This is a genomic window from Streptomyces rishiriensis (assembly GCF_003112535.1).
GTDB classification, from domain to species: domain Bacteria; phylum Actinomycetota; class Actinomycetes; order Streptomycetales; family Streptomycetaceae; genus Streptomyces; species Streptomyces rishiriensis.
The window spans coordinates 57,672-113,442 of the sequence record NZ_BEWA01000004.1 but is presented as its reverse complement, the minus strand read 5'-3'; the positions used below and the strand labels follow the sequence as shown (position 1 = coordinate 113,442).

Below are 55,771 nucleotides of genomic sequence, written 5' to 3'. Positions count from 1 at the left end.
AGCGCGTTGAACACGGGCACGATCAGGCCGATGGCCAACGACGTCACCCAGGCCGCCTTGGTCTTCGGATCACGCCAGACATAGCGCAGACTGCGTTCCATCACGGTGCCGGTGCGCCCGCCCGGCAGCAGTCGCGCCGCCGGTCCCGCCCGGCCCCGCCGCTTCTGCGCGGACGGCTCGGCGGCCTGCAGGGTCGAGCCGTCGGGCGAGGTCATCAGCCGCGTCATGCTGCGCGCCCAGGCCGTCACCAGCAGGGCCAGCGCCGCCGCGCTCACGGCGAGCTGAGCGGCCGCGACGCCGTAGTGCCCGTCACTCACCGAGTCCACCGCGCCGACCGCCGACGCGGGCGGCAGCCAGCGCAGCACGGCCGCCGTCGGATCGAGCTCGCCCAGACCGGACGTGCCGAGCCGCTGCACCCCGAAGTTGACGAGCTGCACCCCGACCGCGATGACCAGTCCGCTCAGCACCGCCAGATCGCGCCCCTTGCGGCTGGACAGCAGCCGGATGTTGGCGGCGGCCACGGCCCGCGCCAGCGCCACGCACACCAGCAGCGCGAGCGCCACGGCGAACACCCCCACCGTCCACGCCGCCGCTCCGTGCGCCACCGACACCACCGACCCGGCCAGCATCAGCAGCGTGAGCAGCGGCCCGATGCCCACCAGCGAGGCGACCAGCAGCGCCCGCACCAGCGGCAGGGGGCGCAGCGGCAGCATCACCAGCCGGGTCGGGTCGAGCGTCTCGTCGCCGCTGGGGAAGAACAGCGGCATCACCGCCCAGCCCAGGCCGAACACCGTGACCAGCAGCACCACCAGCGACACCGCGTGCGCGTGACCCCGCAGGGCGATCAGCCCGAGCAGCAGCAGCGCGGCGAACAGCAGGGTGAGGACGGCGGAGGCGACGTACGCGGCCCGCCGTCCGCTCGACTGCCGCAGCCCGTTGCGCAGCAGCGACAGCTTCAGCCGGACGACGGTGGCGACGAGGCCCGGCGCGGAGGCGGCCGCACCGGGGGCCGCACCGGGTGCCGGGGCGGGGGCCGGGGCGCCGGTGGCGGCGCTCAACGGCCCGCCCCGCCCAGCCAGTCGAGGTCGGAGCCGGTGTCCCGGCCCTGCGCCCCGACGAGTTCGAGGAACGCCCGCTGCAGCGAGGGCGCGGCTCCCCGCACCTCCTCCAGCGTGCCCTGCGCCCGGATGCGCCCCGCCGCCATCACCGCCACCCAGTCGCACAGCGACTCGACGAGCTCCATCACATGGGAGGAGAAGACGACCGTCGCCCCGGACGCCGTGTACCGCTCCAGCACGCCCCGGATGATCTGCGCGGACACCGGGTCCACGCCCTCGAACGGCTCGTCGAGGAAGAGCACTTCGGGGTTGTGCAGCAGCGCGGCCGCGAGCCCGATCTTCTTGCGCATGCCGGTGGAGTAGTCGACGACGAGTTTGTGCTGGGCGCCGGCCAGGTCGAGGACGTCGAGCAGCTGCGTGGCCCGCTTGTCGACCTCGGCGCCGGGCAGCCCCCGCAACCGCCCGCTGTAGGACAGCAGTTCACGCCCGGACAGCCGTTCGAAGAGGCGCAGTCCCTCAGGGAGGACCCCGATCCGGGCCTTCACCTCGACGGGATCGCGCCACACGTCGTGCCCGACCACCTCGACGGACCCCTGATCGGGCCGCAGCAACCCGGTCACCATCGACAGGGTGGTGGTCTTCCCGGCCCCGTTCGGCCCGACCAGCCCGATGAACTTCCCCGAGGGCAGGTCGAGATCGATCCCGGCGACGGCGACCTGCTGACCGAACCGTTTCCAGAGGTTGCGCACGCGTACGGACGTCATGCACGAACCCTACGCATGCGGTGAAGGGCGCGCCCTACCGATCCCGCCCGCACGCGTAGGCGAGCGGCGAGATCAACTCCTCGGCGTCCGGCAGCCACCGGTTCGCGGCGGTCGGCCGGCAGGCCCACTGCACGGCCCCCCGGGACCCGAACCGGGTGGGCGGCGCGGCGACGTACGTGCCCTCGCCGAGCGTCAGGAGATCGAGGGCGCCCAGCGACCAGCCCAGTTTGCGCACCAGGTCCGGCACCTTGGCCGACGCGCCCGGCAGCACGAAGAACTGCATCCGCCGGTCCGGCGTCAGGGTCACCGGTCCGAGCGTCAGCTCCATGCGCTCCATCCGGGCCAGGGCGAGAAACCCGGCCGTCTCCGGCACGGAGATCGCGTCGAACGTGCGCCCGGTCGGCAGCAGGATCGAGGCGGTCGGCTGCTTCTGCCACATCCGGCGCGCGACCGTCGCACTGCCGGTGGCCTGCGTCGCCCAGTCGGGCCGGGCGGGATGCGCGCCGGGGGCGGCACACGCGCCGTCGCCGCAGGAGCAGAGCTGCACCCCGTCGACGGTTTCCAGCCAGGTGCCGGGAAACACGTCCCAATGACGTTCCTCGGCGTAGCGAACAGCGGTCTCGAGCAGCGATTCCCCGCGCTGCTTCGGGATTTGAGTGGCTTCGGCGCCCGCGATGGTCTCTTCCACGATGAACACAACTCTAGCGGTCACCAGGGGTTACGCAGGCCCGAATGCGCGGGGGAGGAGCATCGATTCGGCGTTCGGGGCGCATGGGTGCATGGGTGGGGGCGCGCGGGAGGAACGGGCGCGGGAACGGGTAACCAGGTAGCGGGGGCGGCTTCCGTCGGTAACCCGGCAATTCTCCGCATTGCTCATCATTGCTCGTCAATGGCCGTCATTGCTCGGTATTACTCGGCAACCATCAGCAATCCTCACATGCCTCGCATTTTCGGTCGATCCGTGGGGCATTGATCTGCTCGGCCGGAACTTTTCGGTGGAAGACACGTCAACTCGGTGTGTGGGCGGGCACCCGCCGCCCCGGTCACCGCAGCCACAGGGGGTAGTGCCCATGGCCGCAAGGCCGCTAGTCGCGCGGCAGCCGAACGAACGGCTGCAGGCGCTCATCCAGGAGGCGGGGTGCTCGAACGCCGGGCTCGCCCGTCGCGTCAACATGTGCGGCGCCGAGCATGGTCTCGACCTGCGCTACGACAAGACGTCCGTGGCCCGCTGGCTGCGCGGACAGCAGCCGCGGGGACGTGCTCCGGCGATCATCGCGGAGGCGCTGGGCCGCAAGCTCGGCCGGACGGTCACGATCGACGAGATCGGCATGGCCAACGGCAAGAACCTCGCGTCGGGGGTGGGTCTGCAGTTCTCGCCGACGGTGCTGGGGGCCATCGAGCAGGTCTGCGAGCTGTGGCGCAGCGACGTGGGCCGGCGCGACTTCCTGTCCGGCTCGTCGGTGGCCGCCTCGGCGCTGGTCGAGCCGAGCCGCGACTGGCTGATCTCCTCGCCCGACGCCCAGGTGGCGCGGTCGGCGGGCCCCCGGGTGGGCCCGTCCGACGTGGCGGCCGTCAAGGCGATGACGCAGGCGCTGGTCGACCTGGACCACCAGTACGGCAGCGGGCATGTGCGCCCGGTCGTCGTGCACTACCTCAACAGCGTCGTCTCGGGTCTGCTCGCCGGCTCCTACCGGGAGTCGGTGGGCCGTGAACTCTTCGCGGCCGTGGCCCGTCTGACGGAGCTCGCCGGGTACATGGCCGTCGACACCGGTCAACCGGGCCTCGCCCAGCGCTACTACATCCAGGCGCTGCGGCTGGCCCAGGCGGCCGGCGACCGCGGGTACGGCGGATACGTGCTCGCCGCCTCCATGAGCCACCTCGCCGCCCAGCTCGGCAACCCGCGCGAGATCGCCCAGTTGGCGCGGGCGGCGCAGGAGGGAGCGCGCGGGCGGGTGACCCCGCGCGCGGAGGCGATGTTCCTCGCCGCGGAGGCGCGCGGGCACGCCCTGCTGGGCGACGTCCGGGGCGCGCAGGCGGCGTCCGGGCGGGCGGTGTCGGCGTTGGAGGCGGCCGACCCGGCGGCCGGGGACGACCCGTCGTGGATCGCGCACTTCGACGAGGCCTACCTGGCCGACGAGTTGGCGCACTGCCACCGCGACCTGGGGCAGGCCGAGGCGGCCGCGCGCTGCGCCGAGCAGTCGCTGGCCGGACATCCGCCGGGCCGTGCCCGGCGGCGCGCGATCGGGTACGTCCTGCTGGCCACCGCGCAGGTGCAGCAGCGCGAGATCGAGCAGGCCTGCAACACCGGCCTGAAAGCGGTCGAGTTGCTGGCGACGCTTCGCTCCAACCGGGGCGCGGAGTATCTGGAGGACCTTCAGCAGCGGCTGGAGCCGTTCCGGGAGGAGTCGGTGGTACGGGAGTTCGGGGCGCGGCTGGAGTTGCAGACCGCGGCGTGAACGGACGGGGCGCCGTTGCGTGAACGGGCGGGGAACGGCGTCCGTCCCGCACGGCGGCGACGGATACAGCGCACGGCGCTCCGGATCTGTTACTGACGTCACTGCCCGGCCCGGAAGCCGGAGGTCACGTCCTGAGCTGCGTGGCACGGGGTTCCGGGGACCCGGTAGCGTGAGCCGACGATTCCGAAGGTCCCCCATTCGTAGGAGTCCCGGTGACGCAGAGTGGACAGGGCGAGGAGCCCTCGGCGCAGCCCGCGCGCGAAGGCATCGTGCTGCCCTCCGACGGTGGGGAACCCCTGCTGCCGGGAATGACGCCGAACGTGCCGCGGCCGGGAGCCCGGCCGGCCCCGCAGCAGCCCGGCCCGCAGCAGCAGGGCGAGCACTCCGGCGGGTACGGCGCTCAGCCGTACGGGCAGCCGGACCCCGGCCCCCAGGAGTACGGGCACCAGGGCCAGCAGGGCCAACAGGAGTACGGGCAGCAGTACGGGCAGCATCAGTACGGGCAACCGGCCTACGGTGAGCCCGGTGAGCCCGGTGAGCCCGGTCAGCACCAGCCTGGACCGCAGGACTACGGACGTCAGGACTCCGGCCGTCAGGACTTCGGGCAGCAGGCGCCGTCCGGCGGGCAGAACTGGGGGCAGCCCTGGGGACCCGACCGGCAGACGGCCGCCCCGCAGCAGTCGGCCCAGGGCTGGCCGCTCCCCGCGGACCATGCGGACCCGGCGCACCGGCACGGCCAGACGCACCAGCAGGGCCAGCAGGGGCAGGCCGGGCAGCAGGACCCGTGGAACGCCTCGCAGGATGCCTGGAACGGCGGCTCCCGGGCGGGCGCCGGACCGCTCCCGCCCGAGGGCGCACCCGCCCCGGGCGGCGCGGCCTACGGCCAGGGCGCGCCCCTGCCGCCGGCCGTGGCCCCGGCCGACGAGGGCGCGACCCAGTACATACCGCCCGTACCGGCCGCCCCGGCCGACGAGGGCGCCACGCAGTACATACCGCCGGTCCCCGCCGACGAGGGCGCGACGCAGTACATTCCGCCGGTCCCGGCCGCCCCCGCCGACGAGGGCGCGACGCAGTACCTCCCGCCGGTCGCTCCGGGCGCGCTGCCGCCCGAGAGCCCGGCCGAGTCGACCCATTTCCTGGGCCACGTCCCGCGGAACGCTCCGGGGCCGATGCCCGGCACGGGCGCCTTCCCCGGCGCACGGCAGGGCGCGCACCCCGACTCCGAGGCCACCCAGTACATTCCGCCCGTCCCGGGCCAGGGCGACGGCGACGGGCAGCCGCCCGCCGGGTTCGAGAACCTGTTCCGGGACGGCCCGGGCGGCGACGGCCAGGCCGGGTCCACGCAGCAGCTTCCGCGTTTCAGCGAGCCGGACGTCCCCGGACACGGCGCCCGGCAGGGGTACGGAGCCGGGCCCGCCGCCCGTTCTCCGCAGCCGCCCTACGCCCAGCCCGCCCACACCCCGCCGGGCGGCCCGGAGACGGGCGGGAGACGCGGGGCGCACGACGACGACGGCGACGGCGGCCGGCGCCGCTCGCGGGTGCCGCTGTTCGCGGCGATCGGCGTGGCGCTGGCGGTCGTCGGCGTCGGCGCGGGCGCGATGCTCGCGGGCGGCGGCGGTGACAAGGCCGGCAGCGGCAAGACCGTCGCCGCGTCGGCTCCCGTCTCCGGGGACTCCGGGTCGACGTCCACCGACGCGGCCCGCCAGCAGGCCGTCGAACTGGACAAGCTGCTGGCCGACAGCGGCAGCAGCCGGGCCAGCGTGATCGGCGCGGTGGCCGATGTGAAGGGGTGCGACAACCTCTCGCAGGCCGCCACGGATCTGCGGGACGCGGCCGAGCAGCGCACCGGCCTGGTCACGAAGCTGTCCGCGCTGAAGGTCGACCGGCTGCCGGACCACGCCACGCTGACCGCCGCCCTCACCAAGGCCTGGCAGGCGTCCGCGTCGGCGGACGACCATTACGCGGCCTGGGCCGACCAGGTCGACGGCGACAAGAAGAAGTACTGCAAGAAGGGCTCGGCCCGCGCCACCGGCGAGGCGCAGGCCGGCAACCGGGCGAGCGGCACCGCCAGCGCCCAGAAGAGCCAGGCCGCGAAGCTCTGGAACGAGATCGCGAAGAAGTACGGCCTCACGCAGCGCGGGCCCACCCAGCTGTAGCCCCCGCCCCGCACCGGCTGTGGCCCCCGCCCCGCACCGGCTGTGGCCCCCGCCCCGCACCGGCTGTAGCCCCCGCCCCGCACCGGCTGTGGCCCCGCCCGGTCGCGCGGCTGGTGCCCCGCCCGGTCGGCATGCCTGCCCGCCGGGCCGGGCGTCAGCCGACGTCCGCCTTCTGCAGGGTCTTCGTCATGTCGACGAAGCCCTTCCTGGCGGCCACCAGCCGGCCCTTGCGCACCGTCTGCAGGGTGACGTCGGCGTTGACCAGGCGGGGGAAGCCGATGGAGGCGAGCTGGTCCGAGAAATGCCAGCGGAGCGTCGGCGTGAGGCCGCCCGTGGTGATCCGCAGGCCGTTGTCGAGGGCGGCGCGGACGCTGTCGGCGGTCACGTCGCCGCCGGCCAGCGACTCCACGGCCTGCCGGAACACGGTGTAGGCGATCCAGGTGGTCTGCACCCCGGTGTCGGTCGGGTCGATCCGGGTGTCGGAGAAGGCCGCCTCGCTGATCACCTTCTTCATCGGCGCCCAGGCGGGGTCGCTCGCCTCGGGGTACCAGCCGGTGACGTACGCCCCCTCGAAGGGTCCGGAGCCGGCGCCGGCCGCGTCGATCACCGTCTGGTCGACGCTGCCGAGGACGGTGGCGGTGCGCACCTCCGGGTGGTCCGCCCGGGTGCGGCGGAAGGAGTCCATGAAGGTGCTGGTGCGGTCCCCGAGCGCGGTGACCACACAGCCCTTCCCCTTCTTCTTTTCGCCCTGCCCGCTGGTCCCGTTCTTCGTGCCGGTCCCGCCGTCGGTCGCGTGCGCCAGGGCGGTCTCGGCCTGCGCCGCGTACTCGGCGGCGTCCTCCGGGGCCAGCTGGTCGGCGGCCTCGTCGTGCCCGCCCGCCGTCAGCCCGGCGTCGAGCATGGCGGGCAGCGCGTCGCCGGCGATGGTGTCGGGGCGGACCAGCGAGACGGGACCGCAGCTCGTGGCCAGCTCCTTGCCGAGGCCGGCCAGCAGCGAGGGCTGACCGCCGTTGACCGGATAGGACAGCGGGCTGGTGAACTCCGCGTTCGTGACGCCGTAGCCGCCGATGTAGGGGATGCCGGCGCCTTCCAGGTGCGGGAAGAAGGCGTCGGAGTGCTGGCTGTAGGAGCCGACGACGGCGACCGCGTGCTCCTTGACGGCCTGCCGGGCGCACTTCGAGGCGGCCACCGTGTCGTTGTGTTCGTTGCAGGTCAGGACCTTGAGCTTGCGCCCGTTCAGGCCTCCGGCCGCGTTGACCCAGCGGGCGTAGGCGCGGGCGAAGGCGGGCATGCCGGGCTCGTTGGTCGCGGACGTCCCCTCGGGCGCCCACGTCATCACGACGATCGGGTCGCCCCCGGAACCCCCCGTGGTACCGGGGACGACCCCGCATCCGACGGCGAGCGACGCACAGGCGGTCAGCGCGCCGGCCGAGAGGGCGACTGCTCTGACGGACCTGGTGAAGCGGACGGACCTGGGGAGGAAGGTGCTTCGCGTGGACGTGCGTCGCCTGCCGGTCATGGACACGCACGATTCCGTCACATCACCAACCCGGGAGTGACCCTCGGTCGACGAGCGGTGACGGGAAGGTGAATTGCAGGGGCCCGTGACGCTCCTGGGGTGAGGAAACGTACGATCGGTGACCGTGCAAGGTTCGGAGAACTCTTCCCGTCGCGGCCGTCGCTCGTTCACCATGGGCGGCATGCCACTCAACGACATGCCGTGGTGGCGCTGGCGCAGCAATGTGCGCTCCGCGCTGCACATGCTCTCCGATCCGGTGTTCCAGCAGAACGTCTGGCTGGCGGGCGTCGAGGGGTACGGGGACGTCACCGACGCCGTGTACCGCCTGGTCGAGGACACCTGGCTCGACAACTGGTCCGCCGAGAAGTACGTCGGGACGATCTTCCGCGACTCGCAGGAGGCGGCCCTGGTCGACACCGCGGTGCTGCGCGTGCTGCGGATCATGCACCAGGTCGGGCCGGACGCCCCGGTCTCCGCGTACGTCGACCACGAGGCGTGGCCGGACGCGGTGCGGGCGGCGCGGGACGCGCATGTGCGCATGGCGGCGAGCGACGGCGACGACCCCGACGCGCCGCCCCGGACGCTGGAGGTCCTGCGCATCATGACGCGGGCGGCGTAGACGGCGTACGGGGCGCGAGGGGTGGAGGGCGCGGCACGGGCGTGGACGGGGACGTCGGCGCGGTGACCGGATGGGGCGTCCCGTTCCGTCCTGCGGGACGGTTGCCCACGGCCCCGGGCGGTATGCGACCCTGTCGGGCATGAACGCGCAGTCCGGCCGAGCCGCGGCGAACCCCGCCGACCAGTACGTCCTCACCCTCTCCTGCCCCGACAAGCAGGGCATCGTGCACGCCGTGTCGAGCTACCTCTTCATGACCGGCTGCAACATCGAGGACAGCCAGCAGTTCGGCGACCATGACACGGGTCTGTTCTTCCTGCGCGTCCACTTCTCCGCCGAGCCCCCGGTGACCGTGGACAAGCTGCGGGCGAGCTTCGCCGCGATCGGCGACTCGTTCCACATGGACTGGCAGATCAACCGGGCCGACGACAAGATGCGCATCGTCCTCATGGTCAGCAAGTTCGGGCACTGCCTGAACGACCTGTTGTTCCGCGCCAGCATCGGCGCGCTTCCGGTGGAGATCGCGGCCGTGGTGTCCAACCACACCGACTTCGCCGAGCTCGTGGGCTCGTACGGCATTCCCTTCCACCACATCCCGGTGACGAAGGAGAACAAGGCGCAGGCCGAGGCCCAGCTGCTGGAGCTGGTCCGGGAGCAGGACGTCGAGCTGGTCGTCCTCGCCCGCTACATGCAGGTCCTCTCCGACGACCTCTGCAAGCAGCTCAGCGGGCGGATCATCAACATCCACCACTCCTTCCTGCCGAGCTTCAAGGGCGCCAAGCCGTACCACCAGGCGCACGCGCGGGGCGTGAAGCTGATCGGCGCGACGGCGCACTATGTGACCGCCGACCTTGACGAGGGGCCGATCATCGAGCAGGAGGTCGAGCGGGTGGGGCACGGCGTCACGCCGGACCAGCTCGTCGCCGTCGGGCGGGACGTGGAGTGCCAGGCGCTGGCCAGGGCCGTCAAGTGGCACGCGGAGCGCCGCATCCTGCTCAACGGCCGGCGGACGGTCGTCTTCGCGTAGGAGTCCGCTCCTGCTTCCACGGGGGCGGCCGCAGACGGATCGCGGCCGCCCCCGTGACGTCCTGTGCCGACGCCCTTTGTCGACGCCCTGTGTCGACGTCCTACATCCGGCTCAGGCTCGCCGCCGCGAACAGCACGTCCCGGATCGCCTCGCGGTCGCCGAGCTGCCCCGCGGCCGCCTCCTCGGGCGACACATGGCCCGCGGCCAGGCGGCAGAACTCCACGTCGTCCAGGGCCACATGGGCCACCTCGTGGTCGGCGGAGCCCACCGCGCCCGGCGAGTCCAGGGGGATCAGCCACTGGCCGCCGCCGGAGCCCTCGATCTCCAGCCGCAGGCTGCGGCCGGGACGGCCGGCGCTCACCAGGTGGCGGGTGTGGTGCGAGGGCGTGGCGAGCCCTGCGCGGCGGCGGGCCGCCAGCGTCTTCGGCAGCATCCGGGCGGCCAGGTCGATCATGTCGTGCAGATGCCGGGGCGCGGGCGGCGCGTACGGGTAGTCGACCGCCTCGGCGATGTCCTCGGCGTGCACCCAGCACTCGAAGGCGCGGTCCAGCAGGGCGTCCCGCAGGGGCAGTTCGAAGCCGCCGTAGGACACCGGCATGGCGCCGTGCCCCTCTCCGCCGGTGAAGGACACCGTGCGCACCAAGGCGTGGGTCTGGTCGCGCCAGGGGCCGCGCACGGAGCGGGTCGGCGGAAAGCGCGAGGCGGCCCAGAAGGCCTCGGTGCGATGCGCCGGGGTGCCGGGCGGGCAGTCCGCCGCGCGCGACCGGTCCGCGCCCCTGTCCGCCTCGCCCGCGTCGCGCGTCCCGGCCGCATCCAGCGGGTCGTCGAGTCCCAGGGCCAGGGCGACCAGTCCGGCCACCGCGAGCAGATGGGCGATGACCCCGGCGACCGTGGTCCGCCGGCTCGTGGCCTCCTGGCCGCGGAACCAGCGCAGCCGCACGGGGGCGTGCCACTCGGCGTCCCCGAAGTCCTGGAGCAGGGCGTCCAGCCGCGCGGTCTCGGCGTCGTACGACTGTGCCCAGCGCGGCACCGGGATGCCCGGCGGGCGACGGGTCAGACAGCCGTCGAGGACGCGGGTGCGCAGCCCGGGGTCCAGGTCGAGGCTCTCCGGGCGCTGCAGCAGGCCGACCGCCTCGCGCAGCCGCCGTGCCTCGTCGGCGCAGGCGCCGCAGTCTCCGAGGTGCTCCTCGACGGCTGCCGTCTCCTCGGCGGAGCAGGCCGCCAGCGCCCATGCCCCGAGCAGGGACTTGAGCACCGGGTGCTCCAGCCGGAGCGGCTGCGGGAGGGCCGGCTCCGGCGCCGCGGGCAGTGGCAGCCCGCTGTCCTCGACGGACGCGCGGGGCAGCGGGACGCGGGGCGGCCGGCCGGGACCGGGCGAGGAGGGAGCCTCCTGGCCGCCGCCGCCGTCATCGCCGCGGTCGTCGCCGTCGCCGGGGCCGCCCGTCCCGCCCGGTCCGCTCGTGTCGTCCGGCCCGTTCATCCCGGTGGGCACCCTGTCCTCGCCGTGTGCCTGATCCCTGTCCTCTCCGCCCGGCCGGCCGTCCCGCTGCTCGTCCTCCTCGCCCTCGCCGTCGTACGACAGCCAGGGGGTCGCGTCGCTCACGCGGCACCCCCGTATCCGGGCGGGGCTCCGGGGGCCGCGACGTCGTGGGCCGTGGAGAGCAGTTGGAGGCCCAGCCGGAGCCGGCGGCGGGCCTCGTCCTCGGTGACGCCGAGGTCGGCCGCGGTCTGGCGGTAGTCGCGGCGCTGGAAGTAGGCCAGTTCCAGGGCGGCGCGCAGGGGCGCGGGCATGGCCTGGACGATGTAGTCGGCGCGGGCGGCGACGGACGCGTGCCGCACCCTGCGCTCCAGTTCCTCGGTGGCCTCGGCCGAGCCGCGGCCGCTCTCGGCCAGCGCGGCGGTCTCGGTGGCGCGCAGCCGCTGCACGGCGAGACGGTGGGTCAACGCGGCGACCCAGGTGCGCAGCGGGCCCTGCCGGGGGTCGTAGGCGTCGGGGTGCTCCCAGAGGTGGGCGAAGACCTCGCGGGTGATGCCGTCGGCCGCCCGTTCGTCTCCGAGCACGCGATGGGCGAGACCGTGCACGAGCGAAGCGAACCGGTCGTAGAGCTCGCCGAGGGCGGCCGCCTCACCGCGCGCGAGCCGCTGCTGCATCTTGCGGTCCCAGCGGGGCGGTGCGTCCTTTTTCGCCATCTGGCCCCCTCACCCGTGTCCGTCCCTCTGGTCGTGCTTTCGGCCGTGCGTGTGTTCAGCGTGCGTCCGCCGTCTCCTCGAATGTAGTCGGCACGTACGACAATGCACGCCCCTTTGTTTCAATGTGCGCCCCCTGTCCGCCACAGGGTGGTATGGGCGGCGCGTACCCGACAGGCACGGATCGAACCGGACTGGATATGACAGAAACAAGCCTCCTTCCGTTGGTTTCTGTTTTTCCGCAGGTGTTTCGGGGCAATGCCGCTGGGCAGCCGCGCTGCAAGGAAGCGAAGGGACAGCTTCCGTTCCCGGCCAGCGACAGCGAACGAAGGGCGTGGTGGTGGCCTTCACAGTGACCGGCGGCGAGCAGGGCGGATGGGCCGTGCTCCACGTGTCGGGCGAGCTGGACCTGGTGACGTCGCCCGTGCTGCGGCAGCGGGTGCACGACGAGGTGGCCGAGGGCCGCCACAGTCTCGTCCTGGACCTCTCCGACGTGTACTTCTGCGACTCCAGCGGGGTCGGCGTCCTGATCGCGGCCCGTCGGCTGATCCGCTCCTGCCGGGGGCGGCTGCGGCTGATCCTCCCCGCGCACGGCGCGGCCGACGGTTCCCACGTCAACCGGGTCCTGGGCGCGCTGGGCGTGCGCCGCCTCTTCGACGTCTACGGCGATCTCGCCGACGCCGTGGACGACGGGACCGAGCCCCTCTCGGCGTGAGCCGTGCGCCGCTCCGCCACACCCCTGTCCCGGAATTCCCCCGGTCTTGGCACAGACGTCGCCTTCCGGACACCCGGACGTCTCCGGCGTCGTACGCTCCCTGCCGGGAGCACTCTTCGACCCGTGCCGGGGAGCGCCCGCGCAGCACCGTCGGCCCACGCCCGGCGGCGACGCACACATCCATCACGTGACGACGTAAGGCGGCCCGAGCAGACATGGTCAGCAGTGAGTACGAGCGCAGGATCGCCGCCCGGTTCGCCACCTTCGACCAGGACGGCAACGGCTACATCGACCGGGTGGACTTCGCCGCCGCGGCCAAGGCGGTGCTCGCGGAGTTCGCGACCGCCGCCCGCTCCGACAAGGGGCAGGCCCTCTACGCGGGGGCCGAGGCGTTCTGGCAGGGCATGGCCGGGATCGCCGACCGGGACGGCGACCAGCGCATCAGCCGCGACGAGTTCGTGAACAGCGCGGTCAAGCGCCTGCGCGACAACCCGGAGCGGTTCGCCGAGATCGCCCGCCCCTTCCTGCACGCCGCCCTGGACGTCGCGGACGCCGACGGCGACGGCCGGGCGACGGTGGAGGACACCGTCCGGGTGCTGCACGCCCTCGGAGCGCCCGACGAGGTCGCCCGCGGGGCCGCCGCCGTCCTCGACGCGGACGCGGACGGCAAGGTCGGTGAGGCGGAGATCGTCCCCGCCTTCGCGCGCTACTTCACCGTCCCCGAGTAGTCCTCCGCGGCGGGCGGCCGGGCGGGCCGCGCGTAGCGTTCGCGGAGCTTGTACTTGAGGACCTTGCGCAGCGTGTCGTTGCGCGGCAGGGCCTCCACCACCTCCAGCCGCTCCGGCAGTTTGTGGACCGACAGCCCGCCCGCGCGCAGATACGCGGTCACCGTCGCCAGGGTCAGCGGCTCCGCGGCCGCCGGCGCCCGTTCCACCACCGCGCACACCAGTTCGCCGCGCTCCGCGTCGGGCAGGCCGATCACCGCCACGTCCCCGACGGCCGGGTGCGCGGCGAGCAGGTCCTCGATCTCCTTCGCGGACACGTTCTCGCCCTTGCGGATGATCACGTCCTTCAGCCGCCCGGTGAGGACCAGATGGCCGCTGTCGGTCAGGCGTCCCAGGTCGCCGGTGCGCAGGAACCCGTCCGCGTCGAACGCCTCGGCGCTCTGGGCGGGATCCAGGTATCCCTGGCACACGGCCTCCCCGCGCAGCCGCACCTCCCCGTCCGTCACGCGTATCTCCATGCCCGCCGGGGGCCGCCCCTCGGTCGTCGCGAGGTTCTCCGCGGTGTCGTCGGGCGACCCCATGGTGATCATGGGCACCTCGGTCATCCCGTACCCGTGGGTCAGCTGCACGCCCATCTCGCGCACGACGGCGTGGTACACCTCCGGCGGCTTGGGCGCTCCGCCGCCGGCGAGCAGCCGCAGCGTGGGGATCACGGGGACGCCGGGCCGCTTGCGCTGCTCGGCGAGGAACATCGAGTAGAACGCCGTCGACCCGCCCGCGACCGTCACGCCGTGCCGGCGGTACCCCTCCAGCGCGTCCGGCAGCGCGAAGTGCTCGAACATCACCGCCGGGAAGCCGTACAGCAGCAGCATGACGGTGTAGTCGGGTCCCGCGATGTGGGCGTAGGGGAACGCCATCGAGCCGACGTCGTCCGGGGTCAGCCGGAGCGCGTGGGCGAGGCAGGAGCCGCCCGCGATCAGCGAACGGTCGGTGTGCAGAACGCCCTTGGGGTTCGAGGTGGTTCCCGAGGTCCAGTAGATCCAGCGCACCGAGCCGCCGTCGGCGGGCGGCGGCGGAAGGACGCCCGGATCCCCGTCCGGCAGGTCGTCGTACGCCTCGAAGACGCCCCTCGCGCCCAGCCGCCGGGCCATCTCGGTGTGGTCGTGGCCCCGCCAGACGCCCGGCACGGCGAAGAACTCCGCCTTGGACTCGCGCAGCGCGAAGCCGACCTCGCGGTCGCGGTAGAACGGGATGACGGGGGACTGCACGGCCCCCAGCCGGGCCAGGGCGAAGGACAGGACGGCGGTCTCCAGACGGGTGGGCAGCTGCCAGGCGACGACCGTGCCCGGGCGCACGCCCATGTCGTACAGCCCGGCCGCGGTGCGCTCGGCCCGCTCGCGCAGCTCGCCGAAGGTCAGGGTGCGCTCCTCCTGGAGGAGGACCCGGCGGTCGGGGGTGAGGCCGGCGCGGCGGGCGAGCAGTTCCCAGAGCGTGCGGGAGCCGCTCAGCTCGTGGGCGGTGGCGGTGGCGGTGTCGTTCACGTCGGCCCCCTGACCTAGCTGACGGGTAGTCAGATTTTCGGCAGAGCGTAGGGCTGGTCGCCTTGTCGGTCCAGGGGTCGCGGACTAGCCTGCTGGGGAGACAGCATCTGACGGCCCATCAGATAGCGCTGCGGACAGCGCATCGCACGACTGGCGCACCGCCAGGCGGAGGGGAAGCCATGAGCACCGAACTGCCGCGCATCGTCAGCGTCGACGATCATGTGATCGAGCCCGCGCACCTCTTCGCGACCTGGCTGCCGCGCAGGTACCGGGACCGGGGGCCGCAGCCCCTCACCGCCGGGATCGGCGAGCTCGCCTACGTCGCCGGGAAGTACCAGATCACCATGGACCCGGACGGCCCGCCCACCGACTGGTGGATCTACGAGGACCTGAAGTTCCCGTACAAGCGCAACATCGCCGCCGTCGGCTTCGACCGCGACGAGATGACGCTGGAGGGGATCACCCGGGAGGAGATGCGCCGCGGGTGCTGGGATCCGAAGGCCCGGCTGGCGGACATGGACCTCAACCACGTCGAGGCCTCGCTGTGCTTCCCGTCCTTCCCCCGCTTCTGCGGCCAGACCTTCGCCGAGGCGCACGACAAGGAGGTCGCGCTCGCCTGTGTGCGCGCCTACAACGACTGGATGGTCGAGGAGTGGTGCGGGGGCAGCGGCGGCCGGCTCGTCCCGCTGTGCCTGATCCCGCTCTGGGACGTCGCGCTGGCGGTGGCGGAGATCCGCCGCAACGCGGCCCGCGGGGTACGCGCGGTGACCTTCTCCGAGATCCCCAGCCACCTGGGACTGCCCTCGATCCACTCGGGCTACTGGGACCCGTTCTTCGCCGTCTGCGAGGAGACCGGGACGGTCGTCAACATGCACATCGGCTCGTCGTCGCAGATGCCCGCCGCCTCGCCCGACGCGCCCCCGGCCGTCCAGGCGTCGCTGTCGTTCAACAACGCGATGGCCTCGATGATGGACTACCTCTTCAGCGGCGTCCTGGTGCGCTTCCCGCGCCTCAAGCTGGCCTACTCGGAAGGGCAGATGGGCTGGATCCCCTACGCCCTGGAACGCGCCGACGACGTCTGGGAGGAACACCGCGCGTGGGGCGGCGTGCGCGACCTCGTCCCGGAGCCGCCGTCGACGTACTACTACCGCCAGATCTTCTGCTGCTTCTTCCGCGACAAGCACGGCGTCGCGTCGCTGGACGCGGTGGGACGCGACAACGCGACCTTCGAGACCGACTACCCGCACGTGGACTCGACCTTCCCGCACACCAAGGAGGTCGCCCTCGACCACGTCAAGGGCCTCGACGACGAGACGGTCTACAAGCTGATGCGCGGCAACGCGATCCGCATGCTCGACCTGGACCTCGACAAGTAGCCGCGCGGCGACCAGGGCAGGGGATCAGGACCATGGACCTCTCGGACAGCCCCGAGGACGCGGAGTTCCGGGCCCGGCTGCGCGAGTGGCTCGCCAAGGCGCTGCCCGCGCTCCCGCCGAAGCCCTCCCCGGACGACTGGCCCGGCCGCCGCGCCTACGACCTCGGCTGGCAGCGGACCCTGTACGAGGCCGGGTACGCCGACGTGCACTGGGAGGCCTCGCCCGGCGTCCGGCTGATCTTCCTGGAGGAGACGGAGAAGGCGGGCGCGCCCTACGTGGGGGCCGGGTTCGTCGGGCTGCTGCACGCGGGGCCGACCATCGCCGCCGAGGGGACGGCCGAACAGCGGGCCCGCTGGCTGCCGCCCGTCCTGCGCGGCGAGGAGGTCTGGTGCCAGGGCTTCAGCGAGCCCGACGCCGGCTCCGACCTCGCCGCCCTGCGCACACGCGCGCGGCGCGACGGCGACGACTACGTGGTGAGCGGGTCCAAGATCTGGACCTCGCACGCGGAGGTCGCCGACTGGTGCGAACTGCTGGTCCGCACGGACCCGCGGGCCCCGAAGCACCGGGGCATCACCTGGCTGGCCATGCCCATGGACGCCCCGGGCGTCACCGTACGGCCGCTGCGCACCCTCGCCGGCTCCGCCGAGTTCGCCGAGGTCTTCCTCGACGAGGTGCGGGTGCCGGTCGCCAACCGGGTGGGCGCGGAGAACGACGGCTGGCGGGTGACGATGGTGACGCTGTCGTTCGAGCGCGGCACCGCCTTCGTGGGCGAGGTCGTCGCCTGCCGGCGCGTGCTGGGCGAACTGGCCGTGCGGGCACGCCGTGACGGGCGCTGGGACGACCCGGTCCTGCGCCGGCGGCTCGGCCGCCTCAACGCCGAGTTCCGGGCGCTGTGGCGGCTGACGCAGTGGAACGTGAGCGAGGCGGAGGCCGCCCGCGGCGGGGTGCCCGGCGTCGGGGGCTCGGTGTTCAAACTGAGGTACTCGCAGGCCCGCCAGGAGCTGTACGACACCGCTGCCGAGGTCCTGGGCGACGCCGCCCTGGACCTCGACCGCCCCTGGGTCCGTGACCGGCTGTCCTCGCTGTCGTACACCATCGCGGCCGGCACCTCGCAGATCCAGCGCGACATCGTGGCCGAACGGATCCTGGGACTGCCGAAGGGGAGGTGACGTCCGCCATGCGCTTCCGGCCGACGGACGATCAGCGCGCGCTGCGCGACGGCGTACGCGCACTGCTGGCACGCCGGTTCGACCGGGAGGCCCTGCGGGCCGCAGTGGACCGGCCGGGGCGGCTGGACCGGGCGCTGTGGCGCGAGCTGGGCGCCGCCGGGTTCTTCGCGCTGCGGCTGCCCGAGGCGGACGGCGGCGTGGGACTGGGGCTGCCCGAGGCGGTGTTGGCGTTCGAGGAGGCGGGCCGGGCCCTGCTCCCCGGACCGCTGCTGGCCACGCACCTCGCGGCGGGACGGGTGCCCGGCGCGGCCGAGGGGGAGACGGTCGTCGCCGCCGTCGACGGCGGCGGACTGGTGGAGTGGCTCGCACAGGCGGACGTCGTGAGCGGCGACGCCGACGGGGCCGTGCCGCTGAACTCCGTGGACCCGCTCACTCCGCTGCACACGGTCCCCGCGCGCGGGGCCGCCGACCCCACCGCGGTCCTCCTCACGGCCGCGGAGCAGCTCGGGACCGCCACGCGCGCGTGCGAGCTGGCTGTGCAACACGCCCGGGCGCGTGAGCAGTTCGGCCGGCCGATCGGGGCCTTCCAGGCGGTCAAGCATCTGTGCGCGGATCTCCTCGTGCGGGTCGAGACGGCCCGCGCGGCGGTCTACGCGGCCGCCGTCACCGCCGACCCGGCCGACATCGCGGCCGCCCGGCTCCTCGCCGACGAGGCCGCCGTGCGCGGCGCGCGCGACTGCCTGCAGGTGCACGGCGGCATGGGCTTCACCTGGGAGGCGGACGTCCACCTGCTGCTGAAACGCGCCTGGGTGCGCACCCGCCGTGCGGGCGGCGGGACGGAGAGTGAGGAGCTGCTCGCGCGGGACCTGCTGTCCGGGACGGGCGGTCAGCGGAGCTGTCTGCGGTGACGGAGGGGCCGGCGGGCGGGCGGCCGCGCGGATGTCGCGGATCGTGGCATACCGGAATCACGGAGCGTTGATATCGGGTTGTGTCCGATGCGTGACCCGTCACGGCCCGGAGTCGGCGGATCGCTCCGGTACCTTCTGTGGGATGCGAGTGGTTCCGAGCATGAGCCATGCCGGCGGTGCCCCTGGGGCGATGCCGGATCCGGCGGTGCGCGCCGCCGCTCGCAGGGCGGACGGGCTTCTCGCCCCCGCCTGTTCGACTCCCCGCAACGAGCGTCGCACAGTATGCCGCACGGGTACTCCTTCGCGATGGAATATGCCCGAAGCGCTTGTTGGGGTGACTGTAGGTCAACCAAGCTGTCTCCTAAGGGATTCACGTTCCGTCACCCTGCCTCTGGCTGTTGTTCTGGCCATGCAGAAAATGGCTACGATCGTGGCCCCCGTCGTCATGGTGCTCACGCGGCTCGCGTGGCGCACGTGGCGCACGGCCATGTGTCCGCCGGTTCGGATGGTGTGAGCGGTGCAGGTGCTTCAAGTGCAACTGGAGATCCGGCCCGACCCCGCTGAGGTGGGGCGCGCCCGCAGGTGGGCTCGTTCGCGTCTCGCCGGGTCGGGGATAGAGGACGAGGAGCCGCTCGCCGAGACGCTGATCCTGCTCGTCTCCGAGCTGGTCACCAACGCCGTGGTGCACACCGGCTGTCCGGCGGTGCTGCGGCTCTCCCTGCCGGGTGCGGCGGGCGAGCCGTCCGTCGTCCGCCTGGAGGTGGCCGACGCCAGCGACCGGGCCCCGGTGCCCCGGTGCGTCGGCGACGAGGCGACCGGCGGCCGCGGCCTGGCCCTCGTCGACGGACTCGCGGACCGCTGGGGCTGGAGCGTCGAGGGCGCGGGCAAGCGCATCTGGTGCGAGCTCGACCGCTGTGCCGCGCCGGGCCGGGCGGAGACCGACCGGGGCGGCGTCGCCGAGTGCGCGGCCGCGGCCGAACGCGCGGTCGCGGTGCGGACGAAGCCCGCGCCGGCCTATGGAGGCTTCGCCTACGAGGTGGTCTGACGCGTCGTCGGCGCACGCTCCGGGTCGTGTGCCGGTCGCGGCGCACGGTCGTGAAACGCCCGGCGGGACGCGGTGCGCGGATGCAGGAAGCGTCGTCGGTTCTCGCCCGCCGGGGAGTCGGTGCGCCCGTCTGTGCTTCCGTGCGCGCCCACCGCGAATCGGATGTAAGTAACAAATCGTCGTCCGGGTGTTGACGTGAGGTGTCCGTTTGATCACGCTTGTGGGCAGCGATTCGCCGTGAGGGGACGACGAGGGCTTCGGTGACGGGAGCCCTTGCCGAGCGTGGGTCGTGATTCGGCGCCGACGGCTTCCTCAGGGCCCTGGGGAGTCGAGGGGGGTGCGCCGGAGTCGGATGGCGGTGCGCGGTGCCGTGCTCGGGGCGGGCGGCCGCGCGCCGCCGGCCGACGACTTCCGGGTCCCTCGCGTCCCGGGCCTGTTCCAGGGCTCAGAGAACGGCCACGGGCGCCACCGGAGTTCCCGTGCCGCCGACGAACGGCTCGGGCATCGCCGACAGCAGGAAGGCGTAGCGGCCGGTTTCTCCACAGGCTGTGGATAACTTTTCGAGATTCCAGTTCTGGCCCTGCAGCATCCCCATCTCCACCAGGTGGAGCGCGTGCACGGGCAGCCACAGGTCCTCGATCTCCGGCGGGAAGATCTCGAACGTCAGGGTGTCGTCGGCGACGGCGGCCACGTCGCGCGCGTGGAACCACTCCGGCGTGCGGACGGACAGCCCCGGGGACGGATAGCCGTACCCGTGCTTGTCGCCGCTCAGATAGACCTGGACCTGCCCGGTCCGTACGAGCACCACGTCGCCCGCGCGCACGCGCGTGCCCGCCAGCTCCTCCGCCGCGTCCAGGTCCTGCGGGGTGACCGCGTGGTCGCCCGCCAGCCGGTCGACGCCGCGCGCGCGTGCCACGTCGAGCAGCACCCCGCGCGAGACGACGTGCCGCGCCTTGTCGATGCCGCTGAACTCGGCTCCCCCGTGCGCCGTGACGGTGGCGGCCGGGCGGCCGTTGTAGAGCTTCCCCGAGTGCGACACATGGGTCAGCGCGTCCCAGTGGGTGCCGGCCTGGAGGCCCATCGTCACGATGTCGTCGCTGCACGCCACCGTGCCCGGACCGAAGATCTCCTGGTTGATCTGCACCATGGCGTGCAGCGGGTTGACCCGGCCCGGGATCAGCCCGGTCTGCACGCCGTCCTCGCGCAGCGGCAGCGCCAGCGGGACGCGGCGGCCGGTGCGGATCTCGGCGGCCGCGGCGCGGACGACGTCGTCGGTGATCAGGTTCAGCGTGCCGATCTCGTCGTCGGCCCCCCAGCGTCCCCAGTTGTTGACGCGCTTCGCGATGTCGTGGAACTCGACGGGCAGTGTCATTCCATGCCTCCCCGGGGCTTGTCCCCGACCGGCGGACGGGTCAATCTAGACCTCGAATCTCAAATCTAACGGTCCGTCAGAAACTGCGGGAGGGGTCCGGACGTGGGGAACTTCCTGACCGGCAAGACCGTCGCCGTCACGGGCGCGGGACGAGGCATCGGACGAGCGGTGGCGCTTGCCGCGGCGGCCGAGGGCGCGCGCGTCGTCGTCAACGACTACGGCGTCGGCGTGGACGGGGCCGCGCCCGCCAGTGAGATCGCCGAGGCCGTCGTCAAGGAGATCGAGGCGGCGGGCGGGGAGGCGGTCGCCGTCGCCGACGACATCTCGACGATGGCGGGCGGTCAGCGCGTCGTGGACACGGCCCTGGAGACGTACGGGCGGCTCGACGGAGTCGTGTGCGTGGCCGGGATCCTGCGCGAGCGGATGCTGTTCAACATGTCCGAGGAGGAGTGGGACCCGGTCCTCGCCACCCACCTCAAGGGCACGTTCACGGTGTTCCGGGCCGCGTCGGCGGTGATGCGCGGGCAGCGCTCCGGCACGCTGATTGGCTTCACCAGCGGCAACCACCAGGGCTCGGTGTCCCAGGCCAACTACAGCGCGGCCAAGGGCGGGATCATCTCGCTCGTGCGCAGCGCCGCGCTGGGCCTGCACAAGTACGGGGTGACGGCCAACGCGGTGGCCCCGGTGGCCCGGACGCGCATGTCGGCCGGCGTGCCCATGGAGCTGGCGGAGATGGGCGAGCCGGAGGACGTGGCCGCCTTCGTGGTCTACCTGCTGTCGGACCGGGCGCGCGAGGCGGGGGTCACCGGGCAGGTGTACACCGTCGCGGGGCCGAAGATCGCGGTGTGGGCGCAGCCGAGGGAACTGCGTTCGGCCTACGCGCAGGGGGGTTCCTGGACGCCGGAGCGGATCGCCGAGGTGCTGCCCGCGACCGTCGGGGTGGACCCGATGCCGATGCTCGCGCGGCTGGAGGAGATGGCGCGTGCCGCGCGGGAGGGCAGCCGGCCCAACGCCTGAGCATGCTTCCCGCGGTCTTCCGGGCGCGGGTCGTCCGTGGCGGGTCGTCCGTGGCGGGTCGTCCGTGGCAGGTCGTCCGTGGCGGGTCGAGCCCACGCGGCGCAGCCGCACGTCGATGCGGCGCCGCGCCCCGCGGGCTGCCGGCCGCGCTTGTCCAAGGAGGGGAACGTGGACTTCGGATTCACGCCGGCGGACGACTCGTTCCGCGCCGAGGCTCGGGCCTGGCTAGCCGAGCACGTTCCGCACGCCTGCGGTCGCCGTGCCTGGGAAGGCGCCCTCGGGGCGGCCGGGTGGGTCGGGATCGGGTGGGGGGAGGGCGGGTACGGCAACCGGACCGCGACTCTCACGCAGCAGGTCGCCTGGGCCGAGGAGTACGCCCGGTCGGGCGCCCCGCCCCGGTCCGGGCACATCGGGGAGAACCTCCTCGCGCCCACCCTCCTCGCCCACGGCACGGCGGAGCAGAAGTCGCGCTTCCTGCCGCCGATCGCCGCCGGCGCCGAGCTGTGGTGCCAGGGATACAGCGAACCCGGCGCGGGATCCGACCTCGCCGCACTGCGTACGAGAGCCGAACCCGCCGCAGGCGGACGGTCCTACCGCGTCACCGGGCAGAAGATCTGGACGTCCCTCGCCCATGAGGCCGACTGGTGCTTCGTGCTCGCGCGCACCGACCCGGAGTCGAGGCGTCACCACGGGCTGACCTTCCTCCTCCTGCCCATGGACCAGCCGGGACGGATCGAGGTGCGGCCGATCCGGCAGCTCACCGGCACCAGCGACTTCAACGAGGTGTTCTTCGACGGCGCCCACGCGCGTGCCGAGCACGTCGTCGGCGCGGAGGGCGACGGCTGGCGGGTCGCGATGAGCCTCCTCGGCTTCGAGCGCGGGGTGTCGACGCTCGCCCAGCAGATCGGCTTCGCACAGGAGTTGGCGCGGGTGGTGCGCACGGCCGTGGAGAACGGCACGGCCGACGACCCCGTCGTGCGCGAGCGGCTGGTGCGGCTGTGGGCGGAGTTGCGCACCATGCGGTGGAACGCGCTGCGCACGCTGGGGGGTTCGGGCGGGGCGGGTGCGCCGAGTGTGGCGAAGCTGTTGTGGGCGGGCTGGCACCAGCGGCTGGGGGAGGCTGCGGTGCAGGTGCGGGGAGCGGCGGCGAGTGCCGGCCCGGCGGACTGGTCGGCCGCCGCGCCGTACGGGCTCGACGACGCACAGCACCTGTTCCTGTTCTCGCGGGCCGACACGATCTACGGCGGCTCGGACCAGGTCCAGCGCACGATCATCGCCGAGCGCGTGCTCGGTCTGCCCAGGCAACCCAAGGGATGAGGCGGAGGGGAGCAGCGTGATGCGAGGCGTGGTGTTCGACGGGAAGCGGGTCGAGGTCGTCGGCGATCTGGAGGTGCGTGAGCCGGGTCCTGGCGAGGTGCTGGTCGCGATCTCGGCGGCCGGGCTGTGCCACAGCGACCTGTCCGTCGTCGACGGGACGATCCCCTTCCCGGTGCCCGTCGTCCTCGGGCACGAGGGCGCGGGCGTGGTGGAGGCGGTCGGCGCGGGGGTCTCCCATGTCGTGGCGGGCGACCACGTCGCCCTGTCCACGCTCGCCAACTGCGGCGCGTGCGCGGAGTGCGACCGGGGCCGGCCGACGATGTGCCGGCAGGCCATCGGGCGGCCGCAGAAGCCGTTCACGCGCGCGGGGCGGCCGCTGTTCCAGTTCGCCGCGAACTCCGCCTTCGCCGAGCGGACGGTGGTCAAGGCGGTGCAGGCGGTCCGCATCCCGAAGGACGTTCCGCTGACGTCCGCCGCGCTGATCGGGTGCGGGGTGCTGACCGGGGTCGGGGCCGTCCTCAACCGCGCGCGGGTGGGCCACGGGGAGAGCGTCGTCGTCATCGGGACGGGCGGGATCGGGCTCAACGTGCTGCAGGGCGCGCGGATCGCGGGCGCGTCGCGCATCGTCGCCGTCGACGCGAACCCGGCGAAGGAGGCGGCGGCGCGGCGGTTCGGGGCCACGCACTTCCTGACGTCGGCCGACGGCGTGCGGGAGGTGCTGCCGACGGGCGCGGACCACGTCTTCGAGTGCGTGGGACGCGTCGAGCTGATCCGGGCCGCCGTCGACCTGCTCGACCGGCACGGTCAGGCGGTGCTGCTGGGGGTGCCCCCGGCGGCCGCCGAGGCGTCCTTCCTGGTCTCCTCCCTGTTCCTGGACAAGTCGATCCTGGGCTGCCGGTACGGCGCCTCACGGCCGCAGCGGGACGTCGCCCTGTACGCGGAGCTGTACCGCGAGGGCCGGCTGCTGCTCGACGAACTCGTCACCCGGACCTACCCGGTGGAGGACTTCGAGAAGGCCGCGACGGACGCGGAGGCGGGGCGGGTGGCGCGCGCGGTGCTGACGTTCTGACCGCCGCCGGTCCGGAAGGTGCGGCGATACGCCGTGGGGGTGACCCCGAGAGCCGCTTGTAGGTGCTGGCGCATCGACTGGGCGGTGCCGAAACCGGCGTTGCGGGCGATCCGATCGACGGACAGGTCGCTGGACTCCAGCAGGTGCCTGGCCCGTTCGACGCGCTGCTGGGTGAGCCACTGACCCGGGCTGATGCCGACCTCCTCACGGAAGCGGCGGGTGAACGTCCGTACCGACATGGCCTCCTGCTCGGCCATGTCACGCAGCTGGATCGGCTCGTGCAGGCGGCCCAGCGCCCAGGCGCGGGCGGCGGTCGTGGTCGCCTGCTGCGGGTCGGGCACCGGACGCTCGATGTACTGCGCCTGGCCGCCGTCGCGGTGCGGGGGCACGACGGTGCGGCGGGCGACGTCGTTGGCGACGGCGGTGCCGTGGTCGCGGCGCACCATGTGCAGGCACAGGTCGATCCCGGCGGCGACGCCGGCCGAGGTGAGCACGTCGCCGTCGTCGATGAACAGGACGTCCGGATCGACGTCGATCCGCGGGAAGAGCCGCTGGAGGCGCTCGGCGTCGGCCCAGTGCGTGGTGGCGGGCCGGCCGTCGAGGAAGCCGGCGGCGGCCAGGACGTACACGCCTGTGCAGATGGAGGCGAGACGGGCGCCGGGCCGGATCATGGCGAGGGCGGCGGCGAGCTCGTCGGTCAGGACGCCCTGCTCGAAGACCGGGCCGAGCTCGTAGGAGGCCGGGACGATCACGGTGTCGGCGGTGGCCAGGGCCTCCGGGCCGTGCGCGACGTCGACGGCGAAGTCGGCGTCCGTCTCGACGGGGCCCGGCGGCCGGACGGAGCAGGTGACGACCTCGTACAGATGCCGGCCCTCGGCGTCCTTCGGGCGGCCGAAGATGCGGTGCGGGATGCCCAGCTCGAAGGGGAGCAGACCGTCGAGGGCGAGGACGACGACGCGGTGGGGACGGAAGGGCCGCTCATCGTGAGGCATGGCCCGATCCTAGTGAATGCTGTCTTTCGGGCCACTCGTTTCAGCGGGGCGGGTGGCCGAAGGTCGATGATGTGACCCAGACAACCGAACCGCCCGCAGGCGCAGGGCGACGGAACCAGGACAGGCCGCCCCGCATCCGCGTCCACCGGGCCTGGTTCGTCGCCGCCGTCACCTTCGTCACGATCATCGGAGCGGCGGCCTTCCGCTCGCTCCCCGGTCTGCTCATCGACCCGCTGCACGAGGAGTTCGGCTGGTCGCGCGGCACGATCGGCGCGGCCGTCTCGGTCAATCTGGCGCTGTACGGCCTGACCGCCCCGTTCGCGGCGGCCCTGATGGACCGCTTCGGCATCCGGCGGGTGGTCGCCGCGGCGCTGACCGTGATCTCCGTCGGCTCGATGCTGACGGTGTGGATGACGGCCGCCTGGCAGCTGATGCTGTACTGGGGCCTGCTGGTGGGCCTCGGCTCGGGCTCGATGGCGCTCGCGTTCGCCGCGACGGTCACCAACCGGTGGTTCACCGAGCGGCGGGGCCTGGTCAGCGGCGTCCTGACCGCGGCCTCCGCCTCCGGCCAGCTGATCTTCCTGCCGCTGCTGTCGTGGACGGTCACGCGCTACGACTGGCGGCCGGCCGCGGTGACGGTCGCGCTGGCCGCGCTCACCGTCGTCCCCTTCGTGTGGCTGCTGCTGCGGGACCATCCGGCCGACGTCGGTCAGAAGCCCTACGGCGCGCGGGAGTTCGTGCCCAAGCCCGCGCCGGTGCGGGGCGCCGCCCGCCGCACCCTGCGGGTGCTGGCCTCGGCCGTGCGCACGGGCCCGTTCTGGCTGCTGGCCGGCACCTTCGCGATCTGCGGCGCCTCGACGAACGGCCTGGTGCAGACCCACTTCGTGCCGGCCGCCCACGACCACGGCATGCCGGTCACGGCGGCGGCTTCGCTGCTCGCCGTCATCGGGGTGTTCGACGTGGTCGGCACCATCGCCTCCGGCTGGTTCACCGACCGCTTCGAGGCGCGCCGGCTGCTGGCGGTGTACTACGCGCTGCGTGGCGTCTCGCTGCTGTTCCTGCCCCTCCTGCTGGCCCCCTCGGTCCACCCGCCGATGATCTTCTTCATCGTCTTCTACGGCCTGGACTGGGTGGCCACCGTCCCGCCCACCCTCGCGCTGTGCCGCGAGCACTACGGCGAGGACAGCGCCATCGTCTTCGGCTGGGTCCTGGCCTCGCACCAGGTGGGCGCGGCCCTGGTGGCCTTCCTGGGCGGCGTGGCCCGCGACGCGTTCGGCTCGTACGACGTGGTCTGGTACGGCTCCGGGGCGCTGTGCGCCGCCGCCGCGTTGATGGCGCTGGTGATCCGGCGCCGGCCCGCGGTCGTGGCCGGCTCCCCGGCCCCGGCCCCGGCCCCGGCCGCGGCCTGAAGGCGGCGGCGAGGGCGACGGCGGCCGGAAGGCGACGGCGGTGCGACGGGGCGGGGCGCGCAACCCGCCGGTGATTACTCCACGTACTGGGCGGCTACCTTACGTAATGTGAGGTTCGTCGAGTTGCTCTGCCGTTCGCTGCCTGTGGAGGCGCCTCATGACAGCCCTGTCCCGTCGTGGCGTACTGAAAAGCCTGCCTCTCGCCGCCGGGGCGGTCGTGGCCGCGGGAGCGGCGGGTCCGCCCGCGGTGGCGCGGCAGGCGGCCGACCCGCCCTTCCCCGAGCCGGAGACCCGCAGCTCGTCGCCCGCCACGGGACGGCTGACGACCGAGCTGACCGTCCGGTTCACCGACCTGGACATCCCCGGCGTCGGCCGGGTGACCACCCGCACCTACGAGGGGACCGTCCCGGGGCCGACGCTGCGCGTGCACCCCGGGGACTCCCTGGAGATCACGCAGATCAACGCGCTGCCGGCGAACGGCGGTGCGAAGCATCAGGAGATGAACGTCCCGCATCACTTCAACAGCTTCAACCTGCACGCCCACGGCATGCACGTGGACCCCGCGGGCGAGTCGGACAACGTCTTCCGCGTCTTCGAACCCGCCTCCGCCCCGGGAGCCACCACCGCCCACCGCAGCCGCATCGACGTGCCCGCAGGTCACCCGGCCGGCACGTTCTGGTACCACCCCCACCACCACGGATCCACCGCGACCCAGGTGCTGGGCGGCATGGCGGGCGTGCTCATCGTCGACGGCGACGTCGACGAGGTGCCCGAGATCGCCGCCGCCCGGGAGGTCGTCGTCTGCATCAGCGAACTCAAGGTGTCCGGCGGCCGGGTGCCGGACCTGACCTCCAGCGGCGTCTACGACACCATCGCCTCGACGTTCCTGGTCAACGGCGTGAAGAACCCCGTGCTGACCATCGCCCCGGGAGAGATCCAGCGCTGGAGGATCGTCAACGCCGGGGCGCTCACGGCGCACTTCCTGAACCTGGCCGGGCAGGAGATGCACCAGATCGCCTGTGACGGCGTCACCTTCATGGAACCCGTCGCGACCACCGGACTGACGCTCCCCATGGGCGGACGCGTCGACGTGCTGGTCCGCGGCGGCAAGCCGGGCACCTACCAGCTCACCGGCGGCGGCCCCTCCCACCCCCTGCTCACGCTCGTCGTCACCGGCGCCGCCCGCACGATGTCACTGCCGGCCCGGCTGCCCGGCCGGCCCCCCGAGCTGCCCGCGCCGACCCGCACCCGGGCGCTGACCTTCCGCAGTTACGAGAACGTCTTCTCCGGCGCCTTCCCGAACGCCTACCGCATCCTGGGCGACGGCGAGACCCCGCCCGCCGTCCCGCAGGGCGGCAGCAAGGACGCCGCCTGGGGCCGCTACTCGCCCAGCCACGTCAACCAGCGGGTACGGCTCGGCGAGGTCGAGGAGTGGACGGTCGTCAACGACTCGCGCGCCCACAGCCATCACCCCTTCCACCTGCACACCAACCACTTCCTGCTGACCGCCGTGGACAGCCGCCCGCTGGCCACGCCGGTCTGGCACGACACCGTCGCCGTCCCGCCGAACGGCTCGGTCACCTTCCGGCTGCGCGCCGAGGACTTCACCGGCCGCTCCATGCTGCACTGCCACCAGCTCCAGCACGGGGACGAGGGCATGATGCAGGTCGTCGACTACGTGAACTGAGCGCCGACCGCCGACCGCCGACCGCCGACCGCCGACCGCCGACCGCCGACGGCCGGACGGCTGACGGTGAGCGGTCCGCGCCTGCCCTCGGGCAGCCCGTCGGTCAGAGGAACCGGCCCCTGTGGAACAGCAGGGGCGGTTCGTCCGCGCCCTCGCCCGTTCCCAGGGCGTTCACCCGGCCCACGACGACCAGGTGGTCGCCGCCGGTGTGGACGGCGTGGATCGCGCAGTCGATCCAGGCGAGCGCGCCGGCGAGGCGCGGGGCGCCCGAGACCGGCGCCGGGTCGTGGTCGACGCCCGCGAACTTGTCCGCCCCGCTCACCGCGAAGGCCCGGCACAGCGCCCCCTGCCGGGCGCTGAGCACGTTGACGCAGAAGACGCCGGCCCGGGCGATGCGCGGCCAGGTGGCGGACGTGCGGCCGACCATGAAGGCGACCAGGGGCGGATCGAGGGAGAGCGAGGAGAAGGACTGGCAGGCGAATCCGGCGGGGCCCTCCGGCGTCGGCGCGGTCACGACGGTCACCCCGGAGGCGAAGCTCCCGAGCACCCGCCGGAACTCGGCCGGATCGACGGGCGCCCGCTCGTCGTCGCGCACGCAGCGCAGTGCGGGGCGCGGCAGCGGCTCGACCGGGCCCGCCCTGAGATAACGGACGGCGGCGGCCGCCATTCCCGCATGTCCCATCATGTCCTCATTGAAGCTGACGGTATGTCAGATGGGAAGGGGTGCGGGCGCACGGACCCGTGCGGGCGCCCGCACCGGCCGACCGTCACCGCCCCCTGAAGTCCGTCGCGCGGCGCTCCACGAAGCTCGCCACGCCTTCCTGGGCGTCCCTCGTCGTCATGTTGATCTCCTGGGCGGCGGCCTCGGCGGCGAAGGCCGTGGCGCGGTCCGACTCCAGGGAGGCGTTGACGAGCTGCTTGGTGAGCGCGAGGGCGCGGGTGGGGCCGGCGGCCAGGCGGGTCGCCCAGTCGCGGGCCGTCTTGTCCAACTCCCCGTCCGGGACGACCCGGTTGACCAGGCCCAGCCGTTCGGCGTCCGGCGCGGTGAGCGCGTCGCCGAAGAACATCAGCTCCTTGGCGCGCCGCGGGCCGACCAGGCGGGGCAGCAGGTACGCGCCGCCGCCGTCGGGGACCAGGCCGCGGCGGACGAACACCTCGATGAAGCGCGCCGATTCCGCCGCCAGCACCAGGTCGCAGGCGAGCGCGAGGTGGGCGCCCAGGCCGGCCGCCGTGCCGTTCACCGCGGCGATCACCGGCTTCTCGCAGTCGAGGACGGCGGCGACCAGGCGCTGGGCGCCGAGGCGAAGGGTGCGGGCGACGTCCCCGGCGACCCGCTCGCCGCGCGCGGCGCCGCCGCGCAGATCCGCCCCCGCGCAGAAGCCGCGGCCGGCGCCGGTCAGGATCACCGCCCGCACGCCCGGGTCCGCCGAGGCCTCGCCGAGGAGCGCGATCAGGTGGTCGCGCCCGTCGGGGGTGAGGGCGTTGAGGGCCTCGGGGCGGTCGAGGGTCAGATGGGTGACGTGCCGGTCGGTCCGGTGGCGTATCGACGGCCCGGGCGCGGTCACGCCCCGTCCCCCCGATCGCGATGAGCAGCCCTCGGCGGGTGAGCGTCCCTGGTCGGGCAGACGTCCCCGGTCGGGTGGGTGTCCCCGGTCGGGTAGGCGGCCCTCGTCGGGCAGACGTCCCCGGTCGGGTGGACGGCCCTGGTCGGGTGGGTGTCCCCGCTCGGGTGGGCGGCCCTGCTCAGGCGGGCGTCCGTGGTCGGGCGGGCGGCCTTCACCGGCACACCGCCAGGGCGTCCAGGGCCACCGCGCCCTGGCCCCGGGGCAGGACCACCAGCGGATTGACGTCGAGCTCGGCCAGGTCGTCGCCGAGCTCCAGGGCCATGCGCTGCACCCGCAGGACGACCTCGACGAGCGCGTCGACGTCGGCCGGGGGGCGGCCGCGGACGCCGTCCAGCAGTGCCCTGCCGCGCAGTTCGGCCAGCATGTCGTGGGCCTGGTCCTCGCCGAAGGGCGGGACGCGCACGGCGGCGTCCCGCAGGACCTCCACCAGGACCCCGCCCAGCCCGACCGTGACCGTGGGCCCGAACAGGTCGTCGTGGGTGACGCCCACCACCATCTCCACGCCCCGCTCGACCATCTGGCACACCAGGACGCCGTCCAGCGCGACGTCCTCGTAACGGGCGATGTCGGTCAGCTCGCGGTAGGCGTCGCGGACCTGGCTCGCCGAGGTCAGGCCGATCTTGACCAGGCCCAGTTCGGTCTTGTGGGCGATCTGCGCGCCGGACGCCTTCATCACCACCGGGTAGCCGACCAGCCCGGCCGCCCGCACGGCCGCCGCCGCGCTGGTCACCAGCTGTTCGCGCGGGACGCGGATGCCGTACGCCCGCAGCAGCTGCTTGGCCGCGTGCTCGCTCAGCTGCTGTCCCGGCCGCATCAGCAGCTGTGCCTTGCGGTAGGACGGGGACGGGGTGCGCGGGGCCTGGTCGAAGGGGGAGCGGTAACCGGTGACGAAGCGGTGGTGGTCGAGATGGGCCCGGACGGCCGAGATGCAGTTGGCCAGGGTGCGGAAGGTGGCCACCCGGGAGGAGCCGAGCAGCACCTCGCGGTAGGCGGGCTCGGTGCCCACGGGGGAGCCCCAGACCACGCAGACCAGCTTCTCCGTCCCTTCCGCCGCGTCCACCAGGTCCTGGACCAGCCGGTCGCTGAGGGGAGGGAAGGGCCCGGTGACGGGACAGATGAGGACGCCCACCGCCGGGTCGTCGAGGATCGCGTCGATGATCTTCCGGCCGCGCCGGTCGCCCACCGGGTGGCCGCCGTTGTCGACAGGGTTGGCCACGTTCAGGTACTCGGGGATCCACTGGTGCAGTTCGGCCTGTTTCGCGCCGGACAGGACCGGCAGGTCCAGGCCCGCCGCCGTGGCCAGGTCGGCCGCGTGGGCGCCGGTGCCGCCGGAGATCGAGTAGATCGCCACACCGGTGGCCTGCGGGGGCCGCGCCCGCGCCAGCAGGGTCGCCGTGTCCTGGAGTTCGTCCAGGCCGTCGACGCGGATCACCCCGTACTGGCGCATCGCCGCGTCGACGACCTCGTCCGCGCCGGTCAGCTTGCCGGTGTGGGAGGCGGCGGTACGGGCGCCGGCCTCGGTACGCCCCACCTTGACCGCGACCACCGGCACCCCGCGCCGGGCGGCCCGGTCGGCGGCCAGCAGGAAGGACCGGCCGTCCTTGAGGCCTTCGATGTAGCAGGCGATCGCACCGACCTCCGGGCGCTCGGCGAAGTAGGAGAGGAAGTCCGCGGTCTCCAGGTCGGCCTCGTTGCCGGTCGGCGCCCAGTGCGAGAGGCGCACGCCGAGCTCCTGCAGGGCGAAGACCGGACGGCCCTGGTGACCGGACTGGGTGATCAGCGCGATCGCCGGTCCGGTGAGGTCGTCGCGGAACCGCTCGAAGGCGTTGAGGTTGGTGTTGGGGCCGAGCAGACGTATGCCGGACCGTTCCACCGCCGCCGCCAGACGTTCCTGCGCGGCCGCGCCCCGCTCGCCGGTCTCCGCGAAACCGGAGGCGAAGACGACCGCGAACTTCACCTTCGTCTCGGCCAGCTGCTCGATCACCGGCAGCGGGTCCGAGACCAGCAGCACCGCCAGGTCGACCTGCTCGGGCAGCTCGGCGACGGACGCGGCGCAGGGCAGGCCGAACACGCTCGCGCGGGTGGGGTGCACGGGATGCAGCCGCGCCCCCACCCGCTCCGCCCAGCTCACCAGCTGCCGGGTGACGCCGGTGTTCGGGCGTCCTTCGGCGTCCGAGGCGCCGACGACCGCGACGGACCCGGGCCGGAAGAACCGGTCCAGATCGGGGACGTCCGCGTACAACGGGCGGCCGCTGACGTCGAGGTCGTCCGCCTGGGCCGGCCGGCCGTGGACGGCGGGCCCGGGCTCTTCGCCGCACGCGATGACCCGGGCCCGGCGGGAGCCGGTGGTGAGGGTGCCGTGGGTTGATCCAAGCATCGGTCCGCCCGCTCCCTGTGTGACTGCCGTGAGTGACCGTGGAGTAACTGACGCTCTGTCAGGTTACATAGCTGACGGTCCGTCAGGAATGGTCGTGCACACAGAAAGGAGCGGACCCGCGCCCCCCGCCCGCAGCGGACCCGCGCCCCCCGCGCGCAGCGGACCCGCGCCCCCCGCGCGCAGCGGACCCGCGCCCGCCGCCTACAGCGCGGCCAGCACCTCCGCCGCCACCCGCTCGCCCGAGCGCACGGCCCCGTCCATGAAGCCCATCCAGTGGACGGAGGTCTCCGTCCCGGCCCAGTGGATCCCGCCGACCGGCTCGCGCAGCGCCGGGCCGTACCGGGTCAGGACGCCGGGCGCGGCGATGGAGACGGGCCCGCCGCGGGTGTAGGCCTCGTTGTTCCAGCGTTGCAGGACGAACGACGTGGGGGAGGCCGCTTTCGGGCCGAAGTACGTCACGTAGTCCTTGAGCACGGCCGCCCTGACCTCCGCCTCGCTCGCCGCGTCGTACGCCCGCGCCTCGTCGGCCTCGATGAAGCCCATCAGCGCGCCGTAGGAGGCGTCCGGCGGGGAGTTGTCGAAGGTGGAGCTGACCACGCCGGTGTCGCTGACCACCTGCCCGTTGAGGCCGTCGGCCCGCCAGAACGGGGTGTCGTAGATCGCGATCGCCTTGCCGACGGAGGCCATCGGCAGGCGCTGGGTGAGCTGGTCGCGGGCGGCGGGCAGCAGCGGGTCGTACGAGATGCGGGCCGCGAGCGGCGGGGGGACGGCGACGACGACCCTCTTGGCGGTGACGGTGACGCCGTCGGCCGTCACGACGTACTTCGCGCCGGAGCGGGTGATCGTGCGCACCGGGGCGTTCAGCACCACCCGGTCGCTGAGCGTGGCGGCGAGCTTGATCGGCACCTGCTGGGATCCGCCGACGAAGCGCTGCTCCTGGGCGCCGCCCGCGGTCTCGGTGAGGCGTTCCAGGGTGCCGGGGGTCGATTCGTCGCCGGCCGCGGCGATGTAGAAGAGCACGAAGAGCAGCGAGAGTTCGCGTGGTTCGGCCGAGAAGATCGAGGTGCAGGCCACGTCGAGGAGGAACTTGGCGGACGGGATCACGGCGTTGGCGCGCAGCCAGGTCTCGAAGGTCTGCCGGTCCCACTCCTCGGCCTTCGCGGCGGTCCAGGGCGCGTCGACCGGGACCGTCTTGGCCATGTCGTCGAGCGTGGCCTGCACGATCGCCGCGTTGGCGAGGCCGGCGGCGTCGACCGGGGGGACCGAGCCGAGCAGGCCGTCGGTGGCGTACGGGGTCTTCTTGCCGTCCTTGTAGAGCAGGTTCTTGCCGGTGTTGTAGGTGGGGAAGGTGGCGACGCCCAGGGAGTCGGCGAGCGCCTTGATGCGGTCCTGGGTGGGACCGATGAACTCGCCGCCGCCCTCGGTGACCCCGCCGCCCGCCAGGGGCAGGTTGACGACCCGGCCGCCCACCCGGCCGCGGGCCTCCAGGACGGCGACCGTGCGGCCGGCGGCGACCAGGTCGCGGGCCGCGGTGAGACCGGCGAGGCCCGCGCCGACGATCGCGACGTCCACCTCCCGGGTGGCCGCGGCGGCCGGGCCCGCGGCGGTCGCGCCGAGCGCGGTGGCGCCGGCGGCCACCGCGGCCGTGCGGCCGAGCAGGGAGCGGCGGGACATCCTGGGGGTGGGCTGTCTTTCACTTGCCACGTGCGTCCTCCGTCGGGCTTCAGGAGCGAGAGGTGGAGCCGAAAAGGTGAACAGGGCTCACATTCTGGCTCCGCACGCGGGCGCACGACAACGCTCCCGGCACATCTGACACAGATGTAACGGGCAGTGAAATCAAGGAAGTTACCGACAGTAACAGGCTCGGGCTGCTGTCACGCGCTCGGGCCGCCGCCGGTCACCGGCGGGCGCGGCGTACGGCCTTCGCTATCTTCTCCGCGTCGATCGACAGCTCGCGGAGCGTGCCGCTGATCGGGGTGGTGAAGCCGGTGAAGTAGAGGCCGGGGGCCTGTTCGCAGGCGCGGGCGCCGTGGGTGACGGGTCTGCCCCGGTCGTCGAGCACGCCGAGGTGGCCGACCAGGCCCTCCAGGGCGCGGACGTATCCGGTCGCCGCGACGACCGCGTCCGGGGAGATCCGGGTCCCGTCGGCGTGCACGACCTTGCCGCCGTCCTCGAAGCCCTCCACGGCGGCCACGACCTCCACCCGGCCCTTGCGCACGGCGTCGATCAGGCCGACGTCCTGAACCGGGATCGCGCCCTGCCTGGCCCGGCTGTAGAGACCGGTGTCGGGGCGCGGCAGTCCGTGCGCGGACAGGTCGGGGATGCTCGCCCTCGCCATCACCCGGCAGATCCGGTCGACGAGGGCGACGGGCAGGCGGCGCACCAGGATGCCGCTGTACTGGGCGGCCCAGCCCGCGGTCGAGCGGCGCACGATGTGCGGGACGGTGCGCACCGCGAGCCGCACCCGCCCGGCCCCGTGCTCCACCAGGTCGACGGCGATCTCCGCGCCGGTGTTGCCGACGCCCACGACGAGGACGTCCCGCCCGGCGTAGGAGGCGCCGTTGCGGTAGGCGCCGGCGTGGGTCAGCTCGCCGGTGAACTCCTCGCGGCCCGGCCAGTCCGGCAGGTACGGGGTGTGGTTGTAGCCGGTGGCCACGACGACCGCCGAGCCGACCAGCTCACGGCCGCCCGTGGCGCGCAGCAGCCACCCGGCGCCGTCCGCGGTGCGCTCGACCCGGGAGACCTCGACGCCGGTGACGATCTCCAGCTCATGGACCTCGGCGTACTTCTCCAGGTAGCGCACCACGTCGTCGCGGGCCGCCCACCGTCCGAACCGGCGCGGCATCTTCAGCCCGGGCAGGGCGGACAGCCGCCGCGTGGTGTGCAGGTGCAGCCGGTCGTAGTGCCGCCGCCAGGACGCCCCGACCGCGTCGGCCCGCTCCACGACGACCGCGCGTATGCCCAGGGCACGCAGCGCGTACGCGGTGGCGAGACCGCCGGGACCGCCGCCGATCACATAGACGGGAGGGTCGGCCGGGTTCGCGGAGGTGATCGCCCGGGGGGCCGGGCGCGGTGCGGAGTCTTCCATGAGCGCGAGCGTAATCACGCGCGCGGTTGATGGGTCTCGGTCAAGACCGGAATTGGTTGCGGATCGATCACGTGTGGGGGAGAGGAGGGCGGAACCGGTGACGTAGACCACTTCGTCGTGCGGGACGGGTGAGGGGTGGGGGCGACCGGTGACGGCCGGCAGGGGAGAGGGGGCCTGCGCGAACGAGCCGCGGCGGACGAACCGCGGGCGGACGGCGCGTGGCGGGCGGGCGGGAGTCGTCCGCCGGGGACGCGCGGGGTTCCGGGAACCATCGATCTGACGTACCGTCAGATTCATGGATGCGATCTGGCTCGACGGGGCCGAGTGGCTGGCGGTGCTGCGGATCGGACTCGGGCTGTGGTGGCTGGAGAGCTGGCGGCACAAGGACAAGAAGGCCTGGTCCGAGGGGGCCGGCATCGCCTGGGCGGCGGACGTCGCGGCGAAGCACCGGTGGAACACGGTCCGTTCCGGTTTCGCCGTGGTGGTGCAGCCGCGTCCGCGCGCCATGTCCTATGTGGTGGTGTACGCGGAACTGGCGCTCGGGCTCGGGCTGATCACCGGCTTCCTCACCCCGGTCGCGCTGGCCGGCGGCCTGCTCCTCAACCTCCTCTACCTCGTCCTCATGATCCACGACTGGGCCGAGCAGGGACAGAACTCGATGATGGCGCTGATCTCGGCCGTGGCGCTGGGCGGCATGGCCTGGCAGACGTGGTCCCTGGACAGCGCGCTGGGGTGGTTCTGATGGCGGTCGCCCGGTACGACGTCCCGGAGGCCGACGCCTTCACCCGCACGTACTGGGACGCCGCCGCCGAGGGCCGGCTGCTGATCCGGCGGTGCGGAGCCTGCGCGCGGGCCCACCACTACCCCCGCGAGTTCTGCCCGCACTGCTGGAGCGAGGACGTGGTTTGGGAGGACGCGAGCGGCCTGGCCACCCTCTACACCTGGTCCGTCGTCCACCGCAACGACCTGCCGCCCTTCGGCGGGCGCACGCCCTACGTCGCGGCCGTGGTCGACCTGGCCGAGGGGCCGCGGATGTCGACCGAACTGGTGGGGGACGCCGAGCCGCGCATCGGAATGGCGCTGACGGTCGCCTTCCGGGACGGGGCGCCGGTGTTCCGCGCGGCGGCCGCCGCCCCGCCCCCGTCGCCGCCCGCCCGGACGGGTGTTCAATGATCGGATGACCGATACCCGCGAGTCCCTCTCCGCGCCCCACGCGATTCCCGTGCTCGACGGCCACGGCCTCCGGCTCCGCGCCTGGGACCCCGGATCGGCCACCGACGTGGAGGCGTTGCTGCGCGGGCACCTCGACCCGGAGTTCCGCCGCTGGAACACGCCGCTGCGGGCGATCGCCGACACCGCCGGCGCCCGGGCCTCCCTGGAGAGCAAGAACGCGGACGCCGCCGCCGGGCACGCCCTGCCGTTCTGCGTCACGGACGCGGCGGACGGCACGATCCTCGGGCAGGTCTCGGTCAACATGATCGACCGGGTGCTGAGCTTCGCCCGGGTCGGCTACTGGGTCCTGCCGGAGGCGCGCGGCCGGCACGTCGCCACCGGCGCCCTGCTGCTGGCGGCGCGCTGGACGTTCACCGAAGTCGGCCTGCACCGACTGGAGCTGGGCCATGCGCTCGGTCACGGCGCCTCCTGCCGGATCGCCGAGCGCTGCGGGTTCCGGTACGAGGGGACCCTGCGCGGTGCGATGTGGGAGGCGGACCGCCGGGACGCCTTCCGCGACGCCCACCTGCACGCCCGCCTGGCGACGGACCCGGAGCCGGAGTTCCCGTGAGGGCACGGTAATCGGCAGGCGCCGCACGGCCCCCACGCGCAAGGATGGGGCATGCGCCCTGACAGCCCTGACAGCCCTGACAGCCCTGACAGCCCCGACAGCCCCGGCAACTGGCATCTCACCCATGACCTCGACGAGTTCCTCGGCCTCGCCGGCGAGTTCCTGGCCTCCCGGCCGGCCCTGCACACGGTCCCGCTGACCGTCGTCGACAGCCTGCTGCGCAGGGGCCCGCACGTGTACGGCGAGGAGGACCCCGTCTTCGGCGTGCTGGGCGGGACCGGGCCGGGCGACGGGGTCCGCGGGGCGTTCTTCCGCACGCCGCCGCACGGGATCTGCCTCACGTCCCTCACGGAGGAGGAGGCCGACGCCCTCGCCACGACGCTCACCGCCGCCGGCCACCGGCTCCCCGGCGTCTCCGCCGACCGCGACACCGCGACCGCCTTCGCCCGGGCGTGGCAACGGCGAACGGGCTCCGAGTCCCGCGTGGCGGAGCGGCAACGCCTGTACCGGCTCGGTGAGTTGACACCGCCCGAGCCCGCCCCCGCGGGCCGGGCGCGGGTGGCCGCCGCGGCCGACCGGGACCTGCTGGTGCGCTGGTACGAGGAGTTCTCGGCCCAGGTCGGCGGGCACCCCGCCCAGGACGGCGGCGCGTGGGCCGACTCCCGCCTCTCCTACGGCGGAATCACCCTCTGGGAGACGCCCGACGGCGCCCCCGTCGCCATGGCCGGCGCCACCCCCGAGGTGGCCGGCCAGATCAGGGTGGCCCCCGTCTACACCCCGGCCGAGCTGCGCGGCCGGGGCTACGCGGGCGCGGCCACGGCCGAGGTCAGCCGTGCGGCACGGGCCTCGGGCGCGGCGGAGGTCCTCCTCTTCACCGACCTGTCGAACCCGACGAGCAACGGCCTCTACCAGCGGATCGGCTACCGCCCGGTGGCGGACTTCGCGGTGCACGAGTTCACGTAGGGAGGCGAGGAGGCGGGGAGCGGCGTGCCTCGGGCCGCTTCCGGGGGTGTCCTCAGGGCCACAGGAGGTGGGTGGTCCAAGAGTCGGCCGAGCGGTGGTAGCTCAGGCGGGTGTGGCGGCGGGCGCCGTCGCCCTGGAAGAACTCCACCTCGTCCGGGCGCAGTCGGTACAGGGTCCAGGTCGAGGACTTCGCCGTCGGGTCGCGGCGGGCGTTCTCCCAGGCGGCCTCCGAGGCTTTCGCCAGCTCCTCCGGCGAGGCCAGGATCTCGCTCTGCCTGCCGGTCAGCGCGGCGGCCAGGGCGCCGGTGGAGCGGGCGTGCAGGTCGGCCTGGGCCTCCTCGGAGGGAGCGGACGAGACCGGGCCGCGCACCCGGACCTGGCGGCCGAGCACGGGCCAGTAGAAGGTGAGCGCCGCGTACGGACGGGCGGCGAGCTGGCGGCCCTTGCGGCTGGTGGCGTGGGACGCGAAGGACCAGCCGTCCGCGTCCGCGCCGTGCAGCATCACGATCCGGGCGTCGGGCAGGCCGTCCTCGCCGGCGGTGGCGAGGGTCGTGGTGTGCGGCTCCCGCTCGCCCGCCGCGACCGCCTGTGCGAACCACTCCGTGAAGAGGGGCAGCGGTTCGGCGGGCGCCGACGCCGGGTCGAAGGGCGGCAGTTCCGTCACCTCCGGGTCCCACACCCGCAGCGTCCTCAGCAGTTCATGCAGATCATGCAGATCCTTGGCCATGCACCGAGTATCGGGTCAGTGCCGGGCGAACTGGAGCCGGGTCGGCTGCACCACGTTCGCCCGGACGGCGATCCCCTCGACCGTGAGCTGCTCGCCGTAGACGTCGGTGAGCCTGATCGGGCTGCCGCAGCCGGCGCCGTGCTCGGAGAGGAAGTAGTTGTAGCCGGTGCGCGCCAGCCGGGTCCAGCCGGCGCTCGTGCGGACCTCCAGGCGGGCCAGCGGGTTGCGGTGGCCGATCGCCTGGATGCCGCACCAGTACGGGGAGGAGCCGGTCTTGTAGCGGATCGAGATCGTCTCGGACGTGGCCGGGCTCAGCAGGCTCCACGTGATCGGGATCCGGCCCGTCACGAGCGGCGCGAGCTTGGCGAAGGCCTGCTGGCTGAGGTCGATCTGGCCCGCCGCGCAGGGCGCCGGACACTCGTTGGTGATCCGGACCGTCACGGACGCCCCGCTCGCCGCGCGGACGGACACGTACGCGCCGCACGCCTCGGACGTGTCGTAGTCGGCGGTGTTCATCGCCGCGGTCATGACGTCGGACGTCGGGCCGAAGGAGCAGGCGCCGTTGCCGTCGCCGATGTCATAGGCGGTGGCGACGCCGGTGTAGGTCCTCCCGGGGCGGATGCGTCCGGCCGAAGACGCCGTCCCGGAAGCCGTGCGGGCGGCGGGCGCGACGGGCTTGGCCGCGGACGGCGTGGCCGGGCCCGTGCCGGTCGGGCTCGGGCTGCCGGAAGCCTTCGAGGACTTCGGCGACGGCGACGACGACGGGGACGGAGAGGAAGTGGGGGACGCCGTCGCCGCCGGGCTCGCCGTGGGCGTCCCGTTCGCCGCGGCCCCGGCCGCCGGCTCGACCGCCCGTGCTCCGTCGTCACCCCCGCCGCCGGGGCGGAAGGCCACGACCAGGGACACCAGGAGCGCGACGGCGGCCACGGCCACCACGGTGACGACGGGGACGCGCCGGCCCGTGCGCCGGTCGGGGCGGCGGGAACGGCGGTGCGAGGAGGTTGCCACGGAGGGATCCTTACGCGAGTCGGCGGAGCACGTCCGGCAGACGGCTTCGCAGAAGCGGCGCCTGCCGACTGCAAGTGGCCGCCGGACGCGGAAAAGTTGCCGTCCGGCTTCTGCCGTCCGTCTTCTGCCGTCCCTCGCGGGACCGGTGACCGCCGCCGCACGGTCTTCCTGCGGTCACCCGGGCGCGGCACAATCGCCGTCATGACGATCACCGGCGGCACGGAGACCGACGAGGCAGCGCCCGTCCGCGACGACTCGCCCCGACTCGTTCGCGGGTTCCTGGCCGGCGCCGTGGGCGGCGGGACGCTGGCCGCGCTGGGGGTCGGCTACGTCGTCGAGAACGGCCCCCTCTTCCACACCGGGCTCGGACTGCCCCTGGCGGCCGGCGTGATCGCTTACGTGGCGGGCAGGCCGCGGCGGGCCCGGCAGGCGGCCGTCGTGCCGGTCACCGCCCTCGCCAGGATCGAGAGCGTGCGCGCGGAGTCGAGCGACACCGGGAACGTGCCGCTCCTGTTCGTCCTCACCGTGGCGCCGGACGGGGCGCCCGCCTTCCGGGTGGAGACGCGCCTGCACGTCAACCTCGTCGATCTCCCCGCGTACCGGCCGCGCGGCACGGTCGTGGTCGCGTACCCGCCGGACCGGCCGTGGCGGACGAAGATCGTCGAGCAGCCGGAGCCGGAGTGGGCGGCCCGCGCGGCCGACGCGGCGATCGACTCCGCGCCGGAGTCCGCCCTCGCGCAAAGCCCGTCGGCGCAATTCGAGTACGCCGCCGTCCGCTTCGTCGGCCTGCTGCTCGCGGCGGCCGTCGTGGTCGTGCCGTTCCGCGGCGAACTGCTCGACGCCTTCGACGCCTTCGGCTCCGACGTCTCCGGGCGGCCGTCCGCCACCGCCGAGCCGTCCGTCTCCACGTCGTCGTCCTCGTCGACCACGTCCTCGTCCACCACGGTCACGTCCACGTCGATGACCGGCACGGTCACGGTCGGACCGCGGCAGTCCCTGCTCGACGAAGGGGAGTTGCGCCGCGCGGTCGCGTCCCTGACCAAGGGCCGGGGCACGGGCGGGACCCGCGCCATCACCGTCGTCGTCCAGGAACGGATCGTGTCGGTGGTGTTCGCGCCGGACGTCGACGGCGTCCCGCGATTCGACCTGAACTCCCTTCCCTACGACCGCATCCCGGCCCTCGTCGAACAGGCCCGGACCACGCTCGGCGCCGGGACCCCGGCCACCTGGCAGCTCACCGCCGCCCGCCTCACCGGCCCCATGACCCTCCGCGTCACCGCGACCGGCCCCCACGGCACGGCCACGCTCGACGCGGACGCCGAAGGCGACGTCACCCACCGCACCCCGGCCGGCTGAGCGGCAGCACGGCAGCACGCCCCTCCCGAAAGCCTTACCCCCGGCCCAGCACCACCGTCCCCGAAGAGCAGAACCAGCCGCCGGTGGCCGAGGCCACCGCGTGGCGGGGGAGGTTTCCGGCGGGGTCCCGCACCTGTCGGGCTCCTGCTTCGCCCCTCAGCTGTCTCACCGCTTCGACCAGGAGGAACAGGCCGCGCATGCCGGGGTGCTGGGCCGACAGGCCGCCTCCGTCCGTGTTGACGGGGAACTCCCCTCCCTTCACCTGGAGCCGGCCCTTCTCCACGAACGGTCCGCCCTCGCCCTTGGCGCAGAAGCCCAGGTCCTCCAGGGTCACCAGCGTCATGTACGTGAACGCGTCGTAGATCTCGGCGAAGTCCATCTCGTCCGGGCGCAGTCCCGCCCGTGCGAAGGCCAGGCGGCCGCTCGTGGCCGCGGGGGAGACCGTGAAGTCGTCCCACTCGGACATCGCGGCGTGCGAGACGTGCTCTCCGGTCCCCAGGATCCACACCGGCGCCGTGCGGCAGTCGCGTGCGTACTCCTCGGCCGCCAGCAGGACCGCCGCCCCGCCGTCCGAGCGCAGACAGCAGTGCAGTTTCGTGAAGGGGTCGGCGATCATCGGGCCCGACAGGACGTCGTCGACCGTGATCGGGTCGCGGAACATCGCCTCGGGGTTCAGCGCCGCGTTCGCCCTCGCCTGCACCGCCACCTGCGCCAACTGCTCGATCGTCGTGCCGTGGCGGTGCATGTGGCGGCGGGCGGCCATCGCGTACTTGGCGATCAGGGTGTGGCCGTAGGGGGCCTCGAACTGGAGGGGACCGCGTGCGCCGAAGGCGAAGGTCCCGCTGCGGCGGCCCGCCCTGATGTCGGCCCGGGGCGTCGAGCCGTACGCCAGCAGGACGGCGTTCGCGTGCCCGGCGGCGATCGCGTCGGCCGCGTGCGCCGCCATGACCTCCCAGGTCGCGCCGCCCACCGAGGTGGAGTCGACCCAAGTGGGGCGCAGACCCAGGTAGTCGGCCAGTTCGACCGGGGCGAGCGTGCCGAGGCCGGCTGAGGCGAAGCCGTCCACCGTCTCCCGCCCCAGGCCCGCGTCCGCCAGCGCCCGGCGGGCCGCCTGGGCGTGCAGGGCGTAGGGGGTCGCGTCGTCCACCCGTCCGCAGTCGGAGAGTGCGACGCCGACGACGGCCACGTTTCGGGTCCCCGCTGTCATGAGAGGCCACCTCCCTCTGTGCATCTCGTTCCCGGACTCCTAATATGACGGACCGTCAGATCAGGAGGAAGGGGCGGCCATGGACCCCGGCTTCACAGCCGAACAGGACGAGATCCGCCGCACACTGCGGGAACTGCTCCACAAACGCTGCGGTCCCGCGGAACTGCGCGCCGCCCTCGACGCCCCCGCCGGACACGACCCCGCCCTGTGGGCCGCCCTCGCCGGACAGCTCGGGCTGCCCGGCCTCGCGCTCCCGGAAGGCCACGGCGGCGTCGGCTGTTCCCGCACCGACCTCGCGCTCGCCGCCGAGGAGACCGGCCGGGTCCTCGCCCCCACCCCGCTGCTCGCGACCTCCGTCCTGGGCGCGCCCCTGATCCTCGCGCTCGGCTCCGACGCGCAGCGCGCCCGTCTGCTGCCGCCGATCGTCGACGGCACACTCACCGCCGCCCTCGCCGTACCCGCACCGGCCCTCGCCACCGCCCTCGCCCTGACCGGGCCGGGCGGCGGCGAGTGGGCCGGCGGGGGCCGGGCGGGGGGCGTGCAGGCCCGGCCGGCCGGCGACGGCTGGCGGCTGTACGGGGAGGCCGCCCAGGTGCTCGACGGGCACAGCGCCGGGCTGCTGGTCGTCGCCGCGCACACCGGCGGGTTCGTGCGGTCGCGGACCCTGCTGTTCCTGGTGGCGGGGGACGCCGCCGGGGTCGTCCGGACCCGGCAGACCGCTCTCGACGCGACCAGACCGCAGGCCCGCGTCCAGCTGCGGCACGTGGAGGCCGAACTGCTGGGGGACGAGGAGGCGGACGTCCCGCGAGCCCTGGCCGGCGTCGGTGACTTCGCCGCCGCCTTCCTCGCCTGTGAGGCCGTCGGGGCCGCCGGCCGGGCGCTGGAGCGAACCGTCGAGTACCTGGGGCAGCGGGTGCAGTTCGGGCGGGTGATCGGGTCGTTCCAGGCGGTGCAGCACCGCCTGGCGGATGTGTACGTGCAGATCCAGGCGGCTCGCTCAGCCGCCTACTACGCCGCGTGGGCGACCGGCCGGACGGAGGACGTCACGGACGACGCCGCGGACGACGTCACGCAGGCCGTCGGCGGTCTCGCGCTCGCCCAGGCCCTGGAGGCGCTGCGCCTGGCCGTCTCCGAAGGCGTCCAGCTGCACGGCGGGATCGGTTTCACCTGGGAGCACGAGGCTCACCTGTACTTCAAGCGGGCCGCCGGCGACGAGCTGCTGTTCGGTCCGGTGCACCGCCTGCGCGCCCACGCGGCCGAGCGGGCCGCTCTGTTCACCCGGACGGAGGTGACGGTGTGATCGGCGTCCGGCTGGTGCAGAAGGTCTCCTCGACGCGCGCCTTCGCGAAGGCCGCTCCTCATGTGATCCCCGCGCTCGACCGGGCCGTCCACCGGCTCACCCGGGGGAAGGTGCTGCTCAGCGCCCAGATGCTGCCGGGTGTGATCCTAACGGCGACGGGTGCGCGGAGCGGCCTGCCCCGCCGGACGCCGCTGGCCTGCATGCCCGAGCCCGACGGCCGGGGCTGGATCCTCGTCGGCTCCAACTTCGGCCGCACCGGGCACCCCGCCTGGACGGCCAACCTCCTCGCCCGTCCCGACGCGGAGATCAGCTGGAAGGGCGCCGACGTCCCGGTGACCGCACGGCTCCTGGCGGGGGAGGAGCGGGCGGCGGTGTGGAAGGAGCTGCTGGCCTTCTGGCCGCCGTACGCGACGTACCAGGCGCGGGTGGAGCGCGAGATCCGGGTCTTCCGCCTCACACCGAGGCCCCCGACCCCGCCTGACCGGGCCGGGCGGCTCTAGAACGCCCGCTGGATCAGCAGGAACGCCCCGATGCCCAGCATCGCCGCGCCCGAGGTGCGGGTGACCGCGCGGGCCGCCGCCGGGCGGGCGCCCAGCAGCCTGCGGGCCAGGACGCCCACCGTCAGGTAGACGGCGGCGCAGCACGCCATGTGCAGCAGGCCGAGGGCGGCCGTCTGCGCGGCGACCGGGAGGTGACCGCCCCCGCCGCCGGCCCCGCCTCCCGTCCCGGCCTGCGTGGTCAGGAACTGCGGCAGGACCGAGAGGTAGAGGAGCAGGCCCTTGGGGTTGAGTCCGCTGATCGTGGCCCCGCGCAGGAACACCCGCGTCCCGCTCGTCCCCTCCGGGTGGACCGTCTCCCCGGCCTGCGGCGTCCCCGGCCGCCGCAGCACTCCCCACCCCAGCCACACCAGGTAGGCCGCACCCGCCGCCGTCAGCCCCGTGAGCAGGGCGGGCGAGCCCGCGACCAGGACCGCCAGGCCCGCCGTCGCCAGGGCCGTGTGCAGGGCGTATCCGCTCACCAGGCCGCTCACCGCGGCGCCGACCGAGCGGCCGCGCAGCCCGGCGGAGATCACGTACGCCCAGTCGGCGCCCGGCACGCAGACCAGCAGCAGGTCGACGGCGAGGAAAGAAATCAGCGTTCCCGAGTCCATGAGGGGGACATTAGGCGCGATGCGGTCGAAAGTGTTCCCGATGTTTTCATGGAACACGGTGATATGAGGGAAGATCTTCCTCATGGACGACGTCGACCGGAAAATTCTTGCCGAGCTGCAGCAGGACGGGCGGCTGACGGTGACCGAGCTGGCCGCGCGGGTGCGGCTGAGCGTCTCTCCGTGCCACCGGCGGCTGCGGGAGCTGGAGCGGTCCGGGGCGATCAGCGGCTACCGCGCGATGGTGGAGCCGGCCGCCGTCGGGCTGACCTTCGAGGCGCTGGTCTTCGTCTCCATGCGGCAGGAGGACCGGGACACGGTCGCCGAGTTCGAGCGGGCGGTGGGCGAGGTGGAGCACGTGCTGGACGCGCAGCGGCTGTTCGGGGAGCCCGACTACCTGCTGAGGGTGGCCACCGCCGACCTCGCGGCCTTCCAGCGGCTCTACGACGAGCGGCTCGCCACCCTGCCGGGCGTGCAGCGGCTGACGTCGACGCTGGTCATGAAGCACGTGGTGAAGGACCGGGCGCTGCCCGCATAGTGCGGCAGGCGGCGGCCCGACCGGACGAAGAACCGGTGAACCGCCGCCTGGCAGACAGGACTTGATCGTAAGAGTGGTGCGCCCTCGCAGGCTTCGCCGCTACTTCGTCGGCTTCTTCCCGGTGATGCCCAGGTGCACCAGCAGCGCCAGGTTCGGCTTGAGTTCAGCCTGCTTGACGCCCCACGTCTGGAAGCCCTTCTGATGCGAGGCGACGGCCGCGAGCATCGCGACCAGCGCGCCGGCGACCGCCGCCGGGTTCACGTCCTTGTCGACCTTGCCCTTGGACTGCAACTCCGCGACCGCGTCCGAGAGGGAGTTGTTCACCGAGTTGAGGATCTTCATGCGGAGTTTGTAGAAGCGTTTGTCGCCTTCGGCGGCGCCCAGGTCGACCACGCGCAGGATCGCGTCGTTCCTCCGCCAGAACTCCAGGAAGCCGTCGACGAGTTCCTGCGCCGTCTGCCAGCCCGCCTTGCCGACCCAGGAGCGTCCGGCGACCAGTCCGGTCAACTCGGCTCCCTCCGCGGCCATTTGTTCGGCGATCTCCAGGACGGCTCCCTCGACGTCCGGGAAGTACTGGTAGAAGGTCGCGGGCGAAGTGCCTGCCTTCCGGGCGACGTCGATGACCTTGACGTCCCGGTAGGGAGAGGAGCTGAGCATCTCGCTGAGGCAGTCGAGCAGCTTCTGCCGCGTCGCCTGCCCGCGCCGACCGGCCACGCGGCCGTCGACGGTACGCACTTGTCCTGTCATGCCGTCAGCTTACCGAGGGGTGATGGGAGCGCGATTCGGCCGACTGCAAATGGGGTGCGCAGGGGTCCGGAGGCGGCTGTGCCTGGTCTGCGGCTTGCGTGAACCGCCGTTAGTTTGGCTCCATGGCCGAAAACAGGGCATCGGTGTACGCAGAGGGCGTCCCCTGCTGGGTGGACGCGCAGCTCCCCGACGTGGACGCGGGCAAGCGGTTCTACGGTGAGCTCTTCGGGTGGACCTTCGAGGCGCGGGCGGAGGGCTACGGCGACTCCGTGTGGGCCCGGCTGGACGGCGAGCCCGTGGCCGCGCTGGCCCACAAGACCGACGGCCGGATGCCCACCGTCTGGACGGTGTATTTCGCCACCCCGGACGCACAGGCGACCTCCCGGCGGATCCAGGCGGCGGGCGGGCAGGTGGTGACGGCCCCGATGCAGGTCGGCGGGCTGGGGGTCGCCGCCCTGGCCGCGGACCCCGAGGCCGCCGTCTTCGGGCTCTGGCAGCCCGACGGCCACCCGGGATTCGGCGTGCGCCACCGGGCCGGCGCGTTCGCCTGGGCCGAGCTCTACGCCCGCGACACCGAGGCCGCCAACACGTTCTACGGGCATCTCTTCCACGAGGCGCTCTTCGGCCCCGGCGCGGCCCCCGACTTCGGCCGTGCCCCGGTGGCCGACGTCTTCCCGGAGATGATGCCGCCGCACTTCCTGGTCCACTTCGGCGCCGAGGACTGCGAGGCGGCGCTGGGCGCGGTGAGCCGGCTGGGCGGGCGGGTGCAGGCGGGGCCGTTCACCGCCTCGTACGGCACGGTGGCGGTCGTCACCGACAATCAGGGGGCGTCGTTCGCGCTGCTGCAGCGCTGAACGGGGCGCCGGACGGCTTCTCACCGGCGGGTTCGTCCCGCAGTGAGGGTTTTTTGCCCGCATATGGAAGGAGACACCCCGATTGCCCCCGGGTTCGCAACCGGCCGCCCGGCCAGGAAGAATCGGGGTGCGTGCCGCCATGGCGGTGCGGTGGTGAGACGCTGCACGGGGCCGTGTACACAAGTGGGTGGCGCGGCTCGTACGGGGAGGTGGCAGGCAAGTGGTGGATCAGCTGACGCAGCACGATCCTCGGCGGATCGGGCCGTTCGAGGTGCTGGGACGGCTGGGTGCCGGCGGCATGGGGCTGGTCTATCTGGCACGTTCGGCCTCGGGCCGGCGCGTGGCGATCAAGACGGTCCGCACGGAGCTCGCCGAGGACCAGCTCTTCCGCGTGCGCTTCACGCGCGAGGTGGAGGCGGCCAGGGCGGTCTCCGGCTTCTACACGGCCGCGGTCGTCGACGCCGATCCGCGCGCCGCCGTGCCGTGGCTGGCCACCGCGTACGTTCCCGCGCCCTCCCTCGAAGAGATAGTGAACGACTGCGGGCCGATGCCGGCCCAGGCGGTGCGCTGGCTGGCGGCGGGCGTCGCGGAGGCCCTCCAGTCGATCCACGGCGCGGGGCTGGTCCACCGTGACCTGAAACCGTCCAACGTGCTCGTGGTCGAGGACGGCCCCCGGGTGATCGACTTCGGCATCGCCTCCGGCGTCTCGAACACCCGTTTGACGATGACGAACGTGGCCGTCGGCACGCCCGCCTACATGTCACCCGAGCAGGCGAAGGACTCGCGGAGCGTCACCGGCGCGAGCGACGTGTTCTCGCTCGGCTCGATGCTCGTCTTCGCCGCCACCGGCCACCCGCCCTTCCACGGCGCCAACCCGGTCGAGACGGTCTTCATGCTGCTGCGCGAGGGCCCGGACCTGGAAGGCCTCCCCGACGAGCTGCGCCCGCTCATCGAGTCCTGTATGCAGATGGACGCCACGGCCCGGCCCAACCCGGCCGACCTGCAGGCCCAGCTCGCCCCCCACCTCTTCGGCTCCGGCTCCGACGACAGCGGCACGGCCTCGGCGTGGCTGCCCGAGAAGGCGGTCGCCCTCATCGAGACCCGCCGTGGCGGCCGGCAGGCGAAGCCGGCCCCCGTGAGCCCCCGCAGCGGCGGTGGCGGCGGCGGTGGCGGTGGCGTGGGGCTGGGCCGCGGCAACGTGCCGCCTCCGCCGCGCCACGATCCGGTGGTGCTCGCCCGGCCGGTCCAGCCGCCCGTGGCCGTCGGCGCCCCCGACACCGGCCCCATCCGGCTGGCCGGCGCGGCCGTGCCGATCGGGCCCGGTCCGCGCGTCGCCGACGTGCGCGCCACGGCCGCCGTGAAGGCGCCGCTCGCCGAGCCCGGCCTGGTCGCCAACTGGTCCCGTCTGCACCCCGGCGTCAACGGCGCCGACACGGCGCTCCCGGCCGCCCAGGGCGCGCCCGCGGAGACCCCGGCGGGCTGGCGGCCCTGGCGTTTCCGCATGTCGAACGACGTGTGGGGGACGCCGTCGGTGGCCGGCGACCTGGTGTACGTGACCTCCTTCGAGGTGCACGCCCTGGACGTGGCGACCGGTCGCCGTCGTTTCAAGACCCGGGACGTGGCCTGGTCGATGGCGGTCGCGGACGGCCGCGTCCACGCCTCCGACGGGCCCACGCTGTTCGCCCTGGACGCCCGCGAGGGCGCCGATCTGTGGCGGCTGTCGACGGATGCCTGGGTGTACTCGCTCAAGGCCGAGCGGGGCACGGTCGTCACCGGCACGCGCGGCGGCGGCGTCCAGGGCTGGGAGGCCTCCAACGGGCACAAGCTCTGGGAGATCTCCGGCTGCCAGACCGACTTCGAGTCCCCGGAGGCCGGGCCGGTCCTGCACGAGGGCACGGTCTTCGTCTGGCAGGACGCCCGTCTGAGAGCCCTGGACGCCCGCACCGGCGAGGAGCGCTGGGCGTACCCCATCGGCGACACGGCCTCCTGCGGCGGCGTCCCGGTCCGTGTCACCCCCGCCCCCGACGGCTACGTCTACCTCTCGGCCGGCACCCGCGTCCTCGCCGTCGACATCGCGAGCGGCATGGTGCGCTGGCACTTCGAGGCGCCGGCCGTCTTCCTGTCCCCGCCGGCGTTCGTTCCCGGCCCGGCGGTCACCGGCGGCGGCGTCTACCTGGCCGACTACCTCGGCACGGTGTACGCCATCGACGCCGCCGACGGCCGCGACCGCTGGCGCATCGCCACCGAGGCCCGCTCCTCCGTCGACCCCGTGCTGGTGGCCGCCGGCCATGTCCACGTCGGCAGCGGCAAGGGGCTCTACACCCTGGACGCGGTCACCGGCACGCCCAAGTGGCGCTTCCAGGCCGGCGGCGACATCGTGGGCGCCCCGGCGGTCGCGGAGGGCCGTATCCACTTCGGCTCCACCGACCACCTGCTGTACACCCTGAAGGCCGACGACGGCCGGCTGCGCTGGAAGCTGGCCACCGGCGGGGAGATCACCGGTTCCCCGGTGGTCCGTGACGGCGTCGTGTACGCGTGCAGCAAGGACCGCTGTGTGTACGCGCTGGACGCGGAGAAGGGCACGGGCACCGCGCGGACGGCGTGAGCCGCCCACCGCGGCGCGCGTCACCGCGGCCGCCCCTTCGCGGCCGCCCCGCCGGGGACGGCCCGGCCCCCCGGCGGTGACATGACCGTGACAGGCATGTACTGAGCCGGCCCTGTGGACCGACGGGGGCGACGTCTCAGGTTCGCAGCCCGGAACCCCACGCACCGGCGAACCGACCGGACGTCTCTCACCGGACCGACGCCTCCGCCACGGGCACGTCCGCCCACACGGTCTTGCCCAGGGGCAGCCGGGGAGCCGTCCCCCATCGCACGGCCAGCGCGTCCACCAGGAGCAGTCCTCGACCGGACTCGCCCTCAGGAGACGGCGAGGGTGCGACGGCGGGCGGCCGGCTCGCGGAGGCGGCGTCGGCCACCTCGACGCGCACCAGGCCCGCGGCGGCGTCGAGGACGAGTCGGAGGCCGAAGCCGCGTCCGGGGACCCGGCCGTGCCGCACCGCGTTCGCCGTGAGTTCGCCGACGACGAGGGCGACCGCGCAGGACGCGTCCGACCCCGGCGGGTGGCCCCACTCCTCCATCCGCCGGACGGCGAACCGCCGGGCGAGCCGCGCGCCTCGCGGGGTGGGGGCGAACCGCTGCCCGAACGCGGGCAGTTCGCATGGCTCGTGCTCCGAAGCGGTCGTTCCTGTCAGCACGGCTCGTCCGTCCTTGTCTTCCGTGTCCTCTGCCGAACCCGGCCCGCCTCGCGGCGTGTACGAGTCGTCACGTTCCGTGCTCAAGAGTCGGCCGATCGCCCTACGCTCGACAGGTGACACAGCCTTACTTTTCACCCCGTAAGGAACGGAAGTGACGCTTTGGCCAACGGAATTGATCCCAGCGTGTCGATGGCGGCCCTCTTCGGCGCACGGGTACGCAGACTCCGTACGGCGGCGGGCCTGACCCAGGCCGAGCTCGGCGACCGGACGCACGTGGTGAGCACGCGGATCACCCAGATCGAGCGGGCGTCCGGAGCGAAGCCGACGCTGGAGCTGGCGCGTGCCCTGGACGCCGTCCTCGGCGCGGACGACCTGCTCGTGCAGCTGTGGCCGTACGTGTACCGGGAGGCGTTTCCGGACTGGTCACGGCGGTTCATGGAGTACTCGGCGCGGGCGGTGGCCATCAGGCAGTACGCGGCGCACGTGGTGCCGGGCCTGTTGCAGACGGAGGACTATGCGCGGGCGGTGCTCAGCCTGGACGCTCTGTTGGATGGCGAGGAGCAGTTGGAGGAGCGCGTCTCGGCCCGTATGGGACGGCAGGAACGGCTGAGCTCGCCCGGCAGGCCGGAGCTGTGGGTGATCCTGGACGAGGCAGTGCTGAGGCGTCCGATCGGCGGCGACGCCGTGATGCGGAAGCAGTTGGCGCGACTGCTCGACGCGGCGGCAGCACGTCACATCACCGTGCAGGTACTGCCGTTCGCCCAAGGCGGCCACGAGGCGATGGGCGGCTCGCTGACGATCCTGACCCTGCCGGACGGCTCGGAAGTGGCCTACACGGAGGGTGCGGACTACGGCCAACTCATCGAAGAAACAGCTGATGTCAGCCGCTACAAGGTGATTTACGATCGGCTGCGGGCGGCAGCCCTGCCCCCGATCATGTCATTGGACATGATCCGGTCCACGATGGAGGGCAACTACCGTGGCGCGAATCTCCCGTCCCGATCCGAACGGCGTCGCCTGGCGCAAGAGCAGCTACAGCAATCAAGCGGGGGGCGACTGCGTGGAGGTGGCCGACGGGTTCCGGGCCGTCGTCCCGGTCCGTGACAGCAAGGCCCCGCAGGGGCCGGCGCTGTGCTTCGGGGCGGCCCCCTGGACGGCCTTCATAGACGAGTTGAAGGCGCGACGCCCCCGTCCCTGAGGCGACCGACCCCGGTCGCCGACCGCGTTCCGGGCTCGCCGGACCCTTGCCCACAAGGGTCCGGCAACCCGCTGACCTCCTGAGAGAACGGGGAGAAGGGGGACGGGAAGCGTCACGATGATTCAGCGGATGCGGGGCTTCTGTGCCGGTCGGCCCGTGAACAGTTCCCGCTGTCTCTCGCTCGGCAGGTTGCCCAGGGCGATGAGGTGGGGCGCCTGGGCGAACGCCCACGCGCGGGCCGCGTCCTTCGCCGCCCACAGGGCCCGCACCGTGCCCTGGACGCCGGTCGGGGGATACCCGGCGACGACGGCGGCGCAGGCGACCGCCGCCCTCAACGCGCCGCCTGGCTCGGTGACCTCGGAGACCAGGCCGACCTCGTGGGCGCGCCGCGCGGAGACCCGTTCCGCCGTGCCCATGAGCATCATCCGCGCGACCTCCCCGTACGGCATGCGCTGCGCCAGGAGCACCGACTCGTACGCGCTGACCATCCCGTACGTGGTGTGCGGGTCGAAGAAGACGGCGTCGGCGCCCGCGACGACGAACTCGCACTCGCCGAGCAGATAGAAGGCGCCTCCGCAGGCCATGCCCTCCACGGCGGCGACGACCGGCTTCCACAGGTCGTTCGCCTTGGGGCCGACGGTGAGCAGCGGATCGTCCTGCATGTAGGGGGAGCCGGGCTGCGGCACGACGGCGTCCCGGTCGATCCCGGTGGAGAACGCCCGCCCTCCGGCGCCGGTCAGGACGACGGCCCGGACCCGGTCGTCGCAGCGCAACTCCCGCCAGACGTCCCGGAGTTCGCCCGCCGTCGCCAGGTCGATGGCGTTGAGCCTCTCCGGCCGGTCGAGGGCGACGACCGCGACGCCGGTGTCCTCGTCGACGTCGAGGAGCACGTTCACGGCCGCTCCGGAACCCACTGCGGCAGCCCCTCGCCGTCGAAGACGACCTGGACGCGGGCGCCGATCCGGATCCGGTCGGGGGGAAAGGAGTCCAGGGCGGCTCCCGGGCCGCTCACCAGGTTCCCCACCAGCCGTATCCGGGGCGTCTCGGCCAGCTCGACGACGATCACGTTGTAGGGGGCCTGTGCCGCGTACTCCGGCAGCAGGGGCGGGTGCGGGACGACGTAGGACCAGATCCGCCCGCGCCCGGAAACCGGCCGCCACTCGCTCGCGAAGGACCGGCAGTGCGGGCAGCAGGGGCGGGGCGGGAAGCGGGGCTCGCCGCAGTCGGCGCAGGCCTGGACGCGGAGCTCGCCCTGGGCGGCGTACCGCCAGAAGGGGGCGCCGTCGGGGTCGGTGACGGGGGTGAGCATCGTGGGGTCAACTCCTCGGGCTCTCAGTTCCTGAGCAGCAGGGCGGAGGTCGGGACGCCCTCGCCGGCGGTGACGAGGCAGGTGGCGGCGTCCGGGACCTGCGCGGTGCTGGTCCCGCGCAGCTGCTTGACGCCTTCGTTGATCAGGTTGAAGCCGTGCACATAGGCCTCGCTCAGTCCGCCCCCGCCGGTGTTGATCGGCAGCCGTCCGCCGGTCTCCAGGGCGCCGCCCTCGGTGAAGGCGCCCCCCTCGCCGCGGCCGCAGAAGCCGTACCCCTCCAGGGAGAGCGGCACGAGGGGGGTGAAGGCGTCGTAGATCTGGGCGACGTCGACGTCGGCGGGGGTGAGGTCGGCGTGCTTCCACAGGTGCCTGGCCGCGGTCCAGGCGGGGCCGGTGAGCGGGTCGTCGTTCCAGTAGTTGACCATGCCGTGGTGCTGGGCGGGCAGGCCCTGGGCGGCCGAGTGCACGTAGACGGGCCGCCGCCGGCAGTCCCCGGCCCGTTCCCTGCTGACGATCACGCAGGCCAACGCCCCGTCCGTCTCCAGGCAGTTGTCGTAGAGGCAGAGCGGCTCGCTGATCCAGCGGGCGGTCATGTACATCTCGCGGGTGAGCGGACGTTCGTACATGATCGCCGCCGGGTTCTGGTTGGCCCGGTTGCGGCAGGCGAGCGCGACGTTGAAGAGGTGGTCGCGGGTCGCGCCGTACTCGTGCAGGTAGCGGCGGGCCAGCATGGCTATCTCGTCGGCGGGCCGCAGCAGCCCGAAGGGCCGGGTCCACTGGGCCGGGGTGGGCAGCTGGACGGCCGTGTTCGTCCACGGGCGCGGTCCGCTGCCGCGCTTGCGCGAGCGCCAGGCCACGCCCACCGTCGCCTGTCCGGCGGCGATCGCGGCGGCGAGGTGCGCGACGGTGGCGCACGAACCGCCGCCGCCGAAGCCGACCTTGCTGAAGAAGGTGAGGTCGCCGAAGCCGACGGCCTTGGCCAGCTCGACCTCGTCCGTCTCCTCCATCGTGTAGGAGGCGAGCGCGTCGACCTCGGCCGGCGCGATTCCGGCGTCGTCGAGGGCGGCGAGGACGGCCCGGCAGGCGAGCGCCTTCTCGGACTCGGGGAGGTGCTTGGCGAACGGGGTCTGGCCGATGCCGACGATGGCGGTGGCGTCCTTGAGGGTCACGCTGCGCGCACCTCCGCAATGCGATATGGCGGCTGACAGTCCGTCAGGCTACCGCTAATCTGACGGGTAGTCAGCTACTGGCGGGGAGGCGCGTGATGCGCGGTGACGTGGAGTGGGGCAGCATCCCGGGCCTGGTGCGCGCGGCGGCCGAGCGGTACGCCGAGGCCGAGGCGGTGGTGGAGGGCCGCACCCGGATCTCGTACGCCGAACTCGGCGCCCGCGTGGAGCGCGCGGCGGCGGCCTGCCTGGCGAACGGGGTCGGTGCGGGCGACCGGGTCGGCATCTGGGCCCCGAACTGTCTGGAGTGGATGGTCGCGGCCCTCGGCGCGGTGTCGGCCGGCGCGGTGCTGGTGCCGGTCAACACGCGTTTCAAGGGCGCCGAGGCGGCCGACGTGCTGCGCAGGAGCGGCGCCAGACTGCTGTTCGTGACCGGCACGTTCCTCGGGGCCTCGTACGTGGCGTCGCTGCGGCGCGCGGCCGGGGAGGGGCCCGGGGCGGGGCCGCTGGCGGGTCTGCCCGCGCTGGAGCAGGTGGTCGTGCTGTCGGACGACGCCCCGGTCGACTTCCGCACCTGGAAGGACTTCCTGGCGAGCGGGGAGGGCGTGGGAGAGGGGCAGGTCCGCCGGCGCGCGAACGCGGTGCGCGGCGACCAGCCCTCGGACATCGTCTTCACCTCGGGCACGACGGGCCGCCCCAAGGGCGCGGTGATCACGCACGCCCAGACCCTGCGGGCGTACGGGATCTGGACCGACCTGGCGGGGCTGCGGCGCGGCGACCGCTATCTGATCGTGAACCCCTTCTTCCACACCTTCGGCTACAAGGCGGGCGTGATCGCCTGTCTGATGCGGGGCGCGACGATGATCCCGCAGCCGGTGTTCGACGTGGACGCGGTGCTGGCGCACGTGGCCTCGGAGCGGGTCTCGGTGCTGCCCGGCCCCCCGACGCTGCACCAGTCCCTCCTGGACCACCCCGCCCGCGACCAGTACGACCTCTCGGCGCTGCGGCTGGTGGTGACGGGCGCGGCGGTGGTCCCGCTGCGCCTGGTGGAACGGCTGCGGGGCGAACTCGGCGTGGCGACGGTGCTGACGGCGTACGGCCTGTCGGAGGCGAGCGGCATCGTCACGATGTGCCGCAGGGGCGACGAGCCGGACGTCGTCGCCGCCACCTCGGGCCGGGCGATCCCGGGCACCGAGGTGAAGGTCGTCGACGACCGCGGCGCCGAGCCGGCCCCGGGAGCACCGGGCGAGGTGCTCGTGCGGGGCTTCAACGTCATGCGCGGCTACTACGAGGACCCGGCGGCCACGGCGCAGGCGCTGACCCCGGACGGATGGCTGCGCACCGGGGACGTGGGCGTCCTGGACGCCGCGGGCAACCTCCGCATCACCGACCGGATCAAGGACATGTTCATCGTCGGCGGCTTCAACGCCTACCCGGCGGAGATAGAGCAACTCCTCGGGCTGCACCCGGACGTGGCCGACGTCGCCGTGATCGGCGTCCCCGATCCCCGGCTGGGCGAGGTGGGCAGGGCGTACGTGGTCCGGCGAGCGGGCGCGGTGTCGACGGCCGACGACCTGATCGCCTGGGCCCGCCGCGAGATGGCGAACTACAAGGTGCCCAGGTCGGTGGAGTTCGTCCGCGAACTGCCCCGCAACGCGAGCGGCAAGGTGCTGAAGGGGGAGCTGCGGGCGCCTTGAAGGGGTTCCCCCGTACGCCTCGGCCGCGGCGGCGCCCCCTCCGCGCCGCCGCGGCCGATCCCCGCCGAATGTGGCTCGTGTCAGGCCGTCTCGCCGGTCGCGTGGAAGTCGGCCGGCTTGTTCAGCGGCTCGGTCGTGGCGTGGAAGTCCTTGGCGGCGATCTCCTCGCCCGCCGCGTCCGCGGCCGGTCGGGTGTCGGCGATGACCGCCGGGGTCTCCGCCTTCTCGCTCGTCGCGTGGAAGTCGGCGGGCTTGACGGCGCCGGTGTTGTCGGCCATGAAGTGACTCCTAGGAAAGAA

Annotated in this window: 52 protein-coding genes (1 of these 52 running past the window's edge); 28 read left to right on the top strand and 24 right to left on the bottom strand. The window is 73.5% G+C overall.

Annotated elements, in window-relative coordinates:
* The 3 genes in view from Sri02f_RS07485 to Sri02f_RS07475 are tightly spaced (at most 34 nt apart) and all read right to left on the bottom strand, a layout consistent with a single transcriptional unit that may run on beyond the window.
* Positions 1-1,058, bottom strand: partial view of a transporter gene (locus Sri02f_RS07485; RefSeq protein ID WP_109000304.1) — the 5' portion only. The gene continues 604 nt to the left of window position 1, outside the view; the window shows 1,058 of its 1,662 coding nt (coding positions 1-1,058); the start codon lies at positions 1,056-1,058; the stop codon falls past the left edge of the window.
* The gene (locus tag Sri02f_RS07480) at positions 1,055-1,822 is read right to left on the bottom strand and encodes an ABC transporter ATP-binding protein (protein ID WP_109000303.1); all 768 of its coding nucleotides are present in this window, start codon (positions 1,820-1,822) and stop codon (positions 1,055-1,057) included. The genes Sri02f_RS07485 and Sri02f_RS07480 overlap by 4 nt, the downstream gene beginning before the upstream one ends.
* Positions 1,823-1,856: 34 nt before the next feature.
* A complete protein-coding gene (locus Sri02f_RS07475; protein ID WP_109000302.1) occupies positions 1,857-2,519 on the bottom strand; it encodes a bifunctional DNA primase/polymerase in 663 nt (220 codons plus the stop codon).
* 373 nt (positions 2,520-2,892) lie between these two features.
* Between Sri02f_RS07475 and Sri02f_RS07470 the strand changes: the two genes are divergently transcribed.
* Positions 2,893-4,278 carry an NsdA family TPR-like regulatory protein gene (locus tag Sri02f_RS07470; protein ID WP_109000301.1) on the top strand — a complete coding sequence of 462 codons (1,386 nt, stop codon included), beginning with the start codon at positions 2,893-2,895 and terminating at the stop codon, positions 4,276-4,278.
* A gap of 212 nt (positions 4,279-4,490) precedes the next feature.
* A complete protein-coding gene (locus Sri02f_RS07465) occupies positions 4,491-6,434 on the top strand; it encodes a hypothetical protein (protein ID WP_109000300.1) in 1,944 nt (647 codons plus the stop codon).
* 154 nt (positions 6,435-6,588) lie between these two features.
* On the opposite strand, the gene Sri02f_RS07460 is transcribed toward Sri02f_RS07465, so the two are convergent.
* Positions 6,589-7,953, bottom strand: coding sequence for an ABC transporter substrate-binding protein (locus tag Sri02f_RS07460; RefSeq protein WP_109000299.1), 1,365 nt, complete (start codon positions 7,951-7,953; stop codon positions 6,589-6,591).
* Positions 7,954-8,071: 118 nt separating this feature from the next.
* Here Sri02f_RS07460 and Sri02f_RS07455 point away from each other — a divergent pair, with 118 nt between their 5' ends.
* On the top strand, positions 8,072-8,572 hold the full coding sequence (locus Sri02f_RS07455) for an SCO4402 family protein (RefSeq protein WP_109000298.1): 501 nt from the start codon (positions 8,072-8,074) through the stop codon (positions 8,570-8,572).
* Positions 8,573-8,711: 139 nt separating this feature from the next.
* Positions 8,712-9,596: a formyltetrahydrofolate deformylase gene (gene purU / locus Sri02f_RS07450; protein ID WP_109000297.1), complete on the top strand. Its 885-nt coding sequence runs from the start codon at positions 8,712-8,714 to the stop codon at positions 9,594-9,596.
* A 100-nt stretch (positions 9,597-9,696) separates the two neighbouring features.
* Here purU and Sri02f_RS07445 read toward each other — a convergent pair whose 3' ends face one another.
* Both Sri02f_RS07445 and Sri02f_RS07440 read right to left on the bottom strand, forming a co-directional pair.
* Complete coding sequence (locus tag Sri02f_RS07445) at positions 9,697-11,076, bottom strand: zf-HC2 domain-containing protein (RefSeq protein ID WP_109000471.1); 1,380 nt, start codon at positions 11,074-11,076, stop codon at positions 9,697-9,699.
* A gap of 119 nt (positions 11,077-11,195) precedes the next feature.
* Positions 11,196-11,786 carry a sigma-70 family RNA polymerase sigma factor gene (locus Sri02f_RS07440; protein ID WP_109000296.1) on the bottom strand — a complete coding sequence of 197 codons (591 nt, stop codon included), beginning with the start codon at positions 11,784-11,786 and terminating at the stop codon, positions 11,196-11,198.
* A 331-nt stretch (positions 11,787-12,117) separates the two neighbouring features.
* On the opposite strand from Sri02f_RS07440, the gene Sri02f_RS07435 reads away from it, so the two are divergent.
* The gene (locus tag Sri02f_RS07435; RefSeq protein ID WP_109000295.1) at positions 12,118-12,498 is read left to right on the top strand and encodes an STAS domain-containing protein; all 381 of its coding nucleotides are present in this window, start codon (positions 12,118-12,120) and stop codon (positions 12,496-12,498) included.
* A 215-nt stretch (positions 12,499-12,713) separates the two neighbouring features.
* The gene (locus tag Sri02f_RS07430; protein WP_069769508.1) at positions 12,714-13,226 is read left to right on the top strand and encodes an EF-hand domain-containing protein; all 513 of its coding nucleotides are present in this window, start codon (positions 12,714-12,716) and stop codon (positions 13,224-13,226) included.
* On the opposite strand, the gene Sri02f_RS07425 is transcribed toward Sri02f_RS07430, so the two are convergent.
* Positions 13,205-14,764 carry a class I adenylate-forming enzyme family protein gene (locus tag Sri02f_RS07425; RefSeq protein ID WP_109000294.1) on the bottom strand — a complete coding sequence of 520 codons (1,560 nt, stop codon included), beginning with the start codon at positions 14,762-14,764 and terminating at the stop codon, positions 13,205-13,207. The genes Sri02f_RS07430 and Sri02f_RS07425 overlap by 22 nt on opposite strands.
* Positions 14,765-14,943: 179 nt before the next feature.
* Between Sri02f_RS07425 and Sri02f_RS07420 the strand changes: the two genes are divergently transcribed.
* The 4 genes from Sri02f_RS07420 (at position 14,944) to Sri02f_RS07395 (ending at position 19,262) form a co-directional block, all read left to right on the top strand.
* A complete protein-coding gene (locus tag Sri02f_RS07420) occupies positions 14,944-16,140 on the top strand; it encodes an amidohydrolase family protein (RefSeq protein ID WP_109000293.1) in 1,197 nt (398 codons plus the stop codon).
* Positions 16,141-16,172: 32 nt separating this feature from the next.
* A complete protein-coding gene (locus tag Sri02f_RS07415) occupies positions 16,173-17,309 on the top strand; it encodes an acyl-CoA dehydrogenase family protein (protein WP_109000292.1) in 1,137 nt (378 codons plus the stop codon).
* 8 nt (positions 17,310-17,317) lie between these two features.
* A complete protein-coding gene (locus Sri02f_RS07410; RefSeq protein WP_109000470.1) occupies positions 17,318-18,217 on the top strand; it encodes an acyl-CoA dehydrogenase family protein in 900 nt (299 codons plus the stop codon).
* Positions 18,218-18,749: 532 nt separating this feature from the next.
* Complete coding sequence (locus tag Sri02f_RS07395) at positions 18,750-19,262, top strand: ATP-binding protein (RefSeq protein WP_109000289.1); 513 nt, start codon at positions 18,750-18,752, stop codon at positions 19,260-19,262.
* Between the two features lie 445 nt (positions 19,263-19,707).
* Here the strand turns inward: Sri02f_RS07395 and Sri02f_RS07390 are convergent, their stop codons facing one another.
* Complete coding sequence (locus Sri02f_RS07390) at positions 19,708-20,634, bottom strand: cyclase family protein (RefSeq protein ID WP_109000288.1); 927 nt, start codon at positions 20,632-20,634, stop codon at positions 19,708-19,710.
* 102 nt (positions 20,635-20,736) lie between these two features.
* Here Sri02f_RS07390 and Sri02f_RS07385 point away from each other — a divergent pair, with 102 nt between their 5' ends.
* The 3 genes from Sri02f_RS07385 (at position 20,737) to Sri02f_RS07375 (ending at position 24,037) form a co-directional block, all read left to right on the top strand.
* Positions 20,737-21,651 (top strand): SDR family NAD(P)-dependent oxidoreductase, encoded by a 915-nt coding sequence (locus tag Sri02f_RS07385; RefSeq protein WP_109000287.1) that lies wholly within the window; start codon positions 20,737-20,739, stop codon positions 21,649-21,651.
* 168 nt (positions 21,652-21,819) lie between these two features.
* On the top strand, positions 21,820-22,968 hold the full coding sequence (locus Sri02f_RS07380) for an acyl-CoA dehydrogenase family protein (RefSeq protein WP_109000286.1): 1,149 nt from the start codon (positions 21,820-21,822) through the stop codon (positions 22,966-22,968).
* A gap of 19 nt (positions 22,969-22,987) precedes the next feature.
* Complete coding sequence (locus tag Sri02f_RS07375; protein WP_109000285.1) at positions 22,988-24,037, top strand: Zn-dependent alcohol dehydrogenase; 1,050 nt, start codon at positions 22,988-22,990, stop codon at positions 24,035-24,037.
* Here Sri02f_RS07375 and Sri02f_RS07370 read toward each other — a convergent pair.
* Complete coding sequence (locus Sri02f_RS07370; RefSeq protein ID WP_109000284.1) at positions 23,959-25,029, bottom strand: GlxA family transcriptional regulator; 1,071 nt, start codon at positions 25,027-25,029, stop codon at positions 23,959-23,961. The two genes, Sri02f_RS07375 and Sri02f_RS07370, sit on opposite strands and share 79 nt — an antisense overlap.
* Positions 25,030-25,100: 71 nt before the next feature.
* Between Sri02f_RS07370 and Sri02f_RS07365 the strand changes: the two genes are divergently transcribed.
* Together Sri02f_RS07365 and Sri02f_RS07360 are read left to right on the top strand one after the other, a co-directional pair.
* Positions 25,101-26,438 (top strand): MFS transporter, encoded by a 1,338-nt coding sequence (locus Sri02f_RS07365; protein WP_109000283.1) that lies wholly within the window; start codon positions 25,101-25,103, stop codon positions 26,436-26,438.
* A 157-nt stretch (positions 26,439-26,595) separates the two neighbouring features.
* Positions 26,596-28,125, top strand: a complete 1,530-nt coding sequence (locus Sri02f_RS07360; RefSeq protein WP_109000282.1) for a multicopper oxidase family protein — start codon at positions 26,596-26,598, stop codon at positions 28,123-28,125.
* Positions 28,126-28,228: 103 nt separating this feature from the next.
* Here Sri02f_RS07360 and Sri02f_RS07355 read toward each other — a convergent pair whose 3' ends face one another.
* The 5 genes from Sri02f_RS07355 to Sri02f_RS07330 all read right to left on the bottom strand — a co-directional run bounded on the left by Sri02f_RS07355 (position 28,229) and on the right by Sri02f_RS07330 (position 35,215).
* Positions 28,229-28,807 carry a flavin reductase family protein gene (locus Sri02f_RS07355; RefSeq protein ID WP_245970531.1) on the bottom strand — a complete coding sequence of 193 codons (579 nt, stop codon included), beginning with the start codon at positions 28,805-28,807 and terminating at the stop codon, positions 28,229-28,231.
* An 85-nt stretch (positions 28,808-28,892) separates the two neighbouring features.
* Complete coding sequence (locus tag Sri02f_RS07350) at positions 28,893-29,690, bottom strand: enoyl-CoA hydratase/isomerase family protein (protein ID WP_174855601.1); 798 nt, start codon at positions 29,688-29,690, stop codon at positions 28,893-28,895.
* A 211-nt stretch (positions 29,691-29,901) separates the two neighbouring features.
* Positions 29,902-32,127, bottom strand: coding sequence for an acetate--CoA ligase family protein (locus Sri02f_RS07340; protein ID WP_109000279.1), 2,226 nt, complete (start codon positions 32,125-32,127; stop codon positions 29,902-29,904).
* A 201-nt stretch (positions 32,128-32,328) separates the two neighbouring features.
* Positions 32,329-33,831, bottom strand: coding sequence for a flavin monoamine oxidase family protein (locus Sri02f_RS07335; protein WP_373865075.1), 1,503 nt, complete (start codon positions 33,829-33,831; stop codon positions 32,329-32,331).
* Positions 33,832-34,024: 193 nt separating this feature from the next.
* Positions 34,025-35,215 carry a flavin-containing monooxygenase gene (locus Sri02f_RS07330; protein WP_109000277.1) on the bottom strand — a complete coding sequence of 397 codons (1,191 nt, stop codon included), beginning with the start codon at positions 35,213-35,215 and terminating at the stop codon, positions 34,025-34,027.
* A gap of 295 nt (positions 35,216-35,510) precedes the next feature.
* On the opposite strand from Sri02f_RS07330, the gene Sri02f_RS07325 reads away from it, so the two are divergent.
* From Sri02f_RS07325 to Sri02f_RS07310, 4 genes are read left to right on the top strand one after another with little or no spacing between them, the layout of a single operon-like run.
* Positions 35,511-35,957 (top strand): DoxX family protein, encoded by a 447-nt coding sequence (locus tag Sri02f_RS07325; RefSeq protein ID WP_109000276.1) that lies wholly within the window; start codon positions 35,511-35,513, stop codon positions 35,955-35,957.
* Entirely contained in the window at positions 35,957-36,388 is a 432-nt protein-coding gene (locus tag Sri02f_RS07320) for a Zn-ribbon domain-containing OB-fold protein (RefSeq protein ID WP_109000275.1), read from the top strand. Before Sri02f_RS07325 ends, Sri02f_RS07320 begins: the two co-directional genes overlap by 1 nt.
* A gap of 4 nt (positions 36,389-36,392) precedes the next feature.
* Positions 36,393-36,998: a GNAT family N-acetyltransferase gene (locus tag Sri02f_RS07315; protein WP_109000274.1), complete on the top strand. Its 606-nt coding sequence runs from the start codon at positions 36,393-36,395 to the stop codon at positions 36,996-36,998.
* A 51-nt stretch (positions 36,999-37,049) separates the two neighbouring features.
* The gene (locus tag Sri02f_RS07310) at positions 37,050-37,961 is read left to right on the top strand and encodes a GNAT family N-acetyltransferase (RefSeq protein WP_109000273.1); all 912 of its coding nucleotides are present in this window, start codon (positions 37,050-37,052) and stop codon (positions 37,959-37,961) included.
* Between the two features lie 52 nt (positions 37,962-38,013).
* Here the strand turns inward: Sri02f_RS07310 and Sri02f_RS07305 are convergent, their stop codons facing one another.
* Both Sri02f_RS07305 and Sri02f_RS07300 read right to left on the bottom strand, forming a co-directional pair.
* Positions 38,014-38,688, bottom strand: a complete 675-nt coding sequence (locus Sri02f_RS07305) for a pyridoxine/pyridoxamine 5'-phosphate oxidase (RefSeq protein WP_109000272.1) — start codon at positions 38,686-38,688, stop codon at positions 38,014-38,016.
* Between the two features lie 15 nt (positions 38,689-38,703).
* On the bottom strand, positions 38,704-39,696 hold the full coding sequence (locus tag Sri02f_RS07300) for an expansin EXLX1 family cellulose-binding protein (protein WP_109000271.1): 993 nt from the start codon (positions 39,694-39,696) through the stop codon (positions 38,704-38,706).
* Positions 39,697-39,897: 201 nt separating this feature from the next.
* Between Sri02f_RS07300 and Sri02f_RS07295 the strand changes: the two genes are divergently transcribed.
* Positions 39,898-41,052, top strand: coding sequence for a hypothetical protein (locus Sri02f_RS07295; RefSeq protein ID WP_109000270.1), 1,155 nt, complete (start codon positions 39,898-39,900; stop codon positions 41,050-41,052).
* Between the two features lie 34 nt (positions 41,053-41,086).
* On the opposite strand, the gene Sri02f_RS07290 is transcribed toward Sri02f_RS07295, so the two are convergent.
* Positions 41,087-42,259: a thiolase C-terminal domain-containing protein gene (locus Sri02f_RS07290; RefSeq protein ID WP_109000269.1), complete on the bottom strand. Its 1,173-nt coding sequence runs from the start codon at positions 42,257-42,259 to the stop codon at positions 41,087-41,089.
* 79 nt (positions 42,260-42,338) lie between these two features.
* Between Sri02f_RS07290 and Sri02f_RS07285 the strand changes: the two genes are divergently transcribed.
* Together Sri02f_RS07285 and Sri02f_RS07280 are read left to right on the top strand one after the other, a co-directional pair.
* Positions 42,339-43,559 (top strand): acyl-CoA dehydrogenase family protein, encoded by a 1,221-nt coding sequence (locus Sri02f_RS07285; protein WP_109000268.1) that lies wholly within the window; start codon positions 42,339-42,341, stop codon positions 43,557-43,559.
* Positions 43,556-44,059: a nitroreductase family deazaflavin-dependent oxidoreductase gene (locus Sri02f_RS07280; protein WP_109000267.1), complete on the top strand. Its 504-nt coding sequence runs from the start codon at positions 43,556-43,558 to the stop codon at positions 44,057-44,059. Before Sri02f_RS07285 ends, Sri02f_RS07280 begins: the two co-directional genes overlap by 4 nt.
* Here Sri02f_RS07280 and Sri02f_RS07275 read toward each other — a convergent pair.
* Positions 44,056-44,709, bottom strand: a complete 654-nt coding sequence (locus Sri02f_RS07275) for a LysE family translocator (protein ID WP_109000266.1) — start codon at positions 44,707-44,709, stop codon at positions 44,056-44,058. The genes Sri02f_RS07280 and Sri02f_RS07275 overlap by 4 nt on opposite strands.
* An 82-nt stretch (positions 44,710-44,791) precedes the next feature.
* Here Sri02f_RS07275 and Sri02f_RS07270 point away from each other — a divergent pair, with 82 nt between their 5' ends.
* On the top strand, positions 44,792-45,244 hold the full coding sequence (locus Sri02f_RS07270; protein WP_109000265.1) for an Lrp/AsnC family transcriptional regulator: 453 nt from the start codon (positions 44,792-44,794) through the stop codon (positions 45,242-45,244).
* A gap of 99 nt (positions 45,245-45,343) precedes the next feature.
* Here Sri02f_RS07270 and Sri02f_RS07265 read toward each other — a convergent pair whose 3' ends face one another.
* Entirely contained in the window at positions 45,344-45,979 is a 636-nt protein-coding gene (locus tag Sri02f_RS07265) for a TetR family transcriptional regulator (RefSeq protein ID WP_109000264.1), read from the bottom strand.
* A 134-nt stretch (positions 45,980-46,113) separates the two neighbouring features.
* Here Sri02f_RS07265 and kbpA point away from each other — a divergent pair, with 134 nt between their 5' ends.
* The gene (gene kbpA / locus Sri02f_RS07260) at positions 46,114-46,845 is read left to right on the top strand and encodes an AfsK-binding protein KbpA (protein WP_109000263.1); all 732 of its coding nucleotides are present in this window, start codon (positions 46,114-46,116) and stop codon (positions 46,843-46,845) included.
* A gap of 220 nt (positions 46,846-47,065) precedes the next feature.
* Positions 47,066-49,450: a protein serine/threonine kinase AfsK gene (gene afsK, locus Sri02f_RS07255; RefSeq protein WP_109000262.1), complete on the top strand. Its 2,385-nt coding sequence runs from the start codon at positions 47,066-47,068 to the stop codon at positions 49,448-49,450.
* Positions 49,451-49,637: 187 nt separating this feature from the next.
* Here the strand turns inward: afsK and Sri02f_RS07250 are convergent, their stop codons facing one another.
* On the bottom strand, positions 49,638-50,102 hold the full coding sequence (locus Sri02f_RS07250; protein ID WP_109000261.1) for an ATP-binding protein: 465 nt from the start codon (positions 50,100-50,102) through the stop codon (positions 49,638-49,640).
* 189 nt (positions 50,103-50,291) lie between these two features.
* Here Sri02f_RS07250 and Sri02f_RS07245 point away from each other — a divergent pair, with 189 nt between their 5' ends.
* Both Sri02f_RS07245 and Sri02f_RS42570 read left to right on the top strand, forming a co-directional pair.
* Positions 50,292-51,206, top strand: coding sequence for a helix-turn-helix domain-containing protein (locus tag Sri02f_RS07245; RefSeq protein ID WP_109000468.1), 915 nt, complete (start codon positions 50,292-50,294; stop codon positions 51,204-51,206).
* Entirely contained in the window at positions 51,163-51,300 is a 138-nt protein-coding gene (locus Sri02f_RS42570; protein ID WP_109000260.1) for a DUF397 domain-containing protein, read from the top strand. The genes Sri02f_RS07245 and Sri02f_RS42570 overlap by 44 nt, the downstream gene beginning before the upstream one ends.
* 122 nt (positions 51,301-51,422) lie before the next feature.
* Here the strand turns inward: Sri02f_RS42570 and Sri02f_RS07235 are convergent, their stop codons facing one another.
* Genes Sri02f_RS07235 through Sri02f_RS07225 form a run of 3 tightly spaced genes read right to left on the bottom strand, consistent with a single transcriptional unit; the run spans position 51,423 to position 53,778 of the window.
* Entirely contained in the window at positions 51,423-52,196 is a 774-nt protein-coding gene (locus tag Sri02f_RS07235; protein WP_109000259.1) for an enoyl-CoA hydratase/isomerase family protein, read from the bottom strand.
* The gene (locus Sri02f_RS07230) at positions 52,193-52,609 is read right to left on the bottom strand and encodes a Zn-ribbon domain-containing OB-fold protein (RefSeq protein WP_109000258.1); all 417 of its coding nucleotides are present in this window, start codon (positions 52,607-52,609) and stop codon (positions 52,193-52,195) included. The genes Sri02f_RS07235 and Sri02f_RS07230 overlap by 4 nt, the downstream gene beginning before the upstream one ends.
* Before the next feature lie 23 nt (positions 52,610-52,632).
* The gene (locus Sri02f_RS07225) at positions 52,633-53,778 is read right to left on the bottom strand and encodes a lipid-transfer protein (RefSeq protein WP_109000257.1); all 1,146 of its coding nucleotides are present in this window, start codon (positions 53,776-53,778) and stop codon (positions 52,633-52,635) included.
* A 95-nt stretch (positions 53,779-53,873) separates the two neighbouring features.
* Here Sri02f_RS07225 and Sri02f_RS07220 point away from each other — a divergent pair, with 95 nt between their 5' ends.
* Positions 53,874-55,472 carry a FadD3 family acyl-CoA ligase gene (locus tag Sri02f_RS07220; RefSeq protein ID WP_109000256.1) on the top strand — a complete coding sequence of 533 codons (1,599 nt, stop codon included), beginning with the start codon at positions 53,874-53,876 and terminating at the stop codon, positions 55,470-55,472.
* Positions 55,473-55,552: 80 nt separating this feature from the next.
* Here Sri02f_RS07220 and Sri02f_RS07215 read toward each other — a convergent pair whose 3' ends face one another.
* Positions 55,553-55,750 (bottom strand): hypothetical protein, encoded by a 198-nt coding sequence (locus Sri02f_RS07215; protein ID WP_109000255.1) that lies wholly within the window; start codon positions 55,748-55,750, stop codon positions 55,553-55,555.
* Between the last annotated feature and the right edge of the window lie 21 nt (positions 55,751-55,771).

Bases quoted from the DNA above. Each gene is read 5' to 3' on its own strand.
- Sri02f_RS07340 (WP_109000279.1), bottom strand. From the start codon at position 32,127: ATGCTTGGATCAACCCACGGCACCCTCACCACCGGCTCCCGCCGGGCC.
- Sri02f_RS07375 (WP_109000285.1), top strand. From the start codon at position 22,988: ATGCGAGGCGTGGTGTTCGACGGGAAGCGGGTCGAGGTCGTCGGCGAT.
- Sri02f_RS07275 (WP_109000266.1), bottom strand. From the start codon at position 44,709: ATGGACTCGGGAACGCTGATTTCTTTCCTCGCCGTCGACCTGCTGCTG.
- Sri02f_RS07305 (WP_109000272.1), bottom strand. From the start codon at position 38,688: ATGGCCAAGGATCTGCATGATCTGCATGAACTGCTGAGGACGCTGCGG.
- Sri02f_RS07355 (WP_245970531.1), bottom strand. From the start codon at position 28,807: ATGGGACATGCGGGAATGGCGGCCGCCGCCGTCCGTTATCTCAGGGCG.
- Sri02f_RS07410 (WP_109000470.1), top strand. From the start codon at position 17,318: ATGCGCTTCCGGCCGACGGACGATCAGCGCGCGCTGCGCGACGGCGTA.
- Sri02f_RS07430 (WP_069769508.1), top strand. From the start codon at position 12,714: ATGGTCAGCAGTGAGTACGAGCGCAGGATCGCCGCCCGGTTCGCCACC.
- Sri02f_RS07285 (WP_109000268.1), top strand. From the start codon at position 42,339: ATGGACCCCGGCTTCACAGCCGAACAGGACGAGATCCGCCGCACACTG.
- Sri02f_RS07480 (WP_109000303.1), bottom strand. From the start codon at position 1,822: ATGACGTCCGTACGCGTGCGCAACCTCTGGAAACGGTTCGGTCAGCAG.
- Sri02f_RS07310 (WP_109000273.1), top strand. From the start codon at position 37,050: ATGCGCCCTGACAGCCCTGACAGCCCTGACAGCCCTGACAGCCCCGAC.
- Sri02f_RS07360 (WP_109000282.1), top strand. From the start codon at position 26,596: ATGACAGCCCTGTCCCGTCGTGGCGTACTGAAAAGCCTGCCTCTCGCC.
- Sri02f_RS07445 (WP_109000471.1), bottom strand. From the start codon at position 11,076: ATGAACGGGCCGGACGACACGAGCGGACCGGGCGGGACGGGCGGCCCC.
- Sri02f_RS07390 (WP_109000288.1), bottom strand. From the start codon at position 20,634: ATGACACTGCCCGTCGAGTTCCACGACATCGCGAAGCGCGTCAACAAC.
- Sri02f_RS07470 (WP_109000301.1), top strand. From the start codon at position 2,893: ATGGCCGCAAGGCCGCTAGTCGCGCGGCAGCCGAACGAACGGCTGCAG.
- Sri02f_RS07370 (WP_109000284.1), bottom strand. From the start codon at position 25,029: ATGCCTCACGATGAGCGGCCCTTCCGTCCCCACCGCGTCGTCGTCCTC.
- Sri02f_RS07460 (WP_109000299.1), bottom strand. From the start codon at position 7,953: ATGACCGGCAGGCGACGCACGTCCACGCGAAGCACCTTCCTCCCCAGG.
- Sri02f_RS07215 (WP_109000255.1), bottom strand. From the start codon at position 55,750: ATGGCCGACAACACCGGCGCCGTCAAGCCCGCCGACTTCCACGCGACG.
- Sri02f_RS07415 (WP_109000292.1), top strand. From the start codon at position 16,173: ATGGACCTCTCGGACAGCCCCGAGGACGCGGAGTTCCGGGCCCGGCTG.
- Sri02f_RS07325 (WP_109000276.1), top strand. From the start codon at position 35,511: ATGGATGCGATCTGGCTCGACGGGGCCGAGTGGCTGGCGGTGCTGCGG.
- Sri02f_RS07230 (WP_109000258.1), bottom strand. From the start codon at position 52,609: ATGCTCACCCCCGTCACCGACCCCGACGGCGCCCCCTTCTGGCGGTAC.
- kbpA (WP_109000263.1), top strand. From the start codon at position 46,114: ATGGCCGAAAACAGGGCATCGGTGTACGCAGAGGGCGTCCCCTGCTGG.
- Sri02f_RS07315 (WP_109000274.1), top strand. From the start codon at position 36,393: ATGACCGATACCCGCGAGTCCCTCTCCGCGCCCCACGCGATTCCCGTG.
- Sri02f_RS07440 (WP_109000296.1), bottom strand. From the start codon at position 11,786: ATGGCGAAAAAGGACGCACCGCCCCGCTGGGACCGCAAGATGCAGCAG.
- Sri02f_RS07295 (WP_109000270.1), top strand. From the start codon at position 39,898: ATGACGATCACCGGCGGCACGGAGACCGACGAGGCAGCGCCCGTCCGC.
- Sri02f_RS07320 (WP_109000275.1), top strand. From the start codon at position 35,957: ATGGCGGTCGCCCGGTACGACGTCCCGGAGGCCGACGCCTTCACCCGC.
- Sri02f_RS07220 (WP_109000256.1), top strand. From the start codon at position 53,874: ATGCGCGGTGACGTGGAGTGGGGCAGCATCCCGGGCCTGGTGCGCGCG.
- Sri02f_RS07270 (WP_109000265.1), top strand. From the start codon at position 44,792: ATGGACGACGTCGACCGGAAAATTCTTGCCGAGCTGCAGCAGGACGGG.
- Sri02f_RS07245 (WP_109000468.1), top strand. From the start codon at position 50,292: ATGGCGGCCCTCTTCGGCGCACGGGTACGCAGACTCCGTACGGCGGCG.
- purU (WP_109000297.1), top strand. From the start codon at position 8,712: ATGAACGCGCAGTCCGGCCGAGCCGCGGCGAACCCCGCCGACCAGTAC.
- Sri02f_RS07420 (WP_109000293.1), top strand. From the start codon at position 14,944: ATGAGCACCGAACTGCCGCGCATCGTCAGCGTCGACGATCATGTGATC.
- Sri02f_RS07330 (WP_109000277.1), bottom strand. From the start codon at position 35,215: ATGGAAGACTCCGCACCGCGCCCGGCCCCCCGGGCGATCACCTCCGCG.
- Sri02f_RS07290 (WP_109000269.1), bottom strand. From the start codon at position 42,259: ATGACAGCGGGGACCCGAAACGTGGCCGTCGTCGGCGTCGCACTCTCC.